Raw genomic sequence first — 57,671 nt, 5'->3', positions numbered from 1 at the left:
CCCATGGGGCAGAATACGTAAAGAATTTCGCTTCCTGGACGGCCCAAGCACTCAAGGCTGGGAACATAGAACATCTGTTGGATTACCAGCAGCACGCGCCGTCAGCTGAACGAGCCCATCCGACCGATGAGCATTTTTTACCTCTTTTCATTGCTCTAGGTGCAGCCGGCGCAGCTTACAAAACGCGCGTGCTTGATGGCGGCGTGACCTATGGCGTGCTAGCAATGGACAGTTACCTTTTTACCTCGGCAGATAGTCGTGGGCTAGAGAACGATCAACCCATCCAAGGTGTTGCTTAACATGTTGAACCAAAATAGTTTTTCTGATCCGGCACGGGAGCCAGAGTCAGGCATTTTCTTCCGAAAAGCTTGCAGTTCCTCAAGTCCAAAAGCCCGCTTGTTACTGCTGCACGGGGTAGGTTCTAACGAAGCCAATCTGGCGTCTTTGGCTGCATCGCTGCCTGACGACTTGGAAGTTTTTTTGCTGCGTGGCCCTTTGCAGGTTGGCCCTCAGGGATTCGCCTGGTACCAAGTCAACTTCACCAGCAACGGCCCATCGTTCAATCAGGATCAAGCCGAGTCGAGTAGACAACAATTGATTCGTTTCATCGAGGCGCTGCCGAAGCTACCTACGGTGATCGCTGGCTTCAGTCAGGGCGGAATTATGAGCTCAAGTGTCGGCGTAACCGAGCCAGAATTGGTATATGGGTTCGCACTCTTGAGCGGACGGATGCTGCGTGAGATCGACTCCCGAATCGCTGCACCAGAACGCCTGAAATCAGTATCCGCATTCATTGCCCACGGTCAGAAGGACAATGTTTTGCCGATCGACTGGGCACATGAGGCAGACGCCTGGCTGAAGCGTATTGGAGTCGCCCACGAAACGCACTTTTACAACATGGCCCACGAAATCATAGCGGAAGAGTTGGCTGACTTTTCGCGCTGGCTAACCAAAACGCTGTCACTTTCTAACTAAACAAAAAGGAAATCTCGCAATGATTGATTCACGTACCGCGCCTTATGCTGCATTTGCTATGCGACTGGCGCTAGGCATTATGTTCTTGGCTCACGGTCTGACTAAGCTGTTTGTGTTCACCCCTGCAGGCACTGCCGGCTTTTTCGAGTCTATTGGGTTTCCTGGCTTCCTCGCCTACCCTGTCATTGCGTTCGAAGTCGTCGGCGGTCTGTTTTTAGTTTTTGGGGTCTACGCCCGCTGGATTGCAGCTATCGCAGTTGTTCAATTGTTCGTCGCTTCGACAGTGCACTTCGGCAACGGCTGGAGCTTCACTAATGCAAACGGCGGATGGGAATATCCAATCTTCCTTTGCGTAACCGCGCTGGTTGTTGCATTGCTGGGTGATGGAGCGTTCGCAGCAAAGTCCTCGGTAAAGGCTTAAAGCTGAAGCCCCAAAAATGCCGAAGCCTGGTGCGTTATCCAGGCTTCGGCACTTTGCATAAACGGTCATCTTGAGGATCTGCGCCTCTTCGTCCCTGTTGATCCCGACTGCCAATTTGAAACCTCTCATAATGCCAATGCGTTGGATGGCTTCGGGTACACCGACGCCGATGTAAAACTACATTTCGTACGACACGAAGCCTACTCAAACCGCCGCCTCAGATGCTCGCCTCCCCCCTCGGCTTGTCGGCTAGCGAAAAAAAAAGCCTGGCCACTCGTTCTGCATGCCTCGGTCACCGAATACGACGATCTCGGCGGCGGCCTGTTCCGGACGATCAGATTTGCCCATTGCCCTCGCCCAACATTGCATCCATAGGAGCTGCGGTCACCGGGAGTTTGTATACATCGGTCGATGAGTGCCGCCGGATCTGTCATGCGAACTTTGGAACATGCATCTCTGCAACACCGACAGTTCAAGCCACTACCCTTTCCATTGAAAGCTAGCGACCGCAGATTCCTTCAATACCTCAGCATGAATATTCAATACCCACGCCCGGGTACGCTCCATGATCGAACCTCAAAACAAGAATAAAGACTGAGGAGATAGGCATGACATCCCCCAAAATTCCCAATCTGGTCACCTCTGACGGCCCCAGCGCAGCGCTATTCCAGCCGGGTCGGATTGGCAGCATGCAATTGCGAAATCGCTTCGTACAGGCGCCGATTTTTACCCAGTTCGCCAGCACCTTTGGCGAGGTTGACGATAAGCTGATCGAGTACCATCGGGCCCGCGCCCGTGGCGGAGTTGGACTTATCATTACCGAGAACACTTCTATCGATTGGGAGGTGGGACGCACGGTCGGGCATCCAATCCGAATTGACCACGACAGGTTCATTGGTGGTCTGAGCAATCTGACTGATGCTGTCCATGGCGAAGGCGCGAAAATCGCCGTGCAGTTGCACCATACCGGCCGCCAGAACTCCCAAGGCAATACGGAACGAAACGAGCCGCCGCTCGCGCCGACGGCAGGTATCACCAGCGCTTTTGGCACCCCGCCACGAGCGATCGAGGAACATGAAATCCCGGGGTTGATCGACAAATACGTTCAAGGTGCCCGACGTGCAGTGGCCGCCGGTTTTGATGCGGTAGAACTACACGGTGCTCACGGCTATTTGCTAGGCCAATTCCTCTCCCCATATACCAACAAACGTACCGACCAATGGGGCGGATCGCTGGAGAATCGTGCCCGCTTCGCCCTCGAAGTGGTGCGTGGAGTTCGAAAGCAAATCGGCCCAGATTTTCCTCTCTTGTACCGCCTTAGCGTTACCGAGCCTTACGAAGGCGGACTTTCATTGGAGGATGGTTTGGCATTCTGCGAGATGCTTGAGCCATACGTCGACGCACTGGATGTGAGTGCGGGGAACTACGACACGGCAATGATATTGCTACCGATGGGGGCACCTGGATCATTGGTTAACTACGCCAAAGCAGTCAAAAAACGGGTGTCCATCCCTGTCATCGGTGTTGGGAGACTCACCTGGCTCTTTGAAGAGATGGCTGAAGCGGTATCTAACGGTGAGCTCGACTTTGTTGCTTTGGGTCGCTCGGGACTTGCCGATCCCGACACGGTTGCAAAAACCCGCCGCGGAGAACCGCAAAGTGTTCGCCGTTGTCTCGCCGTCAATGAGTGTATATCGCGTTGGATGTTCAACGGTAAGGGTACTCAGTGCGTGATAAATCCCGCCCTTGGTCAAGAACGCCGGGCAGAGCAGGCTCGCCGACTCGCCTCTAGAAAGCATCGTGTCCTGGTGGTTGGCGCAGGGCCTTCCGGATGCGAAGCCGCGGTACTGGCCGCAGAACGAGGACACACTGTACTATTGATTGAGCGTCACGACCGCATTGGTGGTCAGCTCCATGCTTGGGCCGCCGCGAGCCCTCTTCACATGGAAGTGACGAACATGATCAGGTTCTACGAGAGTGAGCTTGAGCGAGTGGGGGTTTCCGTCCAACTCAATACCGAAGTAGATGAAATCGACCTGACCTCGTGGGATACCGTCCTCCTCGCCACTGGCACTGTACCCCAGGAGCAGGGCCTAGACGTAGTAGACATGCTGGCTAATCAACAGCTTCCCGAAGCGGCCGAGATCACCGTTTTCGGTGAAACTGAGAGCGCAATGTTCGCTGCCCTTTGGCTAGCTGAAAACGGAAAAAAAGTGAGCCTAGTCTCCCCAGCGCAGGATGTTGGTGTCGACACAAATGACATGCAACGTGGACACCTAACCGAGCTGCTGAAAGCTCAAGGTGTATCGATGAAGACATCTGGTGTTCAACCCGTTGACGGAACAATCGTGATGGCGACGACCCGAATTGCCTCTACCGTCAAATCAGAGCTTGTAAATGATCATAGTGTTCAAAGCATCGGCACCAGAGCCCATGGAGGGCGGATGTATGAAGCCACTCAGTCCGGTTTCTGGGCTGCATCCAAAATCGGAGAAGCACTATGAATGTACGCGCGATCGAACACGTTGGTATCACCGTTCCCGACATGGAGCAAGCTACCCGATTTTTCGTAGAGGCCTTTGGGGCTGAGAAGCTCTACGACATGCTTGATGAGCCTTTGGGAGGCCCAGAAGTCGAAGCGGGCCTTGGTATTGCGCCAGGTGCTGTGATCAACGTAATTCGCATGCTTAGGCTCGGTAATGGCCCCAACCTTGAACTGTTCACTTATTCTGGTGTAAAGCAGGCGCAGCCCGTCGTACCTAGCGACTTTGGTATCCAGCACATTTGCATCTATGTTGACGACATTGATGCCGCGGCTGATCGTCTGGAGAAAGCTGGAGGCATTCTGCTTAGTCGACCAGGTGTCCTACCGGGCGGGGATGCCGGAAACGGAAACCGATATGTGTACACCCGGACGCCTTGGGGGAGCACGATTGAACTGGTGACCTACCCCTCGGCGCAGGCCTATGAGCGCAAAACAGACTTACGTCGGTGGCGCCCCCAACCAACTGGGCCTGAGGACTTCAAAACCCAAGGTGAGTAAGGGCGTATAGATGTTCACGCAACGGCTTGCCAGCCGATCGGTAGGATTTCCTCCGATCGATGGCGAGCCGGTTTTGCGTGTGAGCATTAAGAATGTGATAATTTCATGTGGCGTGATAACGAAATATCGTTAGCACCAGATGCTTTCAATTGCTGCAAAAAACTCCACTACAAATACAAAGAAGGGAGTTGTGATGAGCGCCAACCTTTTAACGCCAGAAAATATGCTGGACGTAATTCCTGGAAAAGTCACGATAAGCGGAACCGTAGACACGGCGCCCAGTGGTGGCATGTCGCTCCGAGGGTATCGCTTTGACAAAACTGAAGTCAGCATCCCTTGCATGCGGGATTACGAGTTGGTGAGATGGAAAACAGGGACATCCAACCTTGGTTTTCATGATGGCGAGAAATGGCAGAAGTGGTCGGTCGGAAGCGACGATGTAACCATCTTGACGCGTGGTGAATCTTCAAGATGGTACTGGATGAACGACATCGAGGTCAGTCACATATATATATCGCAGGAAATGATGGGGAAAGTTGCTAACGAAGTTTTTCAGAAGGATATTGAGGGCGTTTTTGTAGATCATTTCCCCATTGTCAATGACGCGAAACTCTCCAAACTCTTGGCTGCTTACGAGATGGAGTGCCTGAGTGAAGAGCCAGGCAGTAGCATCTTTACACAGACACTCGAAATCCAGATATGCATCCATTTGATTCGGCAGTATGTGCGATGCGATATCAAAGACAGTGATCAGGTGTCTCGCTTATCAAGGTTGAAGCAAAGCCAGCTTCAGGATTATATTGATACACACCTCTCCTGCCCTATTTCAGTCAAAGACATGGCGATGATCGTCGATCTTAGCCCTTCATATTTTGTTCGTGTATTTGGCTCGGCGTTTGGAGTTTCGCCACACCAGTATGTCCAAGCGCGCCGTCTAAAAAAAGCTGAACAGCTCCTTTCGACATTGCGCGATGTCCCATTGAAAGCTGTCGCAATGGACTGCGGATTTTCGGATCAAAGTCACATGACAAGGTTGTTTCAAGAAAAGTTAGCTATGACGCCAAAGCAGTATCGGGAAAAAAACACATCAAAGCTGTTTAGTTATTCGACCGTGCAGTAAAAGATGGGGAAAAGAGCCCTCCATGACCCTTCTTCTCGCTCCATACACAAGAAATAGGGCCGACCGGCCCTTGCCTCTAGGATGAGCACGCTCTGCAAGCTTCACACACTACTGCCAGTGTTCACAGAGTTTTACCAGCTCATCTACGACATACCTAATTTTAGGCCGTAAATGAGAAACCTTCGGCCAAACGGCATGCACCTCGACTTGCTCGGGCTCATATGATTCCAGCACCTCGACCAGCCGCCCGGCCTCAATATCCTCCCTGAAGAGACAGCGTGGCATCTGGCATAAGCCTACACCCGCAACTGCAGCCAGAATCATTGCCTCGCCGTCTCCTATCTGATGGCTTGTGGGCGGCGCATAACGCACGCTTTTAGCGCCCCGTTTAACTCGCCAGGACAACGGCTGCCCCCGCCTGTAACCAACGATACAGTGATGGTCTTTCAATTCGTCCAGCGTTTCTGGCGTGCCGAATCGAGCGAGATAGGCTGGCGCTGCACAGATGGCCCAGTTTTGCCGTGCCAATCGGCGCGCAACTAACCCACTGGTGTCTTTAAGCTCTCCAAAGCGCACCAACAAGTCAATGCCCTCTTCTATTGGATCTACCAGGTTATCGGAAAACGTGATGTTGAGCTGCAAAGCGGGATATTTATTGGCGATTTCAAATAGTAATGGGGCGACAACTCGACGACCGAATGCCACTGGCATATCCACCCTCAAGCGGCCCGACGGTTCTCGACTGCCAGGGCCTAACCCGCTTTCTGCTGTTCCAATATCGTCAAGAGCTGAGGAGCAGGCCTCGTAATAAGCGTCTCCGTCAGCCGTCAACGAAATCCGGCGCGTCGTCCGATGGAAAAGCTGAGCCCCCAATCGCTCCTCTAGGCGAGCAATAGATTTTCCTACCGCTGATTTGGAAACACCGAGTCGATCAGCCGCTTCGGTAAAAGTGCTTGAACGGGCCGCCACTACAAATGTGATGACGCCTTGCAAAGAGTCGGCGGGAATCATTCTCGAAAATCTCAAGTAGATATAATGTCTACCCAGATTATAGTTTTAGTTCGTTTATCACCACATGAATCTACATTAGCATTCGCATATCGGTTGGAGCTTGCGGGGGTACGAAGCCGTCCCCCTCCTCATTAGGTGCCTCCGGCCGCCGATGAAGACAGTCACGCGCCAAGGTACTCCTACGCCGAAAATCATTCATTCAGAGGATTACATCATGCCCGTTGTACGCGTTAGCTGGTTCGAAGGTAAAGAGCACGCTCAAAAGGCCACTGTTGCGGCAGAGATCACTGAGAGCATCGTCAAAAACACCGGCACACCCGCCGAATACATCTACGTCATTTTTGACGATGTCGCGCCCTCGGATTGGGCAGGTGCTGGCAAATTGTTCGGTGAAGCTCCAGAAAAAGCCTAAATGTGACACCAAAACGAGTGCATCGGCGTTGCTAGCGATGCACCCTCTCAATGGGCTCAACAATGCCCTCGATGGATTACGCATCTATGCACCAGTTCATATCCTGTCTCTTCACCCTGGCCGTTAAACCTGAAGAATTTCAGGAATTCAAAGCACTGATCTCGAAAATCGTCGCAGCGACTAGAGAAGAACCAGGCACTCTAGTTTATGAGTACAGCGTCAATGAGGACGCCAACACCGTCCACATTCTTGAGCGCTATAACGCAGACGCTGTTGTAAGCCATGTCGATTTAACGTTTGCACCGTTCGGAGAGCGCTTTCTCCAGCTTTGTCAAGTTACCGGCCTGGTCGTATACGGCACACCAGATGCAGAAATTCGCAAGCGACTCGACCCGTTTGGCGCAGTTTATATGACACCTTTCGACGGCTTCAGTCGTTAACTGCATCGCTACGTACTTAGAGATAAACATGTCCACTATTATTGAAATCATCAAATCGCGTATTTCTGCTAACAACTACGACTCCGAGCGCACATTGAGCGACCAGGAGATTTCAAATCTGACCGACCTCGCGACTCACGCACCTTCGGCATTCAATCTTCAGAACTGGCGTTTCATCGCAGTGCGTAGCTCCGAAGCCAAAGCACGGCTGTTGCCGCTTGCTTATAGCCAGCAGAAAGTGATGGATGCCGCAGTGACGTTCATTGTCTGCGGGACACTGAACCCGCATGAGTCGCTGCCGTCTTCGTTGAAGCCAACACTGGACAAAGGGATTATTGATGAGGCGATTTACGACATGTGGGTTGGTGCAGCGAACGGGATGTACAAGGACAATCCTCAATTGCAGCGAGACGAAGCTATCCGTTCCGGCTCTTTGGCCGCTATGACATTGATGCTGGCGGCAAAAGGTCAAGGTTTGGCCTCAACGCCCATGATAGGTTTTGACGCTGCAGCCGTATCTGAAGCATTCAATCTGGCTGCGAGTGAAGTACCAGTAATGCTTGTCACCGTAGGCTATCCAGGGACAGCTAACTGGCCTCAAAAACCACGCAAAGCCGTCCATGACGTTCTCGAGCTTGTTTGAGTGCAAACACACTGGTCAAGCCTACGGATTTGTTCACTAGCCGTCACGGCAGCTTAGTTGCAGGTTGTCGTGGCCTATTGCAGTTCATTGGCGTGCCAGTCGGGATCATTGCATCAGATTGATCATGCGGTTCGCGCCCGCCTCTCCTCGCGATGTACCTTGGCAAATCAGCAGTGCGATACGCCTTGCCGCTCTGATACATGCCCTGGCGGAGTTCAGCACCGAGTCTGGGAGTACCTTCCATACCAATTACGTGCTTTATTCGGTATCAAAGCATGATGCGGGGATTGCCTAGGGTCTGCTGGCATCTTTCAGACAGCTTGGCGACTTCATAGGCGTGACAGTTTTCGGCACGATGCTAGCCAGCTCCGATGCTGCGATCTTCACTGATGGTATGTCTAGGTTGATATTGCTGTCGGCTGGCGGTGCTGCATCGGTTTGAATATCTACGTCGCTCGCAAATCGCCGAAGACTGATAGCTAGAAGCGGTCGCCGCTAAGCCAGACCGCCTCTACCGTTTTGGATTCGAATGCATCGATCATTCAAGAAAGATTGTCGGGTCGGTTAGACAATATCATCCACTACACCACCGTCGACCCGGAGCGCCGCGCCTGTTGTTGCAGAGGCTTGAGGCGAACATACGTAGACGATCATATTGGCCACCTCATCGACGGTGGCTGCACGCTGGATAATCGAGCTGGGTCGATGCTCCATCACGAAATCCTTGACGACTGACTCCAATGCTTTGCCCGTGCGCGCCACCTCTTCCTGCATCATCTGCGCAACGCCATCGGACAGCGTTGGCCCGGGCAATACACTGTTTACCGTCACGCCACTGCCCGCTACTCGCTTGGCCAGACCGCGCGCCAATGCCAGTTGTGCCGTTTTGGAAACGCCGTAATGAATCATGTCGGCAGGTATGTTTCGTGCCGACTCAGACGCGATAAATACTACGCGCCCCCAGCCTTTTTCAACCATGGAAGGAAGCAGAGCGCGGCTCAGCCGTACGCCTGACATAACGTTGGTTTGCCAATAGTCATCCCAAACGTCATCGCTGGTGTCGAAAAAATCTTGAGGGCCGTAGATACCTGCGTTATTGACCAAGATGTCCACGGACTTCACTTCGCTCAGAACAGTCTCAACTCCCCCTTTTGTGCTTAGGTCTGCTGCTACGCCACTGACCATCGCTTCAGGCACTTCAGTTAATAACCGCAAAAGGGCCGCCTTCACCGATTCTTCGCTGCGACCATTGATGACAACATGAGCACCCGCCTGCGCCAGTCCTTTCGCGGTGGCAAAGCCGATTCCACCAGTAGACGCAGTCACAAGAGCTCGCTTTGTATCCAGCTGAATGTTCATTCATTTCTCCATCGAAAGAAGGGTATTCATCACCACTTCTTGTAGGCGCCCTTAGCATAAGCAAGGACAAACATGAACTCTAATCAACTGACAGTTTCGGATAAATGCCTGGTTTGGCGCATGACTTACAACAGGTCGTTTCGAAAGCTCGACCCAGTCGAAAGCCGAGCGGTTCAACTAGAGGCGCAGTTTGATCGACGGCTGCAAGCGTGGGTCATACATACGATCCCTTTCCAGGCATTTTGATACCGTAATGGTTCACTCGTCGGTACAGGGTCGCACGAGAGATTCCCAGCTCCTGAGCCGCCAACAAAGGCTTCCATCGATTGCGTACCAAAGCGTCGAATAAAATCTGTCGCTCAGGGTCACCACTAGAGGTCTCCTGAGCAAGAGAAGGGATGGCTACTCCTGGTAATTCAGGTAGATCAGCTGCCCCTATGAGCGTCTCATCGGCGATAGCACAGGCATACTTCAAAACATGATGGAGCTGGCGTACGTTTCCGGGCCAATCGTAGTTGAGCAGCATTTCTAGCGCTGCATCGCTAAGACTGTAATTAACCCCTGCATGCTCCGACTCTTCATCCAGTAATTTGGTAATAATGGACAGCTTATCGCTCCTTTCGCGCAATGGAGGAAGGTCGAACCGCGCTCCATTCAAACGAAAGTAAAGGTCTTCGCGAAACGTACCGGCAGCCACCAATTTTGAAAGGTCACGATGGCTTGCGCAGACGATTTGAATGTCTACAGACTCCCTGCGCGCCGAGCCTAGCGGCGCAATCTCGCCTTCGCTCAGGACTCTTAGTAATCGAGTCTGCAGTGAAAGTGGCATGTCGCCAATTTCATCAAGGAACACTGTCCCACCGTCAGCCTGCTGCAGCAGACCACGTACTCCCTTGCTAGACGCTCCAGTGAACGCTCCCGCGCTGTATCCGAAGAGTTCACTTTCTATCAAGCCCTCAGGTATAGCGGCGCAATTGATGGCCACAAAGGGTTTGTCTCTTCGAACACCTGCATCGTGTAATTGGCGGGCAAAATAGTCCTTCCCGACTCCAGTTTCACCTTGGATGAGTACTGGAAGTCCTCGATCCTTAACCCGAACAGCTCGGCTCAGCGCATGGGCTAAGCGCTGATCGATATCCTGGCGGTTTGGCACACTCACAGTCATTGGACGGCGAGGTGCTTTCAATCGCACATATAGGTCGAGGAAAGGGATGTGGTGCAAGCTATCGTCGGTCGATGAGGGGAGCCGTACCGATGGAAAGGCTTCCGATATAGTTTGGGGAAGCTTTCCATGTCGTCGAACAAGGAGTCGTTTAGCCGCTGGGTTGAGTGCTCGAAGCACACCATCACTGTCCCAGGCAAAAAGAAACTCGGGCTGGCTGTCTACATACCCGACAAGAGCATGCGCTCTCAGAACCCAAAGATCCTGAGTGCTGTACATGAAAAATGCGTTTTCAATTTCTTTGGCACTTTGGATCACCATCTGACGGATCAGATGCTGGCTGCGGCGGTCATCCGGTGTGCCCATCGCTGAAACATCAATCACTGCTATCAGCTCGCCGGTGGGTGAAAAAATGGGTGCCGCCGAGCAGGTGATGCCAATGAATGCTGCTCGAAAGTGCTCATTCTTGTGAACAGTCACTGGTTCCTGATTTATCAGTACAGAGCACACTCCGGTGGTGCCCTCCTCACTTTCCGACCAACATGTACCAAGATCCATGCCCGAGCGCCGATATTCCCCTCGAATGCTGGACTCCACACGCATGTCGATGGTGCATCCCTGTGTGTCGGTCAACATTACGCAATAGTCGGCATCGCTGACACGGCCATGGAGCCTCGACATTTCATCGCCCGCAATCAGCAAAAACTCGTCCACTTGTTGGCGCTGCTGAGTTAACTGGAATGACTCAAGGATGCGTGGCCCCTGCAATGATCCAGGATCCAGATGATAGTTCTGCATCGATCGTCGCCATGAGTCAACGATGACGAAGGGTACGGGCAAGCTGGGCGCCCGATCGGCAGTACGCAAAACTCGACTCACATGGTCGACATGAGCCTTTGAGTAGCTAGAGGGCATGAAGGCCTCCGCGGGTAAATTATAATTTTTGTGTGGTCTCATTAAAAGCTGATACTGGTGCTGCGACAAGCCTTATCCATTCTGGCCATAGTGCTGAGACATAACATCTCAAGTTTCGCAGAGCCTCTCAGACTCCTATGAACATTATGTCTCCATACGGAAGTTATGAAAGAGCCAGTGCGCCACTAAAAAACTATACAAAACAATATGTTAAGCATTAACCAAAAACTTGGCATCCGCCTTGCTCTCTTCATCTCAGCGTCCCACACAAGGTGAACGCATCTCAAACAACAAGAAGAGGCAACACATGAGCCATACGACTTCTCTCGATTTTTCTCTGGCCGGTAAAATCGCTTTGGTGACTGGGGCCGGTCGTGGCATCGGCCAAGGCATTGCATTGAGCTTGGCTAACGCTGGTGCTGATGTTGCGGTAGCTGACTATGACATCGGCATTGCAGAAGAAGCCGCGGCCAAAATTCAAGCGCTTGGGCGCCGTGCTATCTCGTTGCAGGTCGATGTGGCCAATCCTGAAAGCGTGACTGAGATGATGTCTCAGGTTAAGGCGCAACTGGGACGTCTGGATGTGGCGGTTAACAATGCTGGGGTTGTCAGTATCGGCAGCGTCGCGGAGTTGGCCGTACGCGACTGGGATCGCATCATGAATATCAACGCCCGCGGTGTTTTCCTATGCTGCCAGGCGGAGGTGCGCCTGATGCTTGAGCAACAGGCCGGCCGCATCATTAACATTGCCTCAATCGCTGGCAAAGTCGGGTTCCCTGATCTCGCCCACTACAGCGCCTCAAAGTTCGCCGTCATCGGCTTCACCAATGCGTTCGCCAAAGAGGTTGCTCGCAACGGTATCACGGTCAATGCCCTGTGCCCCGGCGTGGTCGGCACAGGCATGTGGCGGGGTGAACAGGGTTTGTCCGCGCGGTGGAGCAATCCTGGTGAGACCGAAGAGCAATCTTGGGAACGTCACCAGTCAACCCTGCTTCCGCAGGGAGAAGCTCAGACAGTTGAAGACATGGGGCAGCTGGCGGTTTACCTCGCGTGTGCGCCTCACGTAACCGGGCAGGCCATCGCTGTAGATGGCGGTTTCTCTCTGTAGAGCAACCCCACGCAGAGTGCAGATGATGGTTGCAACCATCATCTGCTAAAGCACCCAAACACCTCTTTCGTAAAACGCATTTTTCTCGTCCTTCAATCGAGATAAAGGGCATCTGCTTGCCTGAATTTCCTGCCAGCTCGTTTAGAGCACCAGGAATCGAGGCAACCTATCAGGAGACAATAATGACAACTTCCGTTCTCGCAAAACGCTCCCTTGGAAGCGATACCATCCACTACGATGCGATCATCATCGGTGCAGGTTTCGGCGGGATATATATGCTGAAAAAGCTGCGTGATGAATTGGGTCTAAAAGTGCGAGCTTTCGATAAGGCCGCCGGCGTGGGGGGGACATGGTATTGGAATCGTTACCCAGGTGCGCTCTCGGATAGCGAGTCATTTGTCTACTGTTTCTCATGGGATCGCGAACTGTGCCAGGAGTGGAATATCACCACTCGCTACCTTACCCAGCCGCAGATTCTCTCGTACATGAACCATGTCGTCGACCGACATGATTTGGGCAAAGACATCCAGCTCGAGACTGCTATTTCCTCGGCAGAATTTGATGAGGAAACCAGCCGTTGGCTGGTAAGTACCGACGACGGCCATCACTACAGCGCCAAGTACCTCGTAACTGCGCTTGGCCTGCTTTCGGCCACTAACATCCCTAAAATTAAAGGCCTCGACCAGTTCCAAGGAAAGAAGTATCACACCGCAAACTGGCCAGAAGATGCCGCTCTTGAAGGCAAGCGTGTAGGGGTTATCGGCACGGGCTCCACAGGCTGCCAAGTGATTACCGCAATCGCGCCCACAGTCGGGCACCTCACTGTTTTTCAGCGATCGGCACAGTACACCGTGCCTGTTGGAAATGGCCCGCTGAGCCGTGAGGCGATCGATGGCGTCAAACGTAATTACGATGCTATCTGGAAGCAGGTCAGAGATTCGCGCTTGGCCATGGGCTTTGAAGAAAGCGCCTTGCCAACCATGAGCGTTTCTGCCGAAGAGCGTGAGAAAATCTTCCAGAGCGCTTGGGACATCGGTGGCGGGTTCCGCTTCATGTTTGAGACATTCGGCGATATTGCTGTCGACGAACAAGCCAACATTGCAGCTCAAGACTTCGTTCGCTCCAAAATCGCGGAGATCGTCAAGGATCCCGAAACAGCGCGCAAGCTCCAGCCACGCGAGCTCTATGCAAAGCGTCCCCTGTGTGACAGCGGTTACTATGCAACCTTCAATCGTGAAAACGTCTCGCTGGTGGATGTCAAAGCCAATCCCATTGATGAGATTACCAGCAAAGGCATTCGTACCGCTGATGGTGTTGAGCATGAGCTAGATGTGCTGATTTTTGCCACGGGCTTCGATGCCGTCGACGGCAACTACAAGCGTATCGACATCCGTGGCCGTGACGGCCAAAGCATTAAGGATCATTGGAAAGACGGCCCATCTAGTTATCTGGCGGTGGCCACTTCCAACTTCCCGAACATGTTCATGATTCTCGGCCCAAATGGCCCTTTCACCAATCTTCCTCCAACCATCGAAACGGAAGTGGAGTGGGTTTCAGATCTGATCGGATTCATGGAAGAAAACGAGCTGGAGTGCGTAGAGCCAGTCGAGGGCAAGGAACAGGAATGGAGCGAGATCTGCAGCGAGATCGCCAACCAGACGTTGTTCGCCAAGACCGACTCCTGGATTTTCGGAGCGAACATTCCGGGTAAACCCAACTCCGTTTATTTCTACATGGGTGGGCTCGGGGCCTTCAGGGAAATCCTAGACTCCGTGAAGCGTGAAGACTATCGCGGCTTCAAATTCAAACCCGTTAAAGCATCTAACCAATACGCACAGCAAGGCCGTCACTGACCATCAAAGGTAATCAGGTACTGGCCTGCATGGTCAGTACGCTGATCCGATAGGTTTTTGTGCCTGTAGAAAATTGGAGATTAAGTAGTGGAACTCAAAAATCCGGAACTGTTTCGGGAGCACGCTTACATCGATGGTGAATGGTGTCATGCGGACAGTGGCAACAGCATCACCGTCGTTAACCCATCCACCAGCGCCATCATCGGACAGGTTCCTAAAATGGGCCGCGTTGAAACGCGTCGCGCTGTCGAGGCGGCTGAACGCGCGCTGCCTGCATGGCGTGAACTTTCGGCGAAGGAGCGCTCTGCAAAGCTGCGTCGGTGGTATGAACTGATCATCGAAAACCAGCTCGATTTAGCTCGGATAATGACGCTTGAACAAGGAAAACCTCTGACTGAAGCTCAAGGCGAGATTGTTTTCGGTGCTTCGTATATCGAGTGGTATGCGGAAGAAGCCAAGCGTATCTACGGCGACATCATTCCGGGGCAGACCGATCGCCGACTGATGGTTCTTAAGCAACCGATTGGCGTTTGCGCAGCAATCACTCCGTGGAACTTCCCGTCCGCGATGATCACCCGCAAAGCTGGCCCAGCACTTGCCGCTGGCTGCACAATGGTAATCAAGCCGGCCTCTCAAACCCCCTTCTCGGCGCTTGCACTGGTGGCACTCGCTGAGCGCGCAGGCATACCTCGTGGTGTCTTGTCCGTAGTTACCGGGGCTGCCGCTGAGATCGCGGAAGAACTGACAAGTAATTCTGCTGTACGCAAGATTTCGTTCACCGGCTCGACGGAAATTGGTCGTGAGCTTATGGCCAAGTGTGCGTACGACATTAAGAAGGTGTCACTTGAACTCGGAGGCAATGCCCCTTTTATCGTGTTTGAAGATGCCGACCTGGATGCCGCGGTACAGGGGGCTATCGCTTCCAAGTTCCGCAACGCGGGCCAAACGTGCGTTTGCACCAACCGACTGTATGTCCATGACTCGGTTTACGAGGCTTTCGTTGGAAAACTCGCTGCCGCAGTGAATGACTTGAAAATCGGCGACGGTTTCGGCGACGGCGTTGTACTTGGCCCGATGATCGACGGCAACGCAGTCGCGAAGGTGCAGGAGCACATCGACGATGCGCTAGAAAAAGGTGCTCGCGTCGTAACAGGGGGAGGCTCGCATCAGCTGGGCGGAAACTTCTTCAAACCTACTGTTCTGGTAGATGTCCCGGACAGCGCACGAGTTTCGAAAGAGGAAACTTTCGGCCCTCTGGCGCCAGTGTTCCGCTTCTTCGAAGACGCTGATGTCATCCGTCGAGCAAATGATACGGAATTCGGCCTCGCAGCCTACTTCTATTCATCGAGTCTAAGTCGCGCCTTCCGTGTGGGTGAGGACTTGGAGTACGGAATAGTTGGCGTCAACACCGGAATCATCAGCTCCGAAGCAGCTCCCTTTGGAGGTATCAAAGCATCCGGTATCGGCCGCGAGGGCTCAAAATACGGTATCGAGGACTATCTGGAGATCAAGTATCTCTGCCTGGCGGGCATTTAGACGTCCGAACCGCTACAGCGCACATGCCTCATCTGGCTATACGACCAGATGAAGCATCTGCTTCAAATACCTGAATCAAATGACCTCTCCTAAAGCAACTGCGCGCCGGCGTTGCAGCTGTTCGGGCAGAGAGTGCTGTGTCGTGAAAATCATAAAAATAAGGGCTCACCGACATGAACATGAAATGGCAACTGCCTTTCGGCATGGGAATTTTTGCATGCATCATCAACTCGGCTACCGCATCCCAATGGGCAACGGGAGATTGGGGTGGTACGAGAAATCAGCTCCTCGACAAGGGGTACGACTTCACTCTTGATTACACCGGTGAGGCAGCATCCAACCTGCATGGTGGCTATAACCACGACAATACGGCACGTTACACCGCACAATGGGCGCTCGGTACGCACCTGGATCTGCAGAAGATATTTGGCTGGAATGCTGCTGATTTCAAATTGACCATTACCGAGCGAAACGGTAACAACTTGTCTAATGATCGCATTAGTGATCCTCGCACCGGCCAGCTGAGTTCGGTGCAGGAGGTTTGGGGGCGTGGCCAAACTTGGCGGCTCACTCAGATGTGGTATCGCCAGAAGTTTTTTGACAACGCATTGGACGTAAAAATTGGACGCATGGGGATCCAGGAAGACTTCAACAGCTTTCCTTGTGACTTCCAGAGTCTTTCGTTCTGTAGCTCTCCAATTGGCAACGTGGTCGGAGATATCTGGTACAGCTGGCCTGTGAGTCAGTGGGGCCTACGGCTTAAGTACAACGTGCATCCTGATGTGGCACTCCAGGTTGGTGCATTCGAGCAAAATCCGTCCTACCTGGAGACCGGAAACGGCTTCAAGCTAAGCGGAAGTGGATCCCAAGGAATGCTATTGCCAGTAGAGGCAGTATGGAGTCCAGACTTTGGTAGCGAGAAGTTGGCAGGAGAGTATCGTCTCGGTTATTACTACAGTTCTGCGAGTGCAAATGATGTGTACGAAGATACCAATGGAAACCCTCAGGGCCTAACCGGACAACCCTTTAAATCACGTGGCAGCAAGCATGGCTGGTGGGTAATAGCCCAACAGCAGTTGACCCATCGCAACGGCGATCCAACCCGTGGCCTCTCGATATTTGCCAGCCTGACGTTCCCTGATCAAGCGACGAGTCCCATCGACAGTTATCAGCAGATAGGTGTCGTATACAAAGGCCCTTTCGATGTCCGGCCTGAGGACGACATCGGGCTCGGATTTGCGCGGATCCATGTCAACGATGATGTTTCCAAACGACAGAACCAACTCAACACGGTAAGCGGCATCACCAGTTACGATGATCCCAATTTCGTCCCCATCCAGCGCACTGAGTACAACATGGAGTTGTACTACGGCGTTCATGTTACCGATTGGGTGACCATCCGCCCGAACCTTCAATATGTTCGTCACCCAGGTGGCGTATATGAGGTCGATAACGCCTTCGTCGCAGGTTTGAAGATTCAGGCCTCATTCTGATTTGACCTTAAAAACGCTTATCCCTCGGATGAATGCCCCTCAGGCTTACGATCCCGTGTGCCTGAGGATATTCAAGAAAAAAGGACTGCTATGAACAATGCTGAATCCCCACCATCTTGGTTCACGGGGCGCTTTTTGGCGCTCGCGATCTTTACAGTGCTTCTCGGGTTAAGCGGCGTCGTACTTGCTCTAGGAGGCATACGCCTGATTAGCCTAGGAGGATCCTGGTACTACTTACTGGTAGGGGTTGGCATGTGTGCATCTGCCGCTCTTTACCTACGACGCAGCTCTTCGGCTTCGTATCTCCTTGGCTTCATATTTTTGGCCACAGTCATCTGGTCTTTGTGGGAAGCAGGCTTGCAGTTTTGGCCACTGGTACCTCGACTGGCGCCATTCTTAGTTATCGGTCTGCTGGCGGCGCTGGCACACCCATTGGTCAGCCATGGCAGACTGGTCAAAACCAGTCGAATCCTGGCTGGTGTCTTCGCTCTCGGCCTCATCTGGGGTGGCTACAGGCTTTTTACTCCCCACGGAACCGTTGATGCTACCGACACCTCGGTTGATCCTGTAGCAACCGCGGCTGAGCCCGAACCAGGCGAGGCATGGCAGTACTATGGACGGACGCCACGCGGCACGCGCTTTGCTCCAGCCACCCAGATCAACCGTGAAAACGTAGATAAGCTGAAAGTAGCCTGGACGTTCCACACTGGCGATCCTGCCAACAAGTTTTCCGAGAATCAGAACACACCTATCCAGGTCGGCGACACTCTCTTTCTGTGTACTCCAATGAACAAAATCTTCGCTTTGGATGCTGACACGGGTAAAGAAAAATGGAGCTTCGATCCAAAACCTGCAGATACTCAAACTTGGAATCGCTGCCGAGGTATCGCGTATTACGATGCCGCCGCAGTGGCCACCCCCCTCACCTCCCCATCATCTACGGTTGTTTCTAAGGCCAAGAATTCCAAAGAGGTCATCGGGCACGTAGATGCAATCTGTACGCGCAGAGTCGTGCTGACCACTATTGACGCTCGGCTCATGCAGGTCGATGCCGATACTGGTAAGTCCTGTGAAGACTTCGGAACAGGGGGAACAGTAGATCTCAAAGTCGGCATGGGTGAGATCAAAAAGGCTTACTACTTTCCCACCTCGACGCCTACAGTTGTCCAGGATCTAATCATTGTGGGCGGCTGGGTGTTTGATGGTCGTGCTGTAGATGAGCCTTCTGGGGTTCTTCGTGCCTTTAACGCAAACAATGGCCAATTGGTATGGGCGTGGGATTTGGGTAATCCCATGATCATTAAGCTTCCACCTGAGGGCGAGACCTATACACGCGGCACACCGAATGTCTGGTCGACCCCTTCGTTTGACGAAACGCTGGGGCTGATTTACGTGCCGACCGGTAACCAGGAACCAGACTTTTGGGGGGCACATCGCACGCCAGCTGCTGAAGAATTTTCGTCTTCTGTAGTGGCCCTAGAGCTGGCGACCGGACGAGTTCGCTGGAAATTCCAAACTGCCCATCATGACCTTTGGGATTATGACGTCCCGTCGCAGCCTGCCCTGTACGACCTTCCTGATGGTGCCGGTGGGAAAATCCCAGCGTTGGTTCAGCTGACAAAGCGGGGGCAAATCTTCGTTTTGGATCGTCGCAATGGTAAGCCACTAACAAAAGTCGAGGAGTTGCCTGTCCCCCAAGAACACCAACAGGGTGACTGGGTGAGCAAGACCCAACCCTACTCCACCGGAATGCCGTCAATTGGTAACGAATCGTTGAGTGAGAGGCGCATGTGGGGTGCCACCTTTTTCGATCAACTGGCCTGTCGGATAGCATTTCGTAAATTGCGCTACGAGGGTGAGTTCACTGCCCCGACTACTACTGCTAGCCTGCTATATCCAGGCTACTACGGAGGCATGAACTGGGGCAGCGCTTCCATCAATGAAGACAAAGGCTATCTTTTCGTCAACGACATCCGCATGCCACAAGTTGTAAAACTGATCCCTCGTGAACAAGTAGACCCAGCTCACCTGGTACCGGGACATGGTGTTGGCAGCATGTATCCAATGGAAGGAACGCCCTATGTTGTCGACCATTCATCGCTGAATTCTCCGCTGGGAATTCCTTGCAACGAGCCGCCATGGGGAACCTTCTCCGTGATTGACCTGAAGACCCAAAAACTTGTGTGGCAACGTCCGGCCGGGACAATTGCAGATACGGTGGTCAACGACGTCAAGGCCCGTCTCCCTATCCCTTTGGGAATGCCTACATTGGGAGGAGCGGTGAATACGGCTTCCGGTCTGGTCTTCTATGCTGCGACTCAGGATTACTTCCTGAGAGCCATGGACATCAAAACGGGTAAGGAACTTTGGAAGGGGCGTCTGCCTGTTGGCGCACAGGCTACTCCTATGACCTACGTTTCACCCAAGACCAATCGACAGTTTGTGGTTATCTCCGCGGGCGGTTCACGTAACTCACCCGACCGAGGAGACTATGTCATCGCCTACGCCCTTCCTGCGGGCGATTGAAGGCACGCTGAAATGGTGCTCGCTTCACCTTTTGCAAGTGGGCACCTTACGTAACATGGCGTTTAACTCAAGCACGTAATTTCCCTACCCAAGGTCTTTACGTGCCTATGCTATCCAAATCCATCCTGTGAGATGTGGTGATCTCACTCCACGACCTCATGTGACAACTTCCCCCCCCTTTGCTCAGTGTGTAATGGAATTTGCGCGCATCGCGTCCGCGTACCTCATAGTCGTTCCACTTATGTGATTGCTATCCATGAGCGCCAGCTGAAGACCCCCTGCATAAGCTAGGCGGGTACCCGTCGATACGGCAGTAGTTGCCCGATCTCACTTGCTCGCTGCGTTAGCAGTCGCGTCAGCATATCGTTAAGATACGCTAACCGCTGACTCCCTCTGGAACACTAAAGGATCTAGGATGACCAAAGCTAATGGTGTGGACGTCGAAGCGTACATTAAGGGTGAGATGGTTCTGCACTTTAGTCATATTACGTTGACCCAAAGGCGCACCGATGACCCCATGGTTTTTTTCGGGCCTGGGCAAGTACATCTTGATAAGGGGCAGCTAAAGTACGTGGTCTACCATACCTCCACTTCTGATGAGGCGAATCGGCATATGGCGATGAGTTTTTCAGGACAGGCGGGAGAGCTGGTAAAAGAGCATTCCCTTTTCGATTTTGAGGGCGTGGATGTTGCGGGGAAAATATGGGCTGCCAAGGGAGTGGATACCTCGGGAGGCGACTACCGTTCTGATTTTTGTGTGGTCGGGGGGACTATTGGGTTTCTCAGCTCTCGGCACGCATGCTCCGGAAGCCGCAAGAGCACTCTTCACCAAGTGTATTTTGACGACCCTCACTTCCCTTCTCCTCGGTTGTCGATAGCACCTAGCTTGGAGTTCGTATGCGGCGAATCCACCGTCACCATCACCAAAGATGAGTCTGGATGCGATGTAACTGTGCTGAATGGCGAGCTCAGCGACGGGTTCGCAAAGGCAGTCGAGAAGGCATTGAATGTGCTTAGTGGCGTTCGTCTACAACTGGGGGTCGCTGAAAAAGTTTGGGAGGGCCATTCCACTGTCGAGCTCTACTCAAGGGATATTGAGCTAAGTAACCAACAGCTCTTTCCCCCTGTTGAAATCCCCTTCAGATGCGCGTCTGATTTTTTTGGAGCAATTTTTAACCTGCTTGTTGGTTTTTTTGAGCAGGACGGAGCGGTCTTCTACGACAACTGGAACAAGCTAAACAGGGCATGGCAAGCGGGCTTGGAGTCGACCGCCCTGAACGTGAGCGTGTGTATAGAAGGCGTGCTCAAAGCATATTTTGAGGCGCTTGGCACTGATGGCGATTTCGCCGAGCTGTCCAAGCGCGCTGTACCCGCAGTCATGCGCCTGGATATAGATGAACGTGTAAAAAGCCTGCTTCGCTCCTGCCTTGGCGGCTCCGGTAACTTCAAGCCTAAGACAGCACTTCGTGCCCTTACACAGTCCGGCGAAATTAGCCCTGAGCTTGCGGGTAAGTGGAACAAGCTCAGAAGTGAAACAGCACACGCAGTGGTTGCCAGTGAAGCTCGGGAGGACTGGCAAAGAATGGTGGATCTGACGTTTGCCAACATCAAACTGTTCTACGAAATCCTTTTCTCGATCGTGGGCTACACAGGCGAACGAATCGACTACGAAAGTCGTGGCTTTCCATCTAGGTTGCCTTCGGCAAGGATTTGCGAGATGGATCAAGCCGAGGAGTGATTGCTGCACTGCGAACGGGATGCAGGATGCAGGATGCAGGATACGGGGTGCTGAACTGCTACCCGATGTCGACTTTTTAGAGATGCTGTACCGCGCTTGTAATCTGACAAACGCGGCACATCTTCCGCTTAGGATTGAATCTCTTTAATCATATTGCGTGCGATGATCACCTGCTGAATTTGGGTCGTACCCTCATACAGGCGGAACAAGCGCACATCTCGATAGAATCGCTCGATGGCGTACTCACTGACATAGCCCGCGCCGCCATGGATCTGCACGCAACGATCCGCTACACGACCACACATTTCCGTGGCGAACATTTTCGAGCACGACGCTTCGGTGCTGACATTCAAGCCCTGGTCGCGCTTACGCGCGGCATCCAGAACCATGCAACGGGCCGCATAGATCTCCGCCTTGCTGTCAGCCAGCATCGCCTGGATTAGCTGGAACTCGGCAATCGGTTTACCGAATTGCTTACGCTCTGTAGCGTAGCGCAGCGCATCATTCAACATACGTTCGGCAGCACCGACGCTCAGCGCGGCGATATGCAGGCGTCCTTTGTCCAAGACCTTCATTGCAGTCTTGAAGCCTACGCCCTCAACTCCACCAATCAACTGAGTCGCCGAGACACGGACATCGTCAAATATGACGTCACAGGTGTGAGCCCCCTTCTGACCCATCTTGTGATCCGGTTTTCCTAGGGTCAGTCCTGGAGTGCCACGCTCGACAATGAAAGCACTGATACCACCGGCGCCTTTGATGTCAGGATTGGTGCGAGCCATCACTGTGAAGATGCCGGCATGCGGTGCGTTGGTGATGAAGCGCTTGGTGCCATTGACAACGTAGGCATCACCATCCCTAACCGCGGTCGTTTTCAATGAAGCAGCATCAGAACCAGCGTCAGGTTCGGTCAAGCAAAACGAGCTGAGCAGCTCACCACTCGCCAGCTTCGGCAAAAAATGTGCTTTCTGCTCATCGGTGCCATCGATGAGAATACCGATGGAGCCGATACCGTTGTTCGTGCCGATGTAAGACCGGAAAGCAGGTGAAGTGCGACCAAGTTCGAAGGCAATATTGACCTCCTCCTCCATGGTCACCCCTAGACCGCCGAACTCCTCAGGGATGGTCAAACCAAAGAGGCCCATCTCTTTCATCTGCTGGACGATATCGCCAGGAATGGCGTCCGTCTCTGCTACTTCATTCTCGCGCGGTATCAGCTCGTGTTCGACGAACTGGCGGATCGAGTCCAACAGAATAGTGAGAGTTTCTGGGTCGCGAATCATATGCACTCCTCATTGCCCAACTGCGGGCTGACCAGGCGCACTGCCGCAACCCGCATCACTACGGAGCGGCGGCGCCGATGTTATTAACCATGTTGACCAGGCGGGGCCCGATGTCATCTTCAAGCTTTTCACGGGGGAGCTGGAAGCTAGGCCCGCCGCAGTTAAATGCCAGCAATCCGAACTGTGGGTGCATCAATGGAACCGCGACAGAATTCACGTCTCGATGCCATTCACCAATCGATAGGCAGTACCCGTAATCAGCGTAATCTCTAAAGGCTCGTTCCAAACCTTTGCGTAATGCCGGCCAGCTATCCGCTTCTCGCTGACGGATGTGCTCCAACAAAAATTCTCGCTCGTTCTCGGGCATCGCGGCTAAACAGGCGCGGCCAACAGAGCTTTGAGCCATTGGCAGATAACTGCCAATTTGACGACGCATCGTCATGTTTCCTTGTCCCTGAACTACGTCCAGGTAAACCATTTGTAGCCTGTCTCTTGCAGCCATGGCGACGGCCGCTTTCGCGTGGTTTGCCAACTGTTCCATCAGCGGATGTGCAACTGCCCGTATTGATAAATTCGAGAGCAGTCCATATCCAAATCCCAGTACACCCACGTCCAACTGATACTTCCCTGAGTGCATCTCTCGTTTGAGGTAACCCAGGCGCATCAATGTATTGGTCAAGCGAGTGACCGTTGGCTTCGGCAGCCCAGTTTTCTTGGCAAGCTCCTGATTGCCGAGAATGTTTTCTTTCGGCGTGAAGCAGCGGAGAAGCTCTAGCCCACGTGCTAGAGCAGTAACGAACTGACCACTTGCCTCCTCATCCGAACTGGAAACTCCATGGGTCAGCACACCCTTTTCCAAAATAACCAAGTCGTTCTGGTGGACATCGATTCCACCCTCATCACCTTCCGTCACCTTGGGGTGCATGTTAGGACTCCTTTTTTCAAAAAATCAAGAAAATAAAATCGTATTTCGTATAGTGAAACTATACCAGAAAGCAAACAACCCCATCAACAGATTGCCTGTTCATGCAGAAAAGCCCAGCTTTTACTAGAAATAACGATAATTCCAACAGACGGCTGTTTACACGATTAGCCAAGCAGCTCTATGATTTTAAGGAAAGTGGTATCGTATTTCGTATAGCGAAACACACGTATTAGGAGTTCGCATGAGTACACAGGTCACCGATGACGTCCAAGTTGAGATTCTGGATAACGGCGTTGCATCAGTGCGAATCAACCGCCCCGAAGCACGTAACGCTCTCAACACCTCAGTCCGGCAATCCCTCGCTGAACATTTCCAGGCGCTTGCTGTAGATGCTCGAGTGCGTGCGATCGTACTCACAGGTGGTGAGCAATGCTTCGTAGCCGGCGCAGACATCCGTGAGTTTGCAGAAGCTCGGCCTGTTGAGATGTACCTGCGACATACCGAACTGCTTTGGGGCGCAATCAGCAGCTGCCCAAAGCCGATCATCGCAGCTGTAAACGGCTTCGCCCTAGGCGGCGGCTGCGAGCTTGCTATGCACTGCGACATGATCATCGCCGGTGAGTCCGCTCGATTTGGTCAACCGGAAGTAAAACTCGGCCTCATGCCTGGTGCCGGCGGCACTCAACGACTCATCAGGGCTGTAGGAAAGTTCCAGGCCATGCGTATCGCGTTGACGGGGTGTCTGATCAAAGCTCCTGAGGCGCTAAGCATCGGCTTGGTCAGCGAAGTTGTCAGCGATGAGCAAACAATCGGTCGGGCCCACGAGCTGGCTGCCGAAATTGCAGCCCTTCCACCCCTGGCCGTCGCCCAGATCAAGGAAGTGATGCTTGCAGGGGCAGACCTTCCACTCGAAGCAGCACTTATTCTTGAGCGCAAAGCCTTCCAGCTGTTGTTCGATTCACACGATCAGAAGGAAGGCGCAGCTGCCTTCCTGGAAAAGCGCACCGCAGTGTTTAAAGGGGAGTGACAGAAATGACGCATGGCATTGAGCGAATGGGTGTTGTAGGTACCGGCGTGATGGGCGCAGGAATTGCGCAGATTGCGATTCAGGCAGGTATCGAGGTTCATCTGTTCGACGCGCGAGAAGGTGCTGCGCAGTCGGCCAGAGAAGGACTGACAAAGACACTCGGGAAGCTCGCTGAGAAAGGCAAGATCTCGGAGCAGGAGGCACGTACTGCGCTGGAACGTCTTCACGTCGCCGAGTCGCTCGGTTCCCTCCAAGACAGCCAACTGGTGGTCGAAGCCATTGTTGAGCGTCTCGATGCAAAGCAGGCCCTGCTTTCAGACCTCGAAAGCCTCGTCAGCGAGAGCTGCATTTTGGCATCAAACACGTCTTCACTGTCGATCACCAGTATTGCTCGCGGCTTGAAGCATCCGGAGCGAGTTGCGGGATTCCATTTCTTTAATCCCGTGCCACTCATGAAAGTGGTCGAAGTAATTGACGGCTTAGAGACTGATCCTCAAGTAGGTGATCGACTACAAGCACTCGCATTGAACATGGGGCATCTTGGAATCCGCGCCAAGGACACACCAGGTTTCATCATCAACCATGCTGGCCGGGCCTATAGCACCGAAGCGCTGCAAATCATGAAAGAAGCCGTCGCTGAGCCTGCGGACATCGACCGCGTTCTGCGAGATGGGATGGGCTTCAGAATGGGGCCGATGGAATTGTTCGACCTGACGGCTCTTGATGTTTCACATCCGGTGATTGAATCGATCTACAACCAGTTCTATCAAGATCCTCGGTACCGTCCATCCACACTGACCCGTCAGATGCTAGAGGCTGGCTTCGTGGGGAGAAAGGTAGGCCGCGGCTTCTATACCTACCAGGCCGGCCAGATGGTGAACCCTCCAACCGCTCAACCCGTTCCGACAGTGACATCTATGCCGTCGTTTTGGGTGGGTGCGGAAAACGAGGCAGATCGCTCGAAGCTGGTCATTTTACTTGAGCAGCTTGGGGCTGAGGTTGAACAGGCTGAAAGACCTTCTCAGACAGCACTGTGCCTGCTAGCACCCTATGGTCTTGATGCCACTGCCGCTTGCGCCCAATTCGGCACTGAACCAGCACGCTCTATTTGCATTGACTTGATTATTGACCTGCAGCGTCATCGCTGCCTGATGCAGTCACCAGCGACAGCGAAGGAAGTGCGCGAAGCCGCACATGCCCTCCTCACACGTGATGGTGTCGGGGTAACCGTGATCAATGACAGTGTTGGGTTCATTGCTCAACGCGTTCTGTCCATGGTCGTCAATCTCGGCAGCGATATTGTTCAGCAGCGCATCGCGTCTGTTGATGACCTGGATGAGGGTGTACGCCGTGGCCTTGGATACCCATTGGGCCCATTGGCTTGGGGGGACTCTCTGAAGCCTAAGCGCATTCTCACCATCCTCGAGCGAATCACCAAACTCACCGGCGATCCACGCTACCGCCCAAGCGGCTGGCTACGTCGTCGCGCGGATCTCGGCTTGTCCCTTCGCCACGCCGAACCTGCTTCGGTTTGATGCTCAAACTCATCTAGTTAGGAAATCAATCATGCTAAACGCATATCTGTATGGCGGTGTACGTACTCCATTCGGGCGCCACGGTGGCTCACTGGCAAAAGTTCGTCCTGACGACTTGGCTGCGCACGTTATTCGCGAACTGTTAAATCGACTAAACGTTCCGGGTGAGGCCATTGAAGATGTCATCCTCGGTAACACCAACCAAGCGGGTGAAGACAGTCGAAATATCGCTCGTCATGCGGCGCTACTTGCAGACCTGCCTGTCACCGTCCCAGGTCAGACCGTCAACCGACTGTGTGCCAGTGGCCTCGCCGCAGTCATCGACGCAGCTCGCGCTGTGAGCTGCGGCGAAGGTGACTTGATCATCGCTGGCGGCACTGAAAGCATGTCGCGCGCACCGTTCGTGATGGCAAAAGCGGAGGCTGCTTACACTCGTGATTTCACAGTTTTCGACAGCACCATCGGCGCCCGCTTCCCCAATCCGAAAATCATTGAAGCCTTCGGTAACGATACAATGCCGCAGACTGGCGACAACGTCGCTGCCGAATATAGAATCACTCGTGAGGAAGCCGATCGATTCGCCGCGGCATCCCAGGCACGGTATGAGGCCGCTCGCCAAGCCGGCTTTTTCGATGACGAGATCGTCGCGGTTTCGGTGCCGACTGGTCGTAAAACTCCTCCGCTGATCGTCGACCGTGACGAGCACCCTCGCCCAAGCTCCGATATGGCAGCTCTGGCAAAACTCAATCCGCTAGCTCCAAACGGGGTAGTCACAGCTGGTAACGCCTCCGGCGTCAATGATGGTGCTGCAGCGCTACTTATTGGCTCAGCCGAAGCAGGTGAGCGCTACGGGCTCAGACCCATTGCTCGTCTCTTATCTGCAGCAGTAGTCGGTGTAGAACCGCGCATCATGGGCGTTGGCCCAGTTGAAGCGGTAAAGAAGGCGGTGCAGCGCGCCGGACTGACCTTGGATGACATGGACATCATCGAGATCAACGAAGCCTTCGCCTCGCAGGTCTTGGGTTGCTTGAAAGGACTGGAAATCGCTTTCGATGACCCACGTGTAAACCCTAATGGTGGTGCCATCGCGGTAGGTCATCCGCTGGGCGCATCCGGTGCTCGTTTGGCGCTGACTGTAGCCAGAGAGCTGCAACGTTCGAACAAGCGATATGCAGTCATCAGTCTGTGCATTGGTGTAGGCCAAGGCTTGGCTCTGGTCATTGAGCGTCTGTAATCAATTATGGAGGATCATGATATGGGTGCGTTGAAAGGTTACCGTGTACTCGACCTCAGTCGCGTACTGGCCGGCCCATGGTGCGGCCAAATACTCGCTGACCTCGGAGCTGAGGTCATTAAGATCGAACGCCCAACCGTCGGTGACGATACCCGGGGTTGGGGGCCTCCATTCATGAAGAATGAAGATGGCTCCGACAGTGATGAAGCATCGTATTACCAATCTGCGAACCGCAACAAATACTCGGTCGCGGTCAACATCGCCACTAAAGAAGGTCAGGAGATCGTCCGGGCCCTCGCCACTGAGTGCGATGTGCTTATCGAGAACTACAAAGCGGGTTCATTGGAAAAATACGGACTCGACTACAAGAGCCTTTCGGAACTTAATCCCCAGCTCGTGTATTGCTCCATCACTGGATTTGGGCATACCGGCCCTCGTGCAGAGGAGCCAGGCTATGACTTCATCATCCAGGGCATGGGTGGATTGATGAGTATCACCGGCGAAAAGGACGGGGTGCCGGGTGCAGGCCCTCAAAAAGTCGGGGTCGCCGTGGCCGACGTCATGACTGGCCTCTATTCCACGATCGCTATCCAAGCTGCGCTGATCTCGCGCCAAAGCACGGGCCGCGGGCAACATTGCGATATGGCACTTCTGGATGTTCAGGTCGCCGCTTTGGGCAACCAGAGTCAGAACTACCTGAGCACTTCCAAATCTCCAGGCCGCCAAGGCAACGCCCATGTGAACATCGTGCCTTACCAGGTGTTCTCGGCCAAAGATATGGACTTCATTATCGCTTGTGGAAACGACAGCCAATTTGTCGCGCTCTGTAACGCTATTGGCAAGCCGGAATTGCTATCCGATTCGAGATTCACCAGGAACGCTGACCGGGTGCGTAACAGAGAAGCGATTGTTCAAATCCTTGCCGAGCACTTCCTCAACGACAGTGCCGACAATTGGGTATCGCGCATTCACTCTGTGAAGGTACCAGTTGGAGTGATCAACGATATTGGCCGGGCTCTCAGCGAACCCCAGGTACTGGCTCGCAACATGCTGGTCGCCCTGCCCCACAAGCAAAATTCTGCATTCCAGATGGTGGGTAGCCCAATCAAACTTTCTCACACGCCAGTGCAACACGTACGACCAGCTCCTCGACTGGGCGAGCATACCAATCAGGTACTCAGAGCTGCACTGGGAATGGATGACGCACGCCTCAGTGCGCTGACTGCACAAGGCGTCATCGAACAGTTCGCCGAAGATTAATCAATTGGGTCGGAGCTTTTAATTCCGACTCCACTGGATAAGAAAATGAAGATCCTCGTAAGCATCAAACGCGTTGTGGATTACAACGTCAAAGTCCGTGTCAAGGTGGACAATTCCGGCGTCGATCTTGCCAACGTCAAGATGTCGATGAACCCGTTCTGCGAGATCGCCGTGGAAGAAGCCGTACGCCTGAAAGAGAAAGGTGTTGCGACTGAAATCGTCGTCGTCTCCGTCGGCCCGTCCACCGCTCAAGAGCAACTGCGCACCGCGCTGGCTCTGGGTGCCGACCGCGCCATCCTCGTAGAAAGCGCCGAAGACCTGACTTCCCTGGCTGTTGCCAAACTGTTGAAAGCTGTTGTCGACAAGGAACAGCCACAGCTGGTGATCCTTGGCAAACAAGCCATCGACAGTGACAACAACCAGACTGGCCAGATGCTGGCGGCACTGAGCGGCTACGGTCAGGGCACCTTCGCCTCCAAAGTCGAAATCAGCGGCGACAGCGTAGCTGTTACCCGTGAAATCGACGGCGGCGCACAGACAGTTTCCCTGAAGCTGCCGGCCATCGTCACCACCGACCTGCGTTTGAACGAGCCGCGTTATGCGTCTCTACCAAACATCATGAAAGCCAAGAAGAAGCCTCTCGAGACGCTGACTCCGGACGCTTTGGGCGTTTCCACCGCCTCCACCAACACAACCTTGAAAGTCGAAGCGCCTGCTGCACGCAGCGCGGGTATCAAGGTCAAGTCGGTGGCTGAACTGGTCGAGAAACTGAAAAACGAAGCGAAGAAAATCTAAATGACTATCTTGGTTATTGCTGAACACGACAACAAAGTAGTGGCCCCGGCCACACTGAACACTGTTGCTGCCGCTGCCAAAATCGGTGGTGACATCCACGTTCTGGTTGCAGGCCAGGGCGCAGGCTCAGTGGCTGAAGCCGGTGCTCAAGTCGCTGGCGTGAGCAAAGTATTGGTAGCTGACAATGCTGCCTACGCTCACCAACTGCCGGAAAACGTCGCTCCTCTGGTTGCTGAATTGGGCAAGGGCTACAGCCACATCCTGGCTGCCGCCACTTCCAACGGCAAAAACATCCTGCCGCGCGTTGCCGCTGCACTGGACGTTGACCAGATCTCCGAGATCATCTCGGTGGAAAGCGCCGATACCTTCAAGCGTCCGATCTACGCCGGTAACGCCATTGCTACCGTTCAGTCGAACGCTGCAGTGAAAGTGATCACCGTGCGTGCTACCGGTTTCGACCCGGTTGCCGCTGTTGGTGGTTCCGCTTCCGTTGAAACCGTTGGCGCTGCTCACGACGCTGGTATCTCCAGCTTCGTCGGCGAAGAGCTGGCCAAGTCCGATCGTCCGGAATTGACCGCTGCCAAGATCGTCGTTTCCGGCGGTCGCGGCATGCAGAACGGCGACAACTTCAAGCACCTGTACGCCCTGGCCGACAAGCTGGGCGCTGCCGTGGGTGCTTCGCGCGCCGCGGTTGACGCAGGTTTCGTACCCAACGACATGCAGGTCGGTCAGACCGGCAAGATCGTTGCTCCACAGCTGTACATCGCGGTCGGTATCTCCGGCGCGATCCAGCACCTGGCCGGCATGAAAGACTCCAAAGTGATCGTTGCGATCAACAAGGACGAAGAAGCGCCGATCTTCCAGGTGGCCGATTACGGCCTAGTCGCCGATCTATTCAACGCAATCCCCGAGCTAAGTGATGTCTTTTAGATACACGGTTTGTAGGGAGGAAAAATCCTAACGCTCATATGGACGAACTCCATATGAAACCGGATTATGCACGCCATTCAATAGTCCTACTCCCACCTAGCAGGTAATTTAATGCAAAAGACACCTATGACCTGCAAACCAAAAAACAGTCAAGTTCTGACGGGGCTCGAAGGATTAGGAATGAACATGCAAATGTAGTTTTTTAGAGTGCCCAATCGGATGCGATGCGAGTCGCCTGCAGCAAAAGTTCGTAGCAAATTAGTAAGCCACACACCCCGTATGAGTATGATTTTTACGATGGAAATCGCCTCATGGCATTGCCCTTTTCAAAGCGATCCTGAACGGAACCATAATAGATGCGTATTTTGAGTAAAGAACAAACCAACCAAAAGCTGTGCACTTTGAAAACGGCGGCGGCTGACCTGTTTTCCTCTATCGGCTATCACGCAGTTAGCTTGAGAGACCTTGCAAAAGAGATAAATCTCAGCCCTGGCGCAATCTACAACCATATCGACAGCAAGCAGGATCTGCTATTTACACTGACTGATGAAAGCTTTAATCAACGGATTCATTTACTCACGCAAGAAATCTCGCACTCAGTAAATAACGGATCATCAGCGCTGGATGCCATCACTCAAGGATTTATCACTCATTCCTCGAATGGCAAGCTCGGCATAGCCCTTGCCATGCGGGAGTTATCCAGCTTTAACCCGTCACAACGTTCTGAAATTCAAAGGCTTATTAACATAGAAAATAGCATTATCGCGCAAAGTCTAGCGACGGAGTTTAATATTGATCTGTCGGCCGAGCCCCTGCTAACTGAGGCCGCTAGAACTCTTACAGAGTTAATGGATGGGTATTTTTTTGCTCAACAACTAAATGTTTCAAAAAACCCCACGTTTCTCTTTTCAGCTATCCGTGCCAGTGCAACAACACTACTGACCACTTTATTGAAAGAGAAAATCGCTTCCGCCATCACCAGCCATTAAGCGCCACTGTGGAAAAGATGCAGCAGTCCACGAAAGTGAAACATTTAAATCGATTTAAGTCTTACCTAATAAAACAGGCTTTTGAGCCATCCGTTAGGCCTCTTGAATCCGTTGTGTGAAATATGCCCAATGTGAAAGCGGCGTGGAAGTTTGTCCTTGGGTTCTCTAATTTGTCGCAACAAGCGACACCATTTCATGCCAAATCAAGCGCAAATCTGTTCACGCAAGACGTGAAGTCATGAATTCCACAAACGCCTTGATTTTAGGTAGGGGTTGACGGCTTGACGGCCACAAGATGCAAAAGGTGCGATGGTCTTTAACATATCGTTCGAGCACTGGTACCAGCCGCCCATCAGCAATGAGATTTTCCACGTAGAAATCTGGAAGACAGGCAATGCCGCATCCCGCTTCCGCCATGGAAAGCAACGGATCGATAGCGTTAGCTGCGGCTGTATTAGGCAAGTCGACATTGAGCATTTGTCCTCGGGATACCAGCGGCCAAGGATCCAGCTTTCCGGTAGAGGGATATCGATAGCGTAGGCAAGAATGACTGCTGAGGTCGCTTGGTCGGGATGGAGTACCACGCAAGGCAAGATATTCTGGCGACGCCACCAAACGATGGCTATAACCGTGGAGTTTTCGCATCACCAAGCGAGAGTCCACTAGCTCACCGATGCGCATTACCGCGTCAAAGCCCTCTTCAATGACGTTCACCAAACGGTCGCTGAACTCGAGCTCCAATTCTACTTCTGGATAGGTCTGCTGAAAGGCGATCAGGTGAGGCATTAGCCTGGTGCCAAGCTGCGGCAGTCCTAGCCGCAATTTTCCCTGCGGCTTGCCTGAAGCTTGAGTGAGTTCACTCTTGGCAACCTCGAACTCGGAAAAAATTCGATTACATCGCTCAAGGAACGACTCTCCTTCCGCGGTGAGTGTTATTGCGCGGGTAGATCGATGAAACAGCCTCACGCCTAACTCTTCTTCTAGACGCGCGACTGCTTTGCCAACCGCGGAGGATGAAACGCCCAGCCTTCTCCCCGCCTCCGTGAAACTGCGAGTTTCTGCGGCTCGGACGAAAGCGCCAAGTGCGCCGAAGTGATCCATATCCCAACCTCCTATTTAAGCATTTAATTCCGAAATGTTCGGAATTCTATCCTGTTTTTCATCTGATGGTTCCAGCTTATAGTCGGCGCCATCAGCACGTTTACACGGCCAAGCACAGATGCAACAAGCATCTCTCAAATCGAGACTAAGCCAAATGACAGTCATGCCCTCACCTCCCGCATTGCCTGATGAGCTCATAAGTCACCCAGGCTATGCCCGTGTGTTCCAACCAGGCCACCTCACCTTTGGCTTCATCGCACCATTGGAAAGCTACCCTGATAGTCCCGGGCCCACTCTCGAAGACCATGTCGAGATGGCACAGAAGGTCGATGACGCGGGATTCTCCTCAATATGGCTGCGTGATGTTCCTTTCTATGACCCAAACTTCGGGGACGTAGGTCAAATTCTGGATCCGCTTGTGTACGCCGGATATCTAGCTGCCGTAACAGGGAGAATTACGATAGGAACGGCCGGCATCGTTCTTCCATTACGTGATCCGCTGATTGTTGCAAAACAGGCCGTCAGCATTGATCAGTTGCTAGGAGGTCGATTTATTCTTGGGCTTGCAACGGGTGACCGCCCTATTGAGTACCCGGCATTCGGCATAGATTTTGATACTCGTGCCGATCGATTCCGCGATTCGCTGGCCGTCATTCGCGCTGCAACGGAACAGCGTTGGGCCATGCATTGCTCGCTGTTTCATGGCCAACTGAACGGTGCACTGGATTTAGTTCCCAAGCCGGTCGGGGCACGCTTACCTACAGTTGTGATCGGACACTCGGGGCAGTCACTGGAGTGGATCGCCGCCAACACTGACGGCATTCTTTCGTATACCGCAAACCCCGCATCAATTCCCCAGATCATTCAGCGCTGGCGCGCCGCGTGTGGCACCAACGGCTACAAGCCCTACGGCTACGGCACTCTATTCGAGCTGGAACGCGATCCCAATTTTCCCATCCAGCCAGGACGAGTTCTTCGTGCAGGACGGAACACACTGATTGAGCTTTGGAAGCGACAACAGGAAGAAGGTGTTGGACACGTCGCCTTGCACTTCAAACCACAGCGCCGGCATGCCTCTGAAGTAATCGATGAGTTGGCTGAATACGTTTTGCCTCACTTCCCGAGCTTGTCGTTACCCATCACTAAAACATTGGCCGAGACGCAACGATGAAACACCCACTTCACCACATGGACTTCATTTTTCAGACGGCTATCGGTACATACCCGCTTGCGGCTCAGTGCGAGATGCTCGTAGAAACCGGATACCAGGGTCTGACTATGTCCGCTTGGAGTAAAGATCTGAAATCAATTCCGCTTATCAAACCGAAGTGGGGCCTGGATGTCGGTGCGGTCTACCTGATCTACAGGGAAGGTCTGGAGTCGTTCGTAACGAACATCTTCGAAACGATTGAAGGTTGTACGACTATAGAGTTGGCGTTGCATTCTGGCGATGAAGTTACAGATCTAGACCGAAGAACGCTGGAGCGCTTGCTCCCCATTTGTGAGCGCCGTGGGCTGGAGATCGCCCTATATCCGCACGCTCGGTACGGTATGCAAACTACTTCGCAGGCAGTGGCTTTGTGCGAGGAATTCAAGCACTCGAGACTAAACATCGTTTTTAACGGCTACCACTGGTACGCCAATCAGGAAAAAGCTCTCGAACAACGTCTTGACGCCGTTTGGCCATGGCTCAAACAGGTCAACATCGCGGGCTCAAGGCGCTCGCCGCTGGGCTGGGGCGGCTTGGCAACTATTGAACCCCTGGACGAAGGCGAAATGGATAATTTCGTGTTGATGGGTTCGCTCGAGAGGCGCGGTTTCGATGGCCGGGTTGGCGTTCTTGGCTGGGAAAGCATGGGGGGAGATGTATACGGCAATCTACGTCGTTCGATGAACGCTTTCCGCTCGATGGAGCAACGATTGGCTGCTCACCCCGAATGGGCTGTTTTGACTGAGCTGCCCTACTAAACGCGGAACGTAATTACATGACACACGCCATTCATGCGCTTGATTCCTTCTTTTACTCGTCAATGGGTATCTACGCATTTCAAACACAATGTGAAATGTTGGCTGAGCTGGGTTATGACGGAATCACCGTCGCGGCCTGGGGCGGTACCCCTTACACCGACTTGACTTTGCTGCCCAGCGTCAAAGCCAACCACGGCCTCAAAGTAGAGGCGCTGTATCTGGTTCTTCATGAAGGGCGCAATGATGATCTTGTGCGCCGGATCATGGAGTCAGTGGAGGGCGTAGAACTCATCGAGCTCGCCATACAGACCTCTGTTAATGGCGTACCTGCGATTCTGCGAGTCATCGAATCTTTATTGCCGATCGCAGAACGCAGAGGTCTCAAAGTCGCCCTCTACCCGCATCTACACCATGTCACGCAGACCACCACGCAAGTCGTGCAGATTTGCGAGCTGTTCAATCATTCGTGCCTAGGTGCTTCGTTCAACGGGTATCACTGGTACGCCAGTCAGGAAGGGAAGCTGGAAGAAACGTTGCAAGCGATGAAGCCCTGGTTGATGCAGGTGGTTACATCTGGCAGTGCCCTGTCGCAATTAGGTTGGGGTGGAGTCGCGACTATGGAACCCGTTGACAAGGGGGAGCTGGACAACTTTGCACTCATCGCAGCGCTCAATCGTGTTGGATATAGCGGAAGCATTGGCGTGCTTGGATGGGATTACGGCGGAGACATCTACCTAAAACTGGAGCGCTGCTTGACGACGCTACGCGATATTGACCAACGCCTCGAACGGCATCCGACATGGGCTGACTTTCCGTTGAAATAGCCCCTGCCCTACCGAAAGAATTTACTCAGGAATTTCTCCATGACAGCGCTCTCTGTCCTCGATCTGATGATGGTCGGTGAAGGCAAAACATTCGCGGACACTCTCAATGATGCGGCAACCTTGGCGAAACATGTCGAGCAACACGGATACAAACGCTACTGGATCGCCGAACACCATGACTTGCCCGGCATTGCATCGTCTGCGACCACGCTGCTGATTCAACACTTGGCCGCGGCGACTAGCACACTGCGCGTCGGCGCTGGCGGCATCATGATGCCGAATCACTCACCACTGGTCGTGGCAGAGCACTTCGGCACCCTGGATACCTTGTTTCCCAACCGAATAGATTTGGGCATCGGACGAGCACCAGGATCTGCAGGGCCCGCCATTCGGGCGTTACGCGGTGACGCCTCTGAACGTGACTTCCAACGGGACATCGAGCAACTGACCGATTACCTAGCTGACAATGGGAATCAACCTGTACGAGCCATACCAGGTAATCACAGTCTTCCACTTTGGTTGCTTGGCTCCAGCCCGCACAGTGCTGACCTGGCGGCAAAGCTAGGCCTGCCCTACGCATTCGCCTCGCACTTTGCACCACGGTTTCTATTAGAGGCGGTGAATCACTACAGGGCAACTTTCCGCCCATCAGCAGTGCTGAAGGAGCCTTACGTCATTGCGGGCGCAAATGTGATCGCTGCACCTTCACGTGCCGAAGCTGAATACATCGCCAGTTCCCATCGTCAATGGGTTTGCAACCTTTACTCCGGAAGACCTGGGCCTCTGCCTGTTCCCGAAGAAGGCTTTGCAGAGAAGATGTCGCAGCGGGATCATCACACTTTGGCAGAGGCAATGGCCTGTTCTGCAGTGGGAGATAAGGATGACGTTGGCAGTTGGCTTCGGGAATTCATTTCAACCACAAAAGCAGATGAAGTGATCATCGATGCACGGATTTACGATCCGCAGGCACGGTGCCGCTCATATCAGATTGCTGCCGAGTCCATCGCAGATCTGCTTGATTGAAGCGCTGGGGGACGAGCCAACCTTCAACTCGACTTGCGCACCGTCCTCCAACTCACGCCCCTGCCAAGGAGATCGATTTATGTCAGTACGATCGGCCGTCTCGGCTGGCAAATCAGCGCTAAATACAATGGGGCTCGACTCATCCATACGCGCAGTGGCTCATCCTGTAAGACGCAATATCCTGGAATGGCTGAAAAGCCCTCAGCTGAATTTTCCAGATCAGGAATATGGTCAGGAGCTTGGGGTCTGCTTAGGACAAATAATTGAGCGCTGCGAACTGTCACCGTCGACGGTGTCCAAACATGTGGATCTGCTTCGTAGCTCCGGTTTGCTTGAGTCTCAAAAGGTAGGTAATGCTATTTTTGTCAGAAGAAGCGAAGCGGCAATACAACACTTCAAAATGCTCATGGCGGCTCAAATCAGTGTTCAATGACTGCCATCTACTGAGTTTAAAACCATCAGTTTTTTCGAAGATACTGTTCTAATTATTAACCAGCACCGCACCTCAAGCTCTGGAGAAATGCAGGAAAATTTAATACGTTAGTGCTGAGCATTTTATGAACTTGAAATCTTTCCAAGCAGTCGTTGCCCTATCAGGTGTTCACTCGGTCTTTGCTCTGGCTACGCCCCCAAGCAAACCGGTAATAACGCTAGCGGCAGCGCAATCTGCCATAGCGTCCGTTGTTCAGCCGTCTGATAAACGACATGCGCCTTACGTCATTAGCGTCGTCGACGATGGAGGAAACTTAATCTACCTGGAGCGCGCAGACGGCGCTCTCAGCGGCATGATTGAGGCCTCCATCATGAAGGCACGTTCTGCAGCGGGTTACGGAGTAACGACGAAAATACTTGAACAGCAGATTGCTCAAGGCCATCCAGGCTTTCAGAACCTTCCGGGCACACTGCCAATGGTAGGTGGAGTTCCTGTAAGAATTGACGGTGTTTTGGTCAGTGCTGTAGGTGTCGCAGGAGGTCAGTCTTCCGACGATGGTGCTATAGCGGAGAAAGCGGCAGCAGATCTAACAAGAGCCGATTAAATGCCGCAACATCTCTGGCCTTCGGTGAAATGATCGACGGCTACATCCGTACAGCCCTAAGTTCGATCGAGTTTTAGCAGCAAACATAAATGGCGTCTAGGAGAATGGCCTAGCGCCAGTTCCAAGCCTCCGCGATTCACTCGTTTAGCCAAGTCAGTTCTACTTCCTATTCTCTGCTCATCGCGGGTTGTGAAACCAGCGCATGCTGCAGATCCATATCTGCAAAGTCACGTCACCTGGTCGTCCCCTAGCTACGCAACGATCTAGATCCAGTGGATTAGAAACAAAACAGCGCGAGCTTAAAAACAAAATGCGCATTGTTGTAGGCCCTACTTGGCGCCTACGCTCCTTACCAGCAAATAACGCGTTCCGACTCCGCCGACGGCAGTCATATCGCTCTGCGAAGTTTTGACCCTGGCCTAGAACGAACGACCAGCCCGTCTCGCCAGCACGACACGGCGTGACACCTCTTAAGCCAGGAATGAATGACAAAACGGATCATGTGCGGCAACTCGTCGCGCTAAAATTAATATACTCCCTACCAGTATATGACTATACTCCCCCCCAGTACCAAGATATACCCCCCACCAGTACCCGTGTACACTTTCCCGTATCACGCCACTGGAGAGAAAAAATGCCTCATTCACCTGAAGAAAAGAAACGCGTTCTGGGACGCGTGCGACGAGTAAGAGGACAGCTGGACGCATTGGAAACTGCGCTGGAACAAGGGGCTGAATGCGGGCCCGTTTTGCAGCAAATTGCTGCGATGCGTGGCGCGGTAAATGGATTAATGGCGGGAGTATTGGAAGGTCATCTCAGGGAAGAGTTTTCGAATCTAGTAGATACCACCGAGGCACAGCGGTCTTCGATTGATGAGGTCATTGCGCTGGTACGCACATACCTAAAGTAACCCTAGTCGACACCGACGCCGTGCTGGTAGCCCCGGATCTTTTAAGTTCCATCCAACGGAGACAACCCTATGAAATCTCGTGCTGCAGTTGCATTCGAAGCAGGTAAACCGCTTCAAATCGTTGAGATCGACGTAGAGCCGCCTCGCGCAGGCGAAGTGCTGATTAAAATCACGGATACGGGCGTATGCCACACGGATGCCTTCACCCTTTCCGGTGATGATCCTGAAGGCCTGTTTCCTGTGGTGCTTGGCCACGAAGGTGCCGGCATTGTCATCGAAGTCGGCGAAGGTGTGACCAGCGTGAAGCCTGGCGATCACGTTATCCCGTTGTACACCGCAGAATGTGGAGAATGCTTGTTCTGCAAGTCCGGAAAAACCAACCTTTGTACCGCTGTCCGCGCTACTCAAGGTAAAGGTGTGATGCCAGATGGCACCACACGCTTCTCGTACAACGGACAGCCGCTGTATCACTACATGGGTTGCTCGACCTTCAGCGAGTACACCGTAGTTGCGGAAGTATCGGTCGCCAAGATCAATCCGGATGCCAACCCTGAGCACGTTTGCCTACTGGGCTGCGGCGTAACAACCGGTATCGGCGCGGTGCATAACACCGCCAAGGTTCAGCCGGGCGACACCGTGGCTGTATTCGGTCTGGGTGGCATCGGATTGGCCGCTATCCAAGGCGCGCGTCAAGCCAAAGCGGGTCGGATCATCGCCATCGACACCAACCCTGCAAAGTTTGAATTGGCTCGCCAGTTCGGCGCCACTGACTGCGTCAATCCAAAGGATCATGAGCAGCCAATTCAACAAGTCATCATTGAAATGACCGGCTGGGGCGTCGATCACTCTTTCGAGTGCATCGGTAACGTTCACGTGATGCGTGCCGCGCTCGAGTGTGCCCATCGCGGCTGGGGTCAATCGATCGTCATCGGTGTTGCCGGTGCTGGCCAGGAAATTTCTACCCGCCCTTTCCAGTTGGTCACTGGCCGCACTTGGAAAGGCTCCGCCTTCGGCGGCGTCAAAGGTCGTAGCCAACTGCCTAAGATGGTTGAGGACTCAATGAAAGGTGAGATCGAGCTGGCACCTTTCGTTACCCACACCATGCCGCTCGAGCGAATCAACGAAGCATTCGACCTGATGCACGAAGGCAAATCGATTCGCACTGTTATCAAATACTGACCGGCTGCCCAGGGCGAAAGCCCTGGAGAGCTGTTCGTATCCTCCAAGCAGCCTCGGAGTTACATCGTGAGCGAAATGACAACGAAACTAGCTAGGCGCGCCATTGCTCAGGAAAGCATCGAAACGTCAGGCTGATTCGTGAGCCTACAGATTGCTTTGTCTTCAACAATGAATGCAGCCAGTGACGCTGGGTCTCGCCACGCATCACGATAACCTGACCATGCTCCAATGTGAGCTCACGGAGCTCCCCGGTCGTCTTATGCTTGAGCGCAAACTTACGTGCAGCCCCGAGACTGAGAGATGCAATGACGTCATTTGGCTCGGAAGCTTCAACGTCAGCGTGCCATCCTATTCCTTGAGATCCATTATGGTAGAGGTTGAGCAAACAAGAGTTGTAACGCTGACCGGTAAGTTCCTCCATTCTGCGTTTCAACTGCAGCAAACTGCTTCCTTGCCAGCGAATTGCTTGGCGCTCTATTCCTGAATGGACGTATCGAAACGGCCTGTCAGCATACCAAGCAACCTCCCGAGCCGTCCTGACCAACTCACCATTCAATAAAGCCGAGTCAGGCTGCCAGGCAGCAGCCATCATTAACTCGTTGAAATGGCTATCGGCCTCATCGACGGCCATTACTCGACCGTAATCATTGAGTACTCCGTCCTTTGGAAGCATGTTCAGAAGATGCGCCTGGTCGCTGAACAGGTCAGTATTTGGTGAGAACCACATTTGATGTATCCGCCCGAGAAGAACAACTTGACTTCAGTTTTAACTAATATGCAGAGGAGACCATTTTAAGCGCTGTGGAAGCATTCCCGCCAATACGTCATCCTTATCGAACAAATGATTTTTGAGCGCAATCAACATATGTCCACCTCCCAACGCACCACAAGCCCAAGCCGTTCAGGTGTGAACATTTTTGCGAGGTGGTTGAGCTCGGGGTTTGGATCAACCAGCGGAGCCAACATGAAGATGCCCGCCACGAGTATTGGCTTGTCCGCCACCGTGCTCCAATACCATCCTGAAATCGGGAGCATGAGCAACGCAATGCCGTTAAGCAGAAGGTGACCTACTACAGCCCCACGCTTCATGAGAAGACTCATGCTTTCCGGTAACGCGGGTGGATTGTGAGCAAATCGCCAGGCGTTCCGAGCTACGATGAGAAAAAACAGGGTATTCGCGGCCGCCCAACCCTCGCCAATTGGCAGGCTCCACTGATAGGGGTTAATAACGGCTACTGACCAACGGCGTGTAGCTGCCATCGGAAGTTGCGCCTGAGCCTGTTTAGCGTCACTGTCACTAATCATTTGAATCAATCATGGCAGGCTGGGGAACGCGCTCAGGGCATGACAGGTCGAGCCGGGCTCAAGCCCGAATAGCCTAGTCTCACCTACTATTTGAGGCCAACCCCAGGCCAAACGGCTCAAGCAACTGAAAAATTGCATCTGCGGTCTTGCGCACCACCGTGTCGTTGCGACGGTCAGGGTGCATGGCGATCCAAATATCGAGATTGAGCATGGGAAGATTATTCTCGAGCTTTATCAACCGATCGTCACGATCACCAATAAAGCACGGAAGGCCTGCAACGCCGATTCCAGTGCACGCCGCTTCGTATTGGTGACTCAAATCAGTGACCTCGCAGGCAACCCGCTTCGAACCTATTATTTCGTATAGCCAACGCTTATGCGCAAAGTCGCCTTGCCGCTCGGTATAGCCTACAAATTCCCATCTTTCCTCATCCAGCGCATATGGATAGTCATTCTTCGCATAAAGCGAAAACTGCATCAGGCCGACCTTTTTGACAATATCCGTATCTTCAATAGGTGGCGAAAGACGCAACGCTAAGTCTGCCTCCATACGCGACAGGGATGCGAAGTGTGGTTCACTGAGAATTGAAAGCTGCACCATTGGAGACATTGTGGTCAGCGTAACCAAGTTTGGGGTTAGAAAGTGCCTAGCTAGAATGGGAGGCGCAGTGATCGTCACCTTCGACCTCACAGCAGCTTTGGACGATGAGCACTTGCGCTCTATGGCGAAAGCCTTTGCTTCAATGTCCAAAACGTCCTGCAATATCTGCTGGCCTATAGCAGTTAGGCGCGACTCACGCGTGAGTCGATCAACCAAACGTACATTTAGTTGAGCCTCCAACGCGGCCAGGCGACGGCTTACCGTGGCTTGATTGACATTAAGCGCACGAGCGGCCCCCGTGAGACTGCCTGTCGTTGCAACAGATAAAAAGAATCGCAGATCTTCCCAGTCCATAGCCATGCATTTATGCATTGAATGTATGCTAATTTTAATATTTACGCATGACTTGTCAACCGTTATCGTTTAGTCATCGATATAACACTGCGACCCCGAATTATGTCCAACAATGTGCCCAGAACTAAATCCTTAGCCGCGATCCAGACCGCGGCTTGCCTAGGTTTTCTAGTCGTTCAACTCGATGTCAGCGTTGTCAATGTCGGCTTAGGTGCTTTAAAAACCGCATTTGATACAAACCTGACCGGTCTGCAATGGGTCATCAATAGCTATGCACTAGCGTTCTCGGCACTGCTGATTCTGGGGGGCGCGTGGGGGGACAGATTCGGCGCCAAAACGGTGTTTGCATCGGGATTTGCGCTGTTTACCATTGCGTCCATAGGCTGCGGTTTTTCAAACAGCATGAGCATGCTTATCGGAATGCGCATTGTTCAAGGTGTGGGCGCTGCCCTTCTGGTGCCCACCTCCCTGACGTTGATAAGACTGTCGTTTGACGATCCTGCAAAACGGAGATCAGCTGTCGCAATGTGGGGGGCTTGTGGAGGTATCGCTTTAGCTGCGGGGCCAGTCATGGGCGGCTTGCTAATCGAGTCACTCGGTTGGCGGAGTGTTTTTCTACTCAATGTCCCAATCGGCATTCTCGCCATCGGTCTGATCATACATTACGCCCCGGCCTCTCCTCGTATCGACAAGAAAGTCGATATACCAGGGCTGATCAGTATAGGTATTTGCCTGGCCTTGTTGACATACGCCCTAACCGAATCAAGTTCCAAAGGCTGGGTGACTGACACCGTCTCGACCATGGCAATTGCCGTATTTTGTGCAATAGCGTTCGTATTGATTGAGCGCCGGGTGAAGAACCCCATGATCCCAAGTCGATTGGCACAAAACAAAACTTTGGCGACCACTGCATTGGCCGGCGCCGCCATCAACCTCACCTTCTACGGCACGGTATTCGTCTTTAGCATCTACTTCCAGTCGTTCCTGCATTACGACGCATTTAGAACCGGTCTGGCATTCATACCGCTCACTGCGGTGCTGACGATCTCTACCATGATCTCGTCTAGGATTGCCAAGCACGTCAGTGCACAACGTATTATCACTATCGGTTTTTTGATTCAGGCAGTTGGCTTTCTCGCATTGGCTCGTGTCACACCCGAGACGTCGCTCTGGTACCTGAATATCGCCTTGATGGTAGTAGGTATCGGTAGTGCGTCGTCAGTGCCCTCGATCACCAACTCTATGCTGTCGTCGGTTTCTTCGAATGACGCCGGCATGGCGTCGGGACTGATGGCATCAGCCAGACAATTGGGAGGCGTGATTGGTGTTGCTGTGTTTGGGGCCATGATTACCAGCACCGAACCTGTTACTTTTTCCCAAGGGTTATCGACGGCAATGATCGTCTCGGCAGTAATTTTGGTGTTCTGCATCGCGGTGAACCATTGGGTAAGCCGCACTTCCCAACTGCCAGTCAGCACCTAATTCCGATGAACCTTTCAACCATCAACTTGAGTTTACAGCGCAGCCTTTTGGCCAACCCAACCGGTGCAAACGAAAAAATCAGATTTAAGGTCGATAGCTATTATCCCGATGTTACAAATTTGCCCAATGGAGTGCGGGAAAATTTCGAGAAGCACCAACGAAGGACTCCTTCGGTTCACAGTCTAAGGAAATTCTTCCCGTTAAAAGACCCGACCAATGCAATATACAGTGATCTAACCATTTTAATTATCACAAAGAGACGATGACTACTCACAGCTGCACATGAAAATTTGGCGTACGGCCGGGAGCAGCGTATGTCCAGTGCTGAGTTTGTAGACGTTCATCATGATTAGTGAACGGCTAATCGCAAAAATTTTGTATGAGCAAACGCTGTCGAAGAGGCCACGGGCATTCTCTAGAAGTTTGATATATCCAAGCCCGCGCACAGCAACTTCAGTACGGCATGCTTTTCAAACTCTCTCAGCGCCCTCTCTTCAGGTTAAAGCATTGCGCCGCGATTGACTAATATCGATATTTTTACCATATATCCTGACTTAGGATCACGTATTGATACATAAGAGTATTGGAGCAAACTGGGCTATGATATTAACCGCTTAGATGGTCGCTTGTTACAGCGGTGTATAATTATTTCATCGTAGGGGTGATGAATACCAACCCTTCGCGGCTCCAGGCGTTACGATCTAAATACTGTGACGGTAGTATTTAGATCGTAACGTAGATCACTGGCATCTATTCAAGATGTTCAAATTCTGCCTTTTCGTTTTTGTCTGGCACGGATAATGGTACGCCATCAATGCCGGCATAAGCTACAATTACAACTGCTTCTTGTTCTCCAGTTACACCGCGATGGCTTGCTCCTACCGACTCAGGAAATGCCTCTCCGGACTTTACTTTGAGCGTCTTTTTACTCAGCCTGTCTTCGATAGTAAGCTCCCCCGAGATGACATAGGCAATGTTTGCAACAGGGTGATGATGCCAAGGGAGTGCGGTGTGCGGGGGAATGGTGATCTTTAGTAATGTAAGTTTTGTCTGGCCCGAAGGGTAAGGTTCGTATTTGACGCCTTCCCAAGAGACAGTGCTGTCTACTAGAACCTTGGCCCTCGGCGCTGATTGTTCACCTGCCATAGTATTACTGGTCGCGGCTATGACTAATATCGCGGCTGCTGCAGTTGATTTGAGCGCGCTCACAACGGAGCTCCGAACAACGGGAGTGAAACTTTGCATTTTTTTCATGGGCTGACTGCCTATTTTTTTATTGTGAGCGCCTATCCTGCACCGAGGTGAGAGCGCTGTATTGAACGTAATTACCTTTGTATAGAATGAAATGCGCCATGGACGCTCATCGAGCAGATCACTGCAAGCGTTCAAAGTGCCATCAAATTGTGAACTACCTGCTTGGCCTGGTACGCTGTAACCTGAGAGCATATGCTGTCCCTTGAAGCACCATTTCCAACTCGGTTTCTGGGTCATCACAGGTAAAGGCTGGCAGCGCAGGAACGAAGCTTACGTCATTCGAAAACGTCCATGGCCAAGTCCGTCTTGATCGGCGATCCAGGAGCGTGGACATCGGTAAGTCATGCAAGTCCTCTACATGTAGTGGCGCCCCTGCCATGGATACCAGCGACGGTGACCCGACGACAATCAATGGAACGCTCGCCACAGGTCGGGCAATAAATCGCCTGTCTCTGACCGTTCCAACCCTGATCCCAATATCAATTTTCGAGGCCACCGCATCGGTCAACTCATCGTCCAGCGAAAGCTCAATGAGCAGTTTGGGATGTTGCTTGCGCAGGCCAGCTAGATATCGCGTGAGGTAAAGCTTGCCGATGGCATGCGGCGCAGTCAGGCCAACACGACAAGTAATCTCCTCACTGCTTCCCTGTGCAGCCCTGGCAAACAGTAGGTCGAAGCTATCCACCGCTGCTCGTGCGTCCTGGGCAAGGCTTCTGCCGAAGTCGGTAATTTTCATCTGCCGCGTGCTTCGGTGAAACTAGGGCTCGCCCACGAGTTGTTCATCAACCGTTCAAAATCTGGACAGCCCCACACGCTCTAAGTGTTCACTATCTGGACACTTCAACTCCTACAACCTCCGATTTAAAGCCCCGCGAGCATTGGCATGCCCCATGCAATAAGTATCCGTGAACATCAACAAAAATAGGATGTATGAAGTGAAAACTTTGCTATCCAATGAAGTTTGGAATGAGCGTCTGTTCACGGGAAGCTGGGACGTGGGTGAACTCCCTACCACGCCAGTGAACTCTCCAAGCAATGGGCAACATCTGGGGGCCTTGGCAAACGCGGGCGCTGATCAGGTAGAACGAAGCGCGTTAAAGGCTGCAATAGCCCAGCGTGATTGGTACGCCCTTCCCTACGATGATCGAGCCAAGGTGATGAGAAAGGCTGCGGCCATTGCCGAGCAGTATCAAGAGGAGATTGCCGAATGGATCGTAAAAGAAAGCGGCTCTACTCATCCCAAGGCGAGCTTTGAAACGTCAATCTCGATTAAATCCCTTCACGAAGCGTGCGCACTTCCCTCCCGTAGCCAGGGCGAGGTTCTGCCCTCTGTAGCAGGGCGTCTGAGCATCGCGCGGCGCCGCCCACTAGGCGTAATTGGTGTTATCTCCCCATTCAACTTCCCGCTGTATCTGGCTATGCGCGCCGTGGCTCCAGCGTTAGCTACAGGTAATGCTGTGGTGCTCAAGCCAGATCCACGCACTGCTGTGTGCGGTGGTTATGTCATTGCGCGAATTTTCGAGCTGGCTGGGCTCCCGGCAGGCGTGCTCCATGTCCTACCAGGTGGAGCAGACGCCGGAGTAGCACTCACCTCTTCACCCAACGTAGCGATGATCCAATTTACAGGTTCCACTGCTGCGGGCCGTAAAGTCGGGGAAGCTGCCGGGCGCCACCTGAAGAAGGTGTCTCTCGAGCTCGGCGGCAAAAACTCACTGATCATTCTGGACGATGCGGATTTAGATCTTGCGATCGCGAATGCAACGTGGGGGGTTTATCTGCATCAAGGACAAATATGCATGTCAACCGGCCGCGTTTTGGTTCAGCGCGGTATTTACGACGCTTTTCTAAAACGGTTGGTTGCCAAAGCTCAAAGCTTAACTGTAGGTGATCCGACAACGGCTCAAGTACACCTTGGCCCACTCATCAATGCTGCCCAGCGCGACAATGCGCTGCGTATCGTCGAAGCCTCACGCGCTGCGGGGGCAAAGGTAGAAACGGGTGGATCGGCAGAAGGACTGTTTTTTCAGCCGACAGTGATCAGCGGTGTGTTGCGTGGCAACCCTGCATTCAACGAAGAGATCTTCGCGCCCGTCGCCGTGGTTGTTCCCTTTGATACTGACGAAGAAGCCGTCCAGCTTGCTAACGATACGGAATACGGCCTAAGCGCCGCAGTGCTATCCCGAGACACTGGACGAGCGTTGCGCCTCGGCGAGCAACTGCGCACCGGTCTCCTGCACATCAACGATCAGACAGTTAACGATGAAGTCATCAACCCATTCGGCGGCGTGGGCGCGTCGGGTAATGGCACCAGTATTGGTGGTGCCGCTAACTGGGAAGAGTTTACTCAATGGCAGTGGCTAACCCTTAAGGGCGAAGCACCGGCGTACCCGCTTTAATCTCGGAGAACAATAACAATGACAACTACAATCTTTCGCCCTATTCAAGCTGCCGTCACACGTGGCAAAGGTGCACCTTTCGTACTGGAGCAGGCTCGTATTCGCGCACCTGAAGGTGACGAGGTACTGGTACGCATCATTGCTACGGGCATGTGCCACACCGACATGATCGTGCGAGACCAATACTACCCGGTTCCCCTGCCAGCGGTACTTGGGCACGAAGGTTCGGGAGTTATCGAGGCCGTTGGCCCACTTGTGCAGAATCTGGAAGTTGGCGACCACGTCGTGATGACATATGGATATTGCGGCCACTGTTTAGCATGTGACTCCGGCCATGCAGCCTACTGCAAAGACTTCTTTGGACGTAATTTTAGCGGAGCAGGCCCGGATGGCCGAAATGCTCTATTGGACGAGAAAGGCGAAGCGTTGCACGATCATTTTTTTGCGCAATCATCTTTCGCGACGTACGCGTTGGGGCGTGAAAATAACACCATCCGGGTACCGAAAGAGGCACCAATCGAACTACTCGGCCCGCTCGGCTGTGGCATTCAAACCGGTGCAGGGGCGGTAATTAACTCGCTGAAAGTCACTCCTGGAAGTGCCTTTGCAGCGTTTGGAGGTGGTGCTGTGGGTCTTTCGGCAGTGCTGGCTGCGCAGGTAGCCGGAGCCTCAACCATCATAGTTGTCGATGTAGTGCCTTCACGACTGGAACTCGCTCTGGAACTCGGTGCAACTCATGTTGTGAATAGCCGGGAGTCAGATCCAGTGGCTGCGATTCGGGAGATTACCGGAGGTGGGGTGCAGTTCGCGCTTGAGTCCACTGGCCGACCCGAAGTATTGCGTCAGGCGGTCGATGCGCTCGGTAGCCGTGGGGCCCTCGGCGTAGTCGGCGCTCCACCGCTGGGTACAAATGCCAACTTCGACGTAAATGATTTGCTGCTGGGTGGAAAGACCATACGTGGCATCGTCGAAGGCGACAGCGTGCCGAAGAAGTTCATTCCAGAACTGGTGCATCTGTACATGCAGGGGAAGTTCGCTTTCGACAAACTGGTGAAGTTCTATGACTTCGACCAGATCAATCAGGCGGCTCAAGACAGTGAAAAAGGTGTGACGCTCAAGCCAATCATTCGAATCCAGAAGTAAGCCTCGCAGCAGGGGCCGCCGCCGGCCCCTGCTCTACAACAAGAACAAAAGGAATACCTCTCGTGACCAAGATCTTCAGCCTCGCTTGGGGCTTAATGCTGTGCGCGCTAATGTCGGGTAACGCCCGAGCGGTAGATGTAAACGCTGGTGATTACACCGCTTTGCCTCCTGGCACAAATGTAGCCGCCTGGTATCAACAATTCGGGCGAGCAGACCGATTCAACGGTGATGGTTCGCCCGACTTTAAAGAAGCTACAAGCCTTCGATCTAACATCAGCGTACTGCGACTGATCCACTTCACTGAGCTGGGCGGAATCACCATTGACCCGCAGATTCTCCTGCCATTTGGCCATGTCTATGACGTGAAGATCGGAGGACAATCCCTGGGCAGCAATAGTGGTGTTGCAGACCCAATCATCGGTGCTACGTTTTGGCTAGTAAATCAACCAAGCGCGGGAGTTAGCGGTAGATACTTCGGTATCACCCCGCTCATTTACCTCCCTTTAGGTCAATACGACCGACGTGAAGGTGTCAATTTGGGTGAAAATCGCTGGAAAGGGGATTTACAACTGGGCTGGGTGGAGCCGTTATCGGGCCGCTGGTCGATAGAGTTGTACGCTGATGCAGTGGTGTATGGCCCTAACGACGATGCCGGCGGCGGTAGCCAAACACTGCGCCAGGATCCGACCTATCAGATACAAACCAACCTTCGCTATGACTTCAACTCAGCCCAACGCTTGGCCCTAGGATTCTCCGCCTCAGAGGGTGGTAAGCAATACCTCTCGGGGGATTACAACGGGCAAAAAACCGAAGTGCAGCAAGCTCGATTGGAGTTTCAACAGATGGTCGGAAAGACAGTGCAACTAAGCGCCCAACTAACTCACGACACCCATGTGGTGGGCGGGTTTCAGGAAGACACAGGTGTGAACCTGCGAGCCCTCCTATTGTTTTGAGCCGCCGAGCAACCTTGACGTGTTGCTAGCCACGGGGCACCGTGAACTGGCAACACGACATCGATAGCAACAATAACAAGGTGTATTCATGGATCGCCTACAGCTCGAATTGCACACCGCGCGTCGAAATTTTGCCGAGGGTGTTCCGTTACCTATTGGCTTGTTACCCGAGCCCATCGAGCGTTCGTGGGAACGCTCTAGAGCTGCAGGCCTGACCCCTTGGCAACCTCGCCTGGCGCGAGGTCACCTCGACATTCTCTCCTTGACCGATGCCGACGCCCATCTGGCTGAATGCGTACAACCAGAGCTTGAGCGATTGTGGGATCTGATCGGTGATTCACACTGGATGCTGTTTTGCGTCAATCCTGAGAATCGAATAGTACAAACCCGAAAGCCTGCAGGAATGGATAGTCCGTTGTCAGCCCTGCATGCAGGGCGGCGCATAGGTGAAGCGGATATTGGTACAACTGCCCCCGCATGCACCTTGGTTGACGGTATGCCCGCTATAGTCGCAGGCAACCAACACTACCTTCATGAGTTTTCGCAATTCTTTTGCGTAAGCGTCCCGCTGCGTGGCGTTAACGGTGAATTGCTGGGAGCTCTCGATCTCACTGGAATTGGTACACGAAACGCCGGCACAATGCTGGAGCGGTTGAAGCATGCAGCACTAGCCACTGAAAACAATTTTTTTCTGGCCTTGCCCGACTGCCAGATCCTGGAGCTCCAGCATGACCCAAGGCTTTTGGGTTCGCCACTTCAAGCATTGCTCGCTGTTCGTGAGGATGGGACGGTATGTGGTGCCAATCGTGCAGCTCAGCAATTGCTCGGAGTCAGCAGTTACCGCCCTCTTGACCTGAACCTTGAGCACCTGTTTGACCGCTCTAACCACAGCCTGCTCGATTTCTCATCCAAATTACTAACGCTTGCAGACGGCTCACGACTTTATGGACGGTTGCTGAGCCATCAGCCAACAAAGAGTCAGCCGCTACGGGCGGCGCAGTCTGCGCTAGGAAGTGATCGCAGAATCAACGCGCGATTTGAGGATGCCAAGAAGGCGGTTGCGGCCAATCTGCCGGTACTAATTACCGGCCCTACCGGTTGTGGCAAGGAAGTATTTGCCAAAGCGTTACACCAGCACTGCTTTCCTAGCTCACCTTTCGTAGCTATCAATTGCGCTTCGTTGCCAGAAAGCCTCATAGAATCCGAACTGTTCGGGCATACGGAGGGAAGCTTCACAGGCGCCCGTAAGGGAGGCTCGATGGGGCTTCTTGAAGCGGCTCAAGACGGTGTCCTGCTGCTGGACGAAATTGGTGATATGCCATTAGCCCTTCAGAGCAGGTTGCTTCGCGCTTTACAAGAGAGGCAAGTCACACGAGTTGGTAGCACAAATTCCATTCCTTTTAGGGCGCACATCATTGCTGCCACCCACCGATCTCTCCCAGCGTTAGTGGCGACCGGCGACTTCCGTGAAGACCTTTTTTACCGTCTAGACGGCCTACGGGTTGCATTACCGTCACTTGATCAACGACTCGACAAGGAGCAGCTAATTGATGCTTTTTTTCAGCGTCCCGGGTGCCCGAGACTAAATGCCGAGGCGCGGGCAACGCTCCTTGCTTATAACTGGCCAGGGAACCTGCGGCAGTTAGAGAACGTAGCAGGCCTCGCGTCGGTACTTGCCGACGGCGCTCCATACATTACTGTGAATCACCTCCCAGAAGAGATCTTAGGCAGTACCAACGCACCGACCAGGAGTCTCTCGGATGCTACGCGGGATGTAATCGAGCGAGTATTGCTGTCTCATCAGGGCAACGTTTCAGCGGCTGCCAAAGAGCTCGGTATTTCGCGAACGACCCTGTACAAGCGACTAACCATACGATAGCGCTCACTTGCAGAAAATCTTGTTGCTCGAAAAGGCGAGTCAACCGAAACAGCTTGAGCAAGAGATTTACATAGTAGGAGCCTGCCACTCAACGCTGATGATGGATGAGAACCCTCTGTACAAAAACGAACGCCCCGAACAACTCGGGGCGTCATTGGCCGCGTTCCCTAGTGCGTTTTCACACTGCCTGGTGAAGCGCCGCTTTGTATTTCAACTAAGTTAGTTGGCCAACCAGGACTCCACGGTCGCTGAACCGTACTCAGCTTTCCACTCTTTCAAAGTCCGGTGATTGCCCCCTTTGGTTTCGACCATCTCCCCCGTATGCGGGTTTTTATAAACCTTCACTTGGCGAGGCTTGCGGCTACTCACTTTAGGCTCGTTGGGTGGAGAGCGACGACGGGCAGCTGGTGGATCAAGCAAATTGATCACGTTCGGCAAGCTGTAGCCATACTCTGCCAATAGAGCACGTAGCTTCGTTTCGAATTCGATTTCCCGCTTGAGGCCAGCATCGCCTTTGAGCGCTTCCAGTGCCTCGAGCTGTTCAGCGAGGTGTTTTTCGAGTTGGCGAAATTCAGCGAGCTTAGACATGGGAACTCCAATGAGGTTATTTACACACGGTACACCAAATACGAAAAATTAGAATCAGGTGTCGTCATGTAGAAAGCAGATGTCTGTCACTCTAATGGAGGGCAAGAATACGATCATCCCTGGATAAACAGTTGAGCATTTGGAACCTAGCTCCAACATCAGCGCTGGAATCATGCGAGGGACATTCATGGTGTCGCAGGCGCTAATCGGTATCAGCTACGGTTACGCCTGTCGCTTGATTACCTATAGATGAGATCACAGCGCGGATGGGTGCCTTCGCGTCATGCAGCGTTAACCTGCCGTATCAGTTGGCACCGTGGCATTTCACACACCAAGCGACGCAGTCCCAATGACGCAAGCACGCCGCATAACCTACTCATTAGCGGATTGGCGTAGCTTGGTACGCAGTAAATTTCCAACGACCTTCAGCCATCGTCCAGATGGCCAGACTTTTGTTCTTCAGAAAGCGTTGCTCTCCATTGATGATCAAGTCCGCATTCATCCCGCCAATTACCAAAACCGTATCGCCGTACTGTCGGATCTCATCGATCGGGTGGTCGATGGATTGATACACGTAGTAGCCACTACGGCACTTTTCGAGATATTGCGCCAATGAGTCTACGACACCGCTGGAATGGACATAGAAGAGATCAGGAAGTGCCAACGAGACGAACTGATCAAATTCCCGCTGGACAATCGCTTCGAACCGTTGCTCTTCAAGGTTGCGAATCAGTTGCTCGACCGTTTCATTTGAATTTTCGTACATGGTGCCTTGCCTTCAAACTGGTTTTTGAAATTTAGTGCTAGCGAACGTTCTGACCTGGAAGCATGCCTTTGAGCACATCGTCTCTCTCGATGAAATGGTGCTTCAGTGCAACCAGAACATGCCCGCCCACCAGCGCACCACAAAGCCACGCCGTATACGTATGAATCCACTTGACCAAGTCATACAGATCCTTGTCGGGAGCCACCAACGGCGGCAAAGTGAATAGACCTGCAACGATGATTGGCTTATCGGCAACTGAACTCCAGTACCAACCGGAAACTGGCAAGCCGACTAAGGCGACGACATAAAGCAGAATGTGCCCGACCAATGCCCCGCGTTTCATGAAAGGACTCATTGTTTCCGGGAGCGCCGGCGCAGGATGCGACAGGCGCCAAGCAATTCTTGCGACGACTAGAAACAGAAGCGTACTGGCCATGGCTTTGTGCAAAAAAGTCAGCTCATGATGACCGTTGAGTTCGTCGCGCCAATGAGTTGCAAGCATCCCAATGCACCAGGCCCCAATCCAAAGAAGCGCCATGCCCCAATGAAGCAACTTTGCAGTGCTGGTATAGCTACCCGCCTTCGCCATCACGATTACCCTTCAAACAGATCGTTGTGCGCAAAGTATGCTCAGTAGCGACCATCAAAAAAATCGCGATTATTTGGTAAAAATCATCTACCAATTCGATGCGTAACGCACGATCACCTTTTGGGTCAATACCAGAAATCGGTATTAGAGGGATTTCCCTTGTCCGATTCGAGAGACAGCCGCGAATCGATTGCGGCACGTTCGATGACCAAGGCGATGCACACCAGAAGGTTTAGGCTCACAGTTCCGTCTTTCGCCGAACACGTTGCTGATGAAAAATCTGCGCACGCAAAAACAGGGTGCGGACAAGCCAGTCACCCTGTTTGAATGTCGCAGCCTTGGTCATGAGCCTGACGTCGTTGGTTGTATATGTGGTGAACTACATCGCCCTTCGCGAAACGCAAGCGGAGCGCGCAGGCCATAGGCCAAAGGCGTGCGGATGGAAGCCCGCAAGTGCCGAGACCCGGAACGGGGCTTGGTTCACGACAGCCAGCCCGCAGGGCACGCCAATAAACGCTGATGAAAGAAAAACCCGACCCGAGAGAACCACGAGCACGAGGGGCGACCGCTCAAAGAGGAAGTGTTTTCAAGTGCCGTACTCCTCTACCCTACTTCCGATTTCGCCCATAGATCCGAGGTAGCTCCTACGACAAGGCAGCTCGGCGATAAAATCTAACTTGATGAGCATTTCAGGGATGCCATCAAGTAGGTCAGTCACCTCCAACCTCTTCATGCTAGCAAAGGCCCTCTCGGCAACGAATCCCTCAAGATCGAAATTCTGGAGGGCAACAAACCACCCTTCACGGCTGTACGAATCAAAGATTCCAGAGGCCAAAGTAATACCCCCTCCTTTCTTGAGGATCATGACCAGCCCCGAGAATTAGGTTGTACAGGGAAAGCGCCGTTGATGATGCCCCTCCCGAAAATCACTGCAGTATCGGAGGTGTCTGATGAACTGTTTGAGAAAGACGAAGGTAGTCGCGCAAGCTGGCACGTCCATTTTCCCGCTGGAAAGTAGCGAGCACATACCGCGAATTCACGGTTGTCATCACCCAAAATCTTCCCTCGCGCTCGACCTTCAGCACATCAGAAGTCCGGATCAGATGGCCGTCGCCAAACCGACCGTACTGGTCTTTACGCTTGTGGCCGAAAACTACGCCGATGCCTGCGCGCGCTTTAATTGAAACCCCGCAAAGGTAAGCGGTCACCGGCAAATCGAAGCCTTGAGCTTCGGCTTTTATGATGCGGATGAGATCAAAGTCTGTATGGCGTTTTCCATGGAAATTTACATCTAAGGTGTCCAGCATAATTGCGCTCCATTGGGCAGTCCGTATGGCGTTATCAGGAATTGCGCACGGAACCAAGGGCGCAGATACCGTGCAGGATATTAGTTAATCTCAATTCCCTTGGATCATGCTCGAGAGAAAGATGAGCGTCAGATTCGTCAGCGCTTCGACTTTGAAATCTGAGTGATGCGAGGTGTGGTAAACCGCCCCCTCAGCCACTTCCAGTAGGCAAACCTCGGAGCCAGTCTTGTCCTCGCCTACTGTTACTCTGGTTAACCTCTCCATTTGCCAACCTGCAGTCTTATTCATCCAAGAAGGCGTTACAGCCATTATCTCGGTGATCGCTAAATCAGCTCCCTGACTCACCAACATCTCTTGAAGCTTGCGCGTGTCATCAACCATCAACGCACACTCGGTGAATCGCCCCTCGTTTTCGACCCTCAGGGTGAGGTGATACCAAGGCGTTCTGAGCAGCCTCGACACTCCACGCCAATGGGACACGCCCTCGCCGAACATTCCAGGGATGCCTATCAGATCGTCATCTATGGTTCTGAACATCTATCGCCTCAAGCTGTTGGAGCACATGAACTATCCAGCAGAAACTGGTTGGTATCAGAAGATGGAAAATATCGCTTCGATGGACGAAGACTTACGATGGCCCGGCCCGAGCAAAACGTAGACGGAATTCCGCGTAGCAAACAGAAAACCTTCTTTGAAGGTCGTGCCCATGCTTGAACGCACCCAGTGGCCGGATTCGAAACGGCGCTGCTCGTCGTGTACAACTTTGTGGGCAAACAGGAACATTGGCTGGCAGCCAGCGGCGATTACTTTGGCTCGCTCGGCGTCGGTGACAATGGCGTCAAGGATTATCCAATCCTCGACAGCGCAGAGAGGGAGGTGTTTGTAGTGCCTTCTGGCCGCCATCAGAGCGTCATCGAGCCTCAGCTCAGCACCAATTAGGCTGACACCGGGATCGCCCAACAGGCCATCTTGAATGGGTCTACCCACGTCCACCTCCCCGCTTACTGTTTTTTTCATAAATTGTCAGGCCTTTCTCGCTGCCAGCTCACCCTATATGGAGGCTTTGAGCCTAGGAAGCAGGAGTGAAGTTGTCGTGATATATACAATAATACCTCATATTGATGTTTATCGGAAACCCTGTGGTATGGCTATATCCTGACTTTTGGCCAACCCATGCACCTCAAAATTGCCCTTGCTGGCGCCCTAAGAGCTCTTCGGCTGAATCGCCGCTTTCGGTATGAAAAGCTTTCTGACGCCAGCGCGAGGTCGAAAATCAGCGCTCTCGAGCGTGGCGAAACGAGCATTACGCTCGAAAAATTCGAAAGCTTGGCTGAGGCACTCGAGATAGATCCGCTTGCCCTGATGGCCTTGTGCATGTCTGCACGCCTTGGAACGCCCTACCCTCGTCTTATAGAAGATGCACAAGAGCAGCTTCGAGCGTTTGAAGCTGAAGGAGGCATAAAGCTTTTGGCAGAGCAATTCGCGGATGGCGCGCTGATTCAGCGTACGCGTGGAAAACCTCAGAAAATTGAAAACCTCGAGGCCGTCAGGAAACTCAAGTCGGAAGGGATGTCGCAGGCCCAGATCGCTCAGGCATTGGGTTTCTCCCCTAGCGTTGTCAATCGTCACTGGAAGCGGATTTTGAGCCAGGAGCAGCAGGTCAATCCATAGGCATTAAGAACCGTCGCATTTTCGCTCACCTCCAGGTAGCCACTACCAATCAAACGCGCCCGTTGATGGCTTTACTGGCTGAGCGACTCCTTGCGCATTCTCTACCGCGGACGTGTCAATCGATTGCATCCAGGAAGTCGAGCAAATGCTCATTATCAGGATTCAGGGATGTGGCGTGAGACGAGTTAACGACACGCTTTAGGCGGTTCGGCGTAAGCGTCCGGTTAAGTCACCTTGACGGGGGAGCTGGGAGAGAGCCCGAAAGCGTGAGCATTGGCCAAACCTTCAACCAGCTTTTGGACTTGACGCGCTCTTGATAGATAGCATTTTTCCGTGGCGAACCTCCCTGCTGGGCGGATAATCGAGTTGAAAAGATCATGATGCCTGAATCGCCCCGGATTCTCTAGACACCTTGCAAGCTCATTGCGTAACGCCTTTCAAACTCTACCGGCGACAGCTGATTGTTGAAACCATGACGACGTTTTGCGTTGTAGAACATCTCGATGTAATCGAACACATCACTACGAGCATCTTCCCGCGTGGTGTAAATTTTCCGCTTGATCCGTTCCCGTTTCAGAAGCTGGAAAAAGCTCTCGGCCACGGCATTATCATGACAGTTGCCTCGGCGACTCATGCTGGCAACCAAATTGTTCGCCTTCAAAAAGCTGCGCCAATCGGAGCTGCTGTACTGGCTACCTTGGTCGCTATGAACCATTACCTCTTGTTTCGGTTTACGCCTCCAAACCGCCATCAATAACGCATCAATAGCCAAATCACTGGTCATCTGAGACTTCATTGACCAGCCTACAACCTGACGAGAAAACAGATCCAGCACCACAGCCAAGTACAACCAGCCTTCATATGTACGAATGTAGGTGATGTCGGTGACCCAAACCTTGTTGGGTTCCACGACATCGAACTGGCGCTTCAGCAAATTGGGTGAGGCGACCGCTGGCTTACCGCCGTACTTTCCAGGGCGACGTCGATACCCTGTCTGAGAGCGCAGACCTTCAAGACGCATCAGCCTCGCTACACGATGGCGACCACAGTCTTCACCGACCTCGCGCAGATCGTCATGGATTTTGCGATAGCCATAAACGCCGCCACTTTCCAGCCATGAATGCTTGATCAAACCCAGCAGTCGTTGGTCGTCTTTGGCGCGTGCAGATTGCGGCTCAGACAACCAGGCGTAATACCCACTGGGGTGGACTTTCAGCGTCAGGCAAAGCCGTCGTATGGAATAGTCATCTGCTCGCTGCTTGATAAAGGCGTACTTCAACCGCACTCCTTGGCAAAGTACGCGGCGGCCTTTTTTAAGATGTCTCGCTCTTCAGTAACCCGCTTGAGTTCTGCTCGCAGACGACGCAGTTCAGCGTGCTGATCATCGTCCTGCTGCCGTTCTTCTTGAGGTTTGCTGTAGCGCTTTATCCAGGCGTAGAGGCTATGCGTCGACACGCCAAGACGGGCCGCTACATCAGCGACAGGCAGCTTCTTTTCGGTCACTTGATTGACCGCTTGGATTTTGAATTCTTCGGGGTAACGCGGGTTGCTCATGGCACCTCCTAATTGGCCTCAGTTTAAGGCAAAGAGGTGTCTACGAAACCCGGG

Annotated in this window: 55 protein-coding genes (1 of these 55 running past the window's edge); 36 read left to right on the top strand and 19 right to left on the bottom strand. The window is 53.0% G+C overall.

Features of this window, described 5'->3' with window-relative positions:
• The 6 genes from AD668_RS16200 to AD668_RS16175 all read left to right on the top strand — a co-directional run.
• Positions 1 to 299, top strand: partial view of a class III extradiol ring-cleavage dioxygenase gene (locus AD668_RS16200; RefSeq protein ID WP_053160535.1) — the 3' end only. The gene continues 535 nt to the left of window position 1, outside the view; 299 of the gene's 834 nt are visible here — the last part of the coding sequence; the start codon falls outside the window, past its left edge; it ends in the stop codon at positions 297 to 299.
• 1 nt (position 300) lies between these two features.
• Positions 301 to 975 carry an alpha/beta hydrolase gene (locus AD668_RS16195; RefSeq protein ID WP_053160533.1) on the top strand — a complete coding sequence of 225 codons (675 nt, stop codon included), beginning with the start codon at positions 301 to 303 and terminating at the stop codon, positions 973 to 975.
• Positions 976 to 994: 19 nt separating this feature from the next.
• Complete coding sequence (locus AD668_RS16190; protein ID WP_053160531.1) at positions 995 to 1,396, top strand: DoxX family protein; 402 nt, start codon at positions 995 to 997, stop codon at positions 1,394 to 1,396.
• 608 nt (positions 1,397 to 2,004) lie between these two features.
• Entirely contained in the window at positions 2,005 to 3,900 is a 1,896-nt protein-coding gene (locus tag AD668_RS16185; RefSeq protein ID WP_053160529.1) for an FAD-dependent oxidoreductase, read from the top strand.
• Entirely contained in the window at positions 3,897 to 4,439 is a 543-nt protein-coding gene (locus AD668_RS16180) for a VOC family protein (protein WP_053160527.1), read from the top strand. The genes AD668_RS16185 and AD668_RS16180 overlap by 4 nt, the downstream gene beginning before the upstream one ends.
• Positions 4,440 to 4,632: 193 nt before the next feature.
• The gene (locus AD668_RS16175; protein WP_053160525.1) at positions 4,633 to 5,559 is read left to right on the top strand and encodes a helix-turn-helix transcriptional regulator; all 927 of its coding nucleotides are present in this window, start codon (positions 4,633 to 4,635) and stop codon (positions 5,557 to 5,559) included.
• A 108-nt stretch (positions 5,560 to 5,667) separates the two neighbouring features.
• Here AD668_RS16175 and AD668_RS16170 read toward each other — a convergent pair whose 3' ends face one another.
• Entirely contained in the window at positions 5,668 to 6,570 is a 903-nt protein-coding gene (locus AD668_RS16170; protein ID WP_053160523.1) for a LysR family transcriptional regulator, read from the bottom strand.
• Between the two features lie 214 nt (positions 6,571 to 6,784).
• Here AD668_RS16170 and AD668_RS16165 point away from each other — a divergent pair, with 214 nt between their 5' ends.
• The 3 genes from AD668_RS16165 (at position 6,785) to AD668_RS16155 (ending at position 8,065) form a co-directional block, all read left to right on the top strand.
• A complete protein-coding gene (locus tag AD668_RS16165; protein ID WP_053160521.1) occupies positions 6,785 to 6,982 on the top strand; it encodes a 4-oxalocrotonate tautomerase family protein in 198 nt (65 codons plus the stop codon).
• 86 nt (positions 6,983 to 7,068) lie between these two features.
• Positions 7,069 to 7,422, top strand: a complete 354-nt coding sequence (locus tag AD668_RS16160) for a putative quinol monooxygenase (protein ID WP_053160519.1) — start codon at positions 7,069 to 7,071, stop codon at positions 7,420 to 7,422.
• Positions 7,423 to 7,450: 28 nt separating this feature from the next.
• Positions 7,451 to 8,065: a nitroreductase family protein gene (locus AD668_RS16155; protein ID WP_053160517.1), complete on the top strand. Its 615-nt coding sequence runs from the start codon at positions 7,451 to 7,453 to the stop codon at positions 8,063 to 8,065.
• Between the two features lie 564 nt (positions 8,066 to 8,629).
• Here AD668_RS16155 and AD668_RS16150 read toward each other — a convergent pair.
• Entirely contained in the window at positions 8,630 to 9,424 is a 795-nt protein-coding gene (locus AD668_RS16150; RefSeq protein ID WP_053160515.1) for an SDR family NAD(P)-dependent oxidoreductase, read from the bottom strand.
• A 214-nt stretch (positions 9,425 to 9,638) separates the two neighbouring features.
• Positions 9,639 to 11,501, bottom strand: a complete 1,863-nt coding sequence (locus tag AD668_RS16145; protein WP_053160513.1) for a sigma-54-dependent Fis family transcriptional regulator — start codon at positions 11,499 to 11,501, stop codon at positions 9,639 to 9,641.
• Between the two features lie 307 nt (positions 11,502 to 11,808).
• Here AD668_RS16145 and AD668_RS16140 point away from each other — a divergent pair, with 307 nt between their 5' ends.
• From AD668_RS16140 to AD668_RS16115, 6 genes are all read left to right on the top strand, one after another.
• A complete protein-coding gene (locus AD668_RS16140; RefSeq protein ID WP_053160512.1) occupies positions 11,809 to 12,609 on the top strand; it encodes an SDR family NAD(P)-dependent oxidoreductase in 801 nt (266 codons plus the stop codon).
• A gap of 182 nt (positions 12,610 to 12,791) precedes the next feature.
• The gene (locus tag AD668_RS16135; protein ID WP_053160509.1) at positions 12,792 to 14,462 is read left to right on the top strand and encodes an NAD(P)/FAD-dependent oxidoreductase; all 1,671 of its coding nucleotides are present in this window, start codon (positions 12,792 to 12,794) and stop codon (positions 14,460 to 14,462) included.
• A gap of 87 nt (positions 14,463 to 14,549) precedes the next feature.
• On the top strand, positions 14,550 to 15,998 hold the full coding sequence (gene gabD, locus AD668_RS16130; RefSeq protein ID WP_053160507.1) for an NADP-dependent succinate-semialdehyde dehydrogenase: 1,449 nt from the start codon (positions 14,550 to 14,552) through the stop codon (positions 15,996 to 15,998).
• 203 nt (positions 15,999 to 16,201) lie between these two features.
• Positions 16,202 to 17,491: a carbohydrate porin gene (locus AD668_RS16125; RefSeq protein ID WP_256220693.1), complete on the top strand. Its 1,290-nt coding sequence runs from the start codon at positions 16,202 to 16,204 to the stop codon at positions 17,489 to 17,491.
• 90 nt (positions 17,492 to 17,581) lie between these two features.
• The gene (locus AD668_RS16120) at positions 17,582 to 20,017 is read left to right on the top strand and encodes a membrane-bound PQQ-dependent dehydrogenase, glucose/quinate/shikimate family (protein ID WP_053160503.1); all 2,436 of its coding nucleotides are present in this window, start codon (positions 17,582 to 17,584) and stop codon (positions 20,015 to 20,017) included.
• Between the two features lie 415 nt (positions 20,018 to 20,432).
• Entirely contained in the window at positions 20,433 to 21,755 is a 1,323-nt protein-coding gene (locus AD668_RS16115; RefSeq protein WP_053160501.1) for a hypothetical protein, read from the top strand.
• A gap of 128 nt (positions 21,756 to 21,883) precedes the next feature.
• Here the strand turns inward: AD668_RS16115 and AD668_RS16110 are convergent, their stop codons facing one another.
• Both AD668_RS16110 and AD668_RS16105 read right to left on the bottom strand, forming a co-directional pair.
• Positions 21,884 to 23,038, bottom strand: a complete 1,155-nt coding sequence (locus AD668_RS16110) for an acyl-CoA dehydrogenase family protein (protein ID WP_053160499.1) — start codon at positions 23,036 to 23,038, stop codon at positions 21,884 to 21,886.
• Between the two features lie 58 nt (positions 23,039 to 23,096).
• Positions 23,097 to 23,963: an IclR family transcriptional regulator gene (locus AD668_RS16105; RefSeq protein WP_053160497.1), complete on the bottom strand. Its 867-nt coding sequence runs from the start codon at positions 23,961 to 23,963 to the stop codon at positions 23,097 to 23,099.
• Positions 23,964 to 24,204: 241 nt separating this feature from the next.
• On the opposite strand from AD668_RS16105, the gene AD668_RS16100 reads away from it, so the two are divergent.
• The 7 genes from AD668_RS16100 to AD668_RS16070 all read left to right on the top strand — a co-directional run bounded on the left by AD668_RS16100 (position 24,205) and on the right by AD668_RS16070 (position 31,733).
• Positions 24,205 to 24,990, top strand: coding sequence for an enoyl-CoA hydratase (locus AD668_RS16100; RefSeq protein ID WP_053160495.1), 786 nt, complete (start codon positions 24,205 to 24,207; stop codon positions 24,988 to 24,990).
• A 5-nt stretch (positions 24,991 to 24,995) separates the two neighbouring features.
• Positions 24,996 to 26,525, top strand: a complete 1,530-nt coding sequence (locus AD668_RS16095; protein ID WP_053160493.1) for a 3-hydroxyacyl-CoA dehydrogenase — start codon at positions 24,996 to 24,998, stop codon at positions 26,523 to 26,525.
• Between the two features lie 31 nt (positions 26,526 to 26,556).
• Entirely contained in the window at positions 26,557 to 27,759 is a 1,203-nt protein-coding gene (locus AD668_RS16090) for a 3-oxoadipyl-CoA thiolase (RefSeq protein WP_053160491.1), read from the top strand.
• Between the two features lie 21 nt (positions 27,760 to 27,780).
• On the top strand, positions 27,781 to 29,019 hold the full coding sequence (locus tag AD668_RS16085) for a CaiB/BaiF CoA-transferase family protein (protein WP_053160489.1): 1,239 nt from the start codon (positions 27,781 to 27,783) through the stop codon (positions 29,017 to 29,019).
• A 45-nt stretch (positions 29,020 to 29,064) separates the two neighbouring features.
• Positions 29,065 to 29,814 (top strand): electron transfer flavoprotein subunit beta/FixA family protein, encoded by a 750-nt coding sequence (locus tag AD668_RS16080; protein ID WP_053160487.1) that lies wholly within the window; start codon positions 29,065 to 29,067, stop codon positions 29,812 to 29,814.
• Positions 29,815 to 30,744, top strand: coding sequence for an electron transfer flavoprotein subunit alpha/FixB family protein (locus AD668_RS16075; protein ID WP_053160484.1), 930 nt, complete (start codon positions 29,815 to 29,817; stop codon positions 30,742 to 30,744).
• A gap of 356 nt (positions 30,745 to 31,100) precedes the next feature.
• Positions 31,101 to 31,733, top strand: coding sequence for a TetR/AcrR family transcriptional regulator (locus AD668_RS16070; protein WP_053160482.1), 633 nt, complete (start codon positions 31,101 to 31,103; stop codon positions 31,731 to 31,733).
• Between the two features lie 219 nt (positions 31,734 to 31,952).
• Here the strand turns inward: AD668_RS16070 and AD668_RS16065 are convergent, their stop codons facing one another.
• Positions 31,953 to 32,834, bottom strand: a complete 882-nt coding sequence (locus AD668_RS16065) for a LysR family transcriptional regulator (RefSeq protein ID WP_053160480.1) — start codon at positions 32,832 to 32,834, stop codon at positions 31,953 to 31,955.
• A gap of 154 nt (positions 32,835 to 32,988) precedes the next feature.
• Here AD668_RS16065 and AD668_RS16060 point away from each other — a divergent pair, with 154 nt between their 5' ends.
• The 8 genes from AD668_RS16060 to AD668_RS16025 all read left to right on the top strand — a co-directional run bounded on the left by AD668_RS16060 (position 32,989) and on the right by AD668_RS16025 (position 39,775).
• Positions 32,989 to 34,005 (top strand): LLM class oxidoreductase, encoded by a 1,017-nt coding sequence (locus AD668_RS16060; RefSeq protein ID WP_256220681.1) that lies wholly within the window; start codon positions 32,989 to 32,991, stop codon positions 34,003 to 34,005.
• Entirely contained in the window at positions 34,002 to 34,802 is an 801-nt protein-coding gene (locus AD668_RS16055) for a TIM barrel protein (protein WP_053160479.1), read from the top strand. The genes AD668_RS16060 and AD668_RS16055 overlap by 4 nt, the downstream gene beginning before the upstream one ends.
• Positions 34,803 to 34,819: 17 nt before the next feature.
• Positions 34,820 to 35,626, top strand: a complete 807-nt coding sequence (locus AD668_RS16050; RefSeq protein ID WP_053160476.1) for a sugar phosphate isomerase/epimerase — start codon at positions 34,820 to 34,822, stop codon at positions 35,624 to 35,626.
• Between the two features lie 39 nt (positions 35,627 to 35,665).
• Positions 35,666 to 36,649, top strand: coding sequence for an LLM class flavin-dependent oxidoreductase (locus AD668_RS16045; RefSeq protein WP_053160474.1), 984 nt, complete (start codon positions 35,666 to 35,668; stop codon positions 36,647 to 36,649).
• A gap of 79 nt (positions 36,650 to 36,728) precedes the next feature.
• Positions 36,729 to 37,082, top strand: a complete 354-nt coding sequence (locus tag AD668_RS16040; protein ID WP_053160472.1) for a helix-turn-helix transcriptional regulator — start codon at positions 36,729 to 36,731, stop codon at positions 37,080 to 37,082.
• A gap of 124 nt (positions 37,083 to 37,206) precedes the next feature.
• Positions 37,207 to 37,686 (top strand): heme-binding protein, encoded by a 480-nt coding sequence (locus AD668_RS16035; protein ID WP_053160471.1) that lies wholly within the window; start codon positions 37,207 to 37,209, stop codon positions 37,684 to 37,686.
• Positions 37,687 to 38,320: 634 nt separating this feature from the next.
• Entirely contained in the window at positions 38,321 to 38,596 is a 276-nt protein-coding gene (gene frmR / locus AD668_RS16030) for a formaldehyde-responsive transcriptional repressor FrmR (RefSeq protein WP_053160469.1), read from the top strand.
• Between the two features lie 69 nt (positions 38,597 to 38,665).
• The gene (locus AD668_RS16025) at positions 38,666 to 39,775 is read left to right on the top strand and encodes an S-(hydroxymethyl)glutathione dehydrogenase/class III alcohol dehydrogenase (protein WP_053160467.1); all 1,110 of its coding nucleotides are present in this window, start codon (positions 38,666 to 38,668) and stop codon (positions 39,773 to 39,775) included.
• A gap of 91 nt (positions 39,776 to 39,866) precedes the next feature.
• Here the strand turns inward: AD668_RS16025 and AD668_RS16020 are convergent, their stop codons facing one another.
• The 3 genes from AD668_RS16020 to AD668_RS16010 form a co-directional block, all read right to left on the bottom strand.
• Complete coding sequence (locus AD668_RS16020) at positions 39,867 to 40,502, bottom strand: alpha-ketoglutarate-dependent dioxygenase AlkB (protein WP_053160465.1); 636 nt, start codon at positions 40,500 to 40,502, stop codon at positions 39,867 to 39,869.
• Positions 40,503 to 40,633: 131 nt separating this feature from the next.
• Positions 40,634 to 41,080, bottom strand: coding sequence for a hypothetical protein (locus AD668_RS29990; protein ID WP_053160463.1), 447 nt, complete (start codon positions 41,078 to 41,080; stop codon positions 40,634 to 40,636).
• A 79-nt stretch (positions 41,081 to 41,159) separates the two neighbouring features.
• Positions 41,160 to 42,041, bottom strand: coding sequence for a LysR family transcriptional regulator (locus AD668_RS16010; protein WP_256220680.1), 882 nt, complete (start codon positions 42,039 to 42,041; stop codon positions 41,160 to 41,162).
• Between the two features lie 96 nt (positions 42,042 to 42,137).
• Here AD668_RS16010 and AD668_RS16005 point away from each other — a divergent pair, with 96 nt between their 5' ends.
• Positions 42,138 to 43,517: an MFS transporter gene (locus tag AD668_RS16005; RefSeq protein ID WP_172681830.1), complete on the top strand. Its 1,380-nt coding sequence runs from the start codon at positions 42,138 to 42,140 to the stop codon at positions 43,515 to 43,517.
• Between the two features lie 750 nt (positions 43,518 to 44,267).
• Here AD668_RS16005 and AD668_RS16000 read toward each other — a convergent pair.
• Entirely contained in the window at positions 44,268 to 44,726 is a 459-nt protein-coding gene (locus AD668_RS16000) for a cupin domain-containing protein (RefSeq protein WP_256220679.1), read from the bottom strand.
• A gap of 199 nt (positions 44,727 to 44,925) precedes the next feature.
• Positions 44,926 to 45,507, bottom strand: a complete 582-nt coding sequence (locus AD668_RS15995) for a LysR substrate-binding domain-containing protein (protein ID WP_053160460.1) — start codon at positions 45,505 to 45,507, stop codon at positions 44,926 to 44,928.
• 190 nt (positions 45,508 to 45,697) lie between these two features.
• Between AD668_RS15995 and AD668_RS15990 the strand changes: the two genes are divergently transcribed.
• From AD668_RS15990 to AD668_RS15975, 4 genes are all read left to right on the top strand, one after another.
• Positions 45,698 to 47,167: a benzaldehyde dehydrogenase gene (locus AD668_RS15990; protein WP_172681832.1), complete on the top strand. Its 1,470-nt coding sequence runs from the start codon at positions 45,698 to 45,700 to the stop codon at positions 47,165 to 47,167.
• Between the two features lie 18 nt (positions 47,168 to 47,185).
• The gene (locus tag AD668_RS15985) at positions 47,186 to 48,310 is read left to right on the top strand and encodes an NAD(P)-dependent alcohol dehydrogenase (RefSeq protein ID WP_082344492.1); all 1,125 of its coding nucleotides are present in this window, start codon (positions 47,186 to 47,188) and stop codon (positions 48,308 to 48,310) included.
• Positions 48,311 to 48,372: 62 nt separating this feature from the next.
• Positions 48,373 to 49,263: a transporter gene (locus AD668_RS15980; RefSeq protein ID WP_256220678.1), complete on the top strand. Its 891-nt coding sequence runs from the start codon at positions 48,373 to 48,375 to the stop codon at positions 49,261 to 49,263.
• 88 nt (positions 49,264 to 49,351) lie between these two features.
• On the top strand, positions 49,352 to 51,142 hold the full coding sequence (locus AD668_RS15975) for a sigma-54-dependent Fis family transcriptional regulator (protein WP_053160454.1): 1,791 nt from the start codon (positions 49,352 to 49,354) through the stop codon (positions 51,140 to 51,142).
• 219 nt (positions 51,143 to 51,361) lie between these two features.
• On the opposite strand, the gene AD668_RS15965 is transcribed toward AD668_RS15975, so the two are convergent.
• The 7 genes from AD668_RS15965 to AD668_RS15935 form a co-directional block, all read right to left on the bottom strand.
• Positions 51,362 to 51,730 (bottom strand): histone-like nucleoid-structuring protein, MvaT/MvaU family, encoded by a 369-nt coding sequence (locus AD668_RS15965; RefSeq protein ID WP_053160450.1) that lies wholly within the window; start codon positions 51,728 to 51,730, stop codon positions 51,362 to 51,364.
• Between the two features lie 379 nt (positions 51,731 to 52,109).
• The gene (locus tag AD668_RS15960) at positions 52,110 to 52,496 is read right to left on the bottom strand and encodes a nuclear transport factor 2 family protein (RefSeq protein WP_053160449.1); all 387 of its coding nucleotides are present in this window, start codon (positions 52,494 to 52,496) and stop codon (positions 52,110 to 52,112) included.
• A gap of 37 nt (positions 52,497 to 52,533) precedes the next feature.
• Complete coding sequence (locus tag AD668_RS15955) at positions 52,534 to 53,085, bottom strand: cytochrome b (RefSeq protein ID WP_053160447.1); 552 nt, start codon at positions 53,083 to 53,085, stop codon at positions 52,534 to 52,536.
• Positions 53,086 to 53,671: 586 nt separating this feature from the next.
• Complete coding sequence (locus AD668_RS15950) at positions 53,672 to 53,950, bottom strand: hypothetical protein (RefSeq protein ID WP_053160445.1); 279 nt, start codon at positions 53,948 to 53,950, stop codon at positions 53,672 to 53,674.
• Positions 53,951 to 54,011: 61 nt separating this feature from the next.
• On the bottom strand, positions 54,012 to 54,392 hold the full coding sequence (locus tag AD668_RS15945; protein ID WP_053160443.1) for a hypothetical protein: 381 nt from the start codon (positions 54,390 to 54,392) through the stop codon (positions 54,012 to 54,014).
• A gap of 90 nt (positions 54,393 to 54,482) precedes the next feature.
• A complete protein-coding gene (locus AD668_RS15940; RefSeq protein WP_053160441.1) occupies positions 54,483 to 54,929 on the bottom strand; it encodes a hypothetical protein in 447 nt (148 codons plus the stop codon).
• 54 nt (positions 54,930 to 54,983) lie between these two features.
• A complete protein-coding gene (locus AD668_RS15935) occupies positions 54,984 to 55,409 on the bottom strand; it encodes a hypothetical protein (protein ID WP_053160439.1) in 426 nt (141 codons plus the stop codon).
• A gap of 156 nt (positions 55,410 to 55,565) precedes the next feature.
• On the opposite strand from AD668_RS15935, the gene AD668_RS15930 reads away from it, so the two are divergent.
• Complete coding sequence (locus AD668_RS15930) at positions 55,566 to 56,063, top strand: helix-turn-helix domain-containing protein (protein WP_053160437.1); 498 nt, start codon at positions 55,566 to 55,568, stop codon at positions 56,061 to 56,063.
• A 403-nt stretch (positions 56,064 to 56,466) separates the two neighbouring features.
• Here the strand turns inward: AD668_RS15930 and AD668_RS15925 are convergent.
• A protein-coding gene (locus AD668_RS15925) for an IS3 family transposase (protein WP_156322335.1) occupies positions 56,467 to 57,617 on the bottom strand; the annotation gives its coding sequence in 2 pieces (ribosomal slippage) (positions 56,467 to 57,383 and positions 57,383 to 57,617; 1,152 coding nt in all).
• Positions 57,618 to 57,671: the final 54 nt, after the last annotated feature.

It is taken from the genome of Pseudomonas sp. P1.8 (genome assembly GCF_001269805.1).
Classification (GTDB): Bacteria; Pseudomonadota; Gammaproteobacteria; order Pseudomonadales; family Pseudomonadaceae; genus Aquipseudomonas.
The sequence above is the reverse complement of the archived record's forward strand: the minus strand, read 5'-3'. Positions and strand labels throughout refer to the sequence as shown.

Bases quoted from the DNA above. Each gene is read 5' to 3' on its own strand.
- AD668_RS16040 (WP_053160472.1), top strand. From the start codon at position 36,729: ATGTCAGTACGATCGGCCGTCTCGGCTGGCAAATCAGCGCTAAATACA.
- AD668_RS16155 (WP_053160517.1), top strand. From the start codon at position 7,451: ATGTCCACTATTATTGAAATCATCAAATCGCGTATTTCTGCTAACAAC.
- AD668_RS16165 (WP_053160521.1), top strand. From the start codon at position 6,785: ATGCCCGTTGTACGCGTTAGCTGGTTCGAAGGTAAAGAGCACGCTCAA.
- AD668_RS16020 (WP_053160465.1), bottom strand. From the start codon at position 40,502: ATGTGGTTCTCACCAAATACTGACCTGTTCAGCGACCAGGCGCATCTT.
- AD668_RS15945 (WP_053160443.1), bottom strand. From the start codon at position 54,392: ATGCTGGACACCTTAGATGTAAATTTCCATGGAAAACGCCATACAGAC.
- AD668_RS15935 (WP_053160439.1), bottom strand. From the start codon at position 55,409: ATGAAAAAAACAGTAAGCGGGGAGGTGGACGTGGGTAGACCCATTCAA.
- AD668_RS16195 (WP_053160533.1), top strand. From the start codon at position 301: ATGTTGAACCAAAATAGTTTTTCTGATCCGGCACGGGAGCCAGAGTCA.
- AD668_RS15990 (WP_172681832.1), top strand. From the start codon at position 45,698: ATGTATGAAGTGAAAACTTTGCTATCCAATGAAGTTTGGAATGAGCGT.
- AD668_RS15975 (WP_053160454.1), top strand. From the start codon at position 49,352: ATGGATCGCCTACAGCTCGAATTGCACACCGCGCGTCGAAATTTTGCC.
- AD668_RS15950 (WP_053160445.1), bottom strand. From the start codon at position 53,950: ATGATCCTCAAGAAAGGAGGGGGTATTACTTTGGCCTCTGGAATCTTT.
- AD668_RS16085 (WP_053160489.1), top strand. From the start codon at position 27,781: ATGGGTGCGTTGAAAGGTTACCGTGTACTCGACCTCAGTCGCGTACTG.
- AD668_RS16070 (WP_053160482.1), top strand. From the start codon at position 31,101: ATGCGTATTTTGAGTAAAGAACAAACCAACCAAAAGCTGTGCACTTTG.
- AD668_RS15955 (WP_053160447.1), bottom strand. From the start codon at position 53,085: ATGGCGAAGGCGGGTAGCTATACCAGCACTGCAAAGTTGCTTCATTGG.
- AD668_RS16010 (WP_256220680.1), bottom strand. From the start codon at position 42,041: ATGGCTATGGACTGGGAAGATCTGCGATTCTTTTTATCTGTTGCAACG.
- AD668_RS16190 (WP_053160531.1), top strand. From the start codon at position 995: ATGATTGATTCACGTACCGCGCCTTATGCTGCATTTGCTATGCGACTG.
- AD668_RS16005 (WP_172681830.1), top strand. From the start codon at position 42,138: ATGTCCAACAATGTGCCCAGAACTAAATCCTTAGCCGCGATCCAGACC.
- AD668_RS16120 (WP_053160503.1), top strand. From the start codon at position 17,582: ATGAACAATGCTGAATCCCCACCATCTTGGTTCACGGGGCGCTTTTTG.
- AD668_RS16065 (WP_053160480.1), bottom strand. From the start codon at position 32,834: ATGGATCACTTCGGCGCACTTGGCGCTTTCGTCCGAGCCGCAGAAACT.
- frmR (WP_053160469.1), top strand. From the start codon at position 38,321: ATGCCTCATTCACCTGAAGAAAAGAAACGCGTTCTGGGACGCGTGCGA.
- AD668_RS16090 (WP_053160491.1), top strand. From the start codon at position 26,557: ATGCTAAACGCATATCTGTATGGCGGTGTACGTACTCCATTCGGGCGC.
- AD668_RS16185 (WP_053160529.1), top strand. From the start codon at position 2,005: ATGACATCCCCCAAAATTCCCAATCTGGTCACCTCTGACGGCCCCAGC.
- AD668_RS16140 (WP_053160512.1), top strand. From the start codon at position 11,809: ATGAGCCATACGACTTCTCTCGATTTTTCTCTGGCCGGTAAAATCGCT.
- AD668_RS16095 (WP_053160493.1), top strand. From the start codon at position 24,996: ATGACGCATGGCATTGAGCGAATGGGTGTTGTAGGTACCGGCGTGATG.
- AD668_RS16045 (WP_053160474.1), top strand. From the start codon at position 35,666: ATGACAGCGCTCTCTGTCCTCGATCTGATGATGGTCGGTGAAGGCAAA.
- AD668_RS15940 (WP_053160441.1), bottom strand. From the start codon at position 54,929: ATGTTCAGAACCATAGATGACGATCTGATAGGCATCCCTGGAATGTTC.
- AD668_RS16170 (WP_053160523.1), bottom strand. From the start codon at position 6,570: ATGATTCCCGCCGACTCTTTGCAAGGCGTCATCACATTTGTAGTGGCG.
- AD668_RS15960 (WP_053160449.1), bottom strand. From the start codon at position 52,496: ATGTACGAAAATTCAAATGAAACGGTCGAGCAACTGATTCGCAACCTT.
- AD668_RS16105 (WP_053160497.1), bottom strand. From the start codon at position 23,963: ATGCACCCCAAGGTGACGGAAGGTGATGAGGGTGGAATCGATGTCCAC.
- AD668_RS16145 (WP_053160513.1), bottom strand. From the start codon at position 11,501: ATGCCCTCTAGCTACTCAAAGGCTCATGTCGACCATGTGAGTCGAGTT.
- AD668_RS16025 (WP_053160467.1), top strand. From the start codon at position 38,666: ATGAAATCTCGTGCTGCAGTTGCATTCGAAGCAGGTAAACCGCTTCAA.
- AD668_RS15930 (WP_053160437.1), top strand. From the start codon at position 55,566: ATGCACCTCAAAATTGCCCTTGCTGGCGCCCTAAGAGCTCTTCGGCTG.
- AD668_RS16180 (WP_053160527.1), top strand. From the start codon at position 3,897: ATGAATGTACGCGCGATCGAACACGTTGGTATCACCGTTCCCGACATG.
- AD668_RS16050 (WP_053160476.1), top strand. From the start codon at position 34,820: ATGACACACGCCATTCATGCGCTTGATTCCTTCTTTTACTCGTCAATG.
- AD668_RS16060 (WP_256220681.1), top strand. From the start codon at position 32,989: ATGACAGTCATGCCCTCACCTCCCGCATTGCCTGATGAGCTCATAAGT.
- AD668_RS16160 (WP_053160519.1), top strand. From the start codon at position 7,069: ATGCACCAGTTCATATCCTGTCTCTTCACCCTGGCCGTTAAACCTGAA.
- AD668_RS16100 (WP_053160495.1), top strand. From the start codon at position 24,205: ATGAGTACACAGGTCACCGATGACGTCCAAGTTGAGATTCTGGATAAC.
- AD668_RS16115 (WP_053160501.1), top strand. From the start codon at position 20,433: ATGACCAAAGCTAATGGTGTGGACGTCGAAGCGTACATTAAGGGTGAG.
- AD668_RS16110 (WP_053160499.1), bottom strand. From the start codon at position 23,038: ATGATTCGCGACCCAGAAACTCTCACTATTCTGTTGGACTCGATCCGC.
- AD668_RS15965 (WP_053160450.1), bottom strand. From the start codon at position 51,730: ATGTCTAAGCTCGCTGAATTTCGCCAACTCGAAAAACACCTCGCTGAA.
- AD668_RS16080 (WP_053160487.1), top strand. From the start codon at position 29,065: ATGAAGATCCTCGTAAGCATCAAACGCGTTGTGGATTACAACGTCAAA.
- AD668_RS16075 (WP_053160484.1), top strand. From the start codon at position 29,815: ATGACTATCTTGGTTATTGCTGAACACGACAACAAAGTAGTGGCCCCG.
- AD668_RS16125 (WP_256220693.1), top strand. From the start codon at position 16,202: ATGGGAATTTTTGCATGCATCATCAACTCGGCTACCGCATCCCAATGG.
- AD668_RS16035 (WP_053160471.1), top strand. From the start codon at position 37,207: ATGAACTTGAAATCTTTCCAAGCAGTCGTTGCCCTATCAGGTGTTCAC.
- AD668_RS15995 (WP_053160460.1), bottom strand. From the start codon at position 45,507: ATGAAAATTACCGACTTCGGCAGAAGCCTTGCCCAGGACGCACGAGCA.
- AD668_RS16055 (WP_053160479.1), top strand. From the start codon at position 34,002: ATGAAACACCCACTTCACCACATGGACTTCATTTTTCAGACGGCTATC.
- AD668_RS16175 (WP_053160525.1), top strand. From the start codon at position 4,633: ATGAGCGCCAACCTTTTAACGCCAGAAAATATGCTGGACGTAATTCCT.
- AD668_RS16135 (WP_053160509.1), top strand. From the start codon at position 12,792: ATGACAACTTCCGTTCTCGCAAAACGCTCCCTTGGAAGCGATACCATC.
- AD668_RS15985 (WP_082344492.1), top strand. From the start codon at position 47,186: ATGACAACTACAATCTTTCGCCCTATTCAAGCTGCCGTCACACGTGGC.
- AD668_RS16150 (WP_053160515.1), bottom strand. From the start codon at position 9,424: ATGAACATTCAGCTGGATACAAAGCGAGCTCTTGTGACTGCGTCTACT.
- AD668_RS29990 (WP_053160463.1), bottom strand. From the start codon at position 41,080: ATGATTAGTGACAGTGACGCTAAACAGGCTCAGGCGCAACTTCCGATG.